General features: G+C 75.1%; 42 protein-coding genes (2 of these 42 running past the window's edge). 29 read left to right on the top strand and 13 right to left on the bottom strand.

The genetic code is table 11. The annotated features are described in order from the left end of the window. The 13 genes from IF83_RS0102265 to der all read left to right on the top strand — a co-directional run. A protein-coding gene (locus IF83_RS0102265; protein WP_037678322.1) for a CTP synthase crosses the window boundary here: on the top strand, window positions 1–1,424 show its 3' portion. The gene continues 226 nt to the left of window position 1, outside the view; the window shows 1,424 of its 1,650 coding nt (coding positions 227–1,650); its start codon lies beyond the left edge, outside the window; the stop codon is at window positions 1,422–1,424. An 84-nt stretch (window positions 1,425–1,508) separates the two neighbouring features. After that, window positions 1,509–2,141, top strand: a complete 633-nt coding sequence (locus IF83_RS0102260) for an NUDIX domain-containing protein (RefSeq protein ID WP_030542293.1) — start codon at window positions 1,509–1,511, stop codon at window positions 2,139–2,141. 409 nt (window positions 2,142–2,550) lie between these two features. Further along, a complete protein-coding gene (locus tag IF83_RS0102255; protein WP_244176756.1) occupies window positions 2,551–4,617 on the top strand; it encodes a tetratricopeptide repeat protein in 2,067 nt (688 codons plus the stop codon). A gap of 163 nt (window positions 4,618–4,780) precedes the next feature. After that, window positions 4,781–5,896, top strand: coding sequence for an alanine dehydrogenase (ald, locus tag IF83_RS0102250; RefSeq protein ID WP_030542291.1), 1,116 nt, complete (start codon window positions 4,781–4,783; stop codon window positions 5,894–5,896). Window positions 5,897–6,397: 501 nt separating this feature from the next. Further along, window positions 6,398–7,414 carry a ParA family protein gene (locus IF83_RS0102245; protein WP_030542290.1) on the top strand — a complete coding sequence of 339 codons (1,017 nt, stop codon included), beginning with the start codon at window positions 6,398–6,400 and terminating at the stop codon, window positions 7,412–7,414. Continuing rightward, window positions 7,411–7,998: a hypothetical protein gene (locus IF83_RS0102240; RefSeq protein WP_030542289.1), complete on the top strand. Its 588-nt coding sequence runs from the start codon at window positions 7,411–7,413 to the stop codon at window positions 7,996–7,998. Before IF83_RS0102245 ends, IF83_RS0102240 begins: the two co-directional genes overlap by 4 nt. Before the next feature lie 612 nt (window positions 7,999–8,610). After that, entirely contained in the window at window positions 8,611–9,585 is a 975-nt protein-coding gene (locus IF83_RS35700; RefSeq protein ID WP_051722378.1) for a segregation/condensation protein A, read from the top strand. 50 nt (window positions 9,586–9,635) lie between these two features. Continuing rightward, window positions 9,636–10,310: an SMC-Scp complex subunit ScpB gene (gene scpB, locus IF83_RS0102230; protein ID WP_030542287.1), complete on the top strand. Its 675-nt coding sequence runs from the start codon at window positions 9,636–9,638 to the stop codon at window positions 10,308–10,310. Beyond that, entirely contained in the window at window positions 10,310–11,671 is a 1,362-nt protein-coding gene (locus IF83_RS0102225) for a pseudouridine synthase (RefSeq protein ID WP_037678167.1), read from the top strand. The genes scpB and IF83_RS0102225 overlap by 1 nt, the downstream gene beginning before the upstream one ends. A gap of 345 nt (window positions 11,672–12,016) precedes the next feature. After that, window positions 12,017–13,102 (top strand): prephenate dehydrogenase, encoded by a 1,086-nt coding sequence (locus IF83_RS0102220; RefSeq protein ID WP_030542285.1) that lies wholly within the window; start codon window positions 12,017–12,019, stop codon window positions 13,100–13,102. 167 nt (window positions 13,103–13,269) lie between these two features. Then, window positions 13,270–14,028 carry a (d)CMP kinase gene (cmk, locus tag IF83_RS0102215; RefSeq protein ID WP_030542284.1) on the top strand — a complete coding sequence of 253 codons (759 nt, stop codon included), beginning with the start codon at window positions 13,270–13,272 and terminating at the stop codon, window positions 14,026–14,028. A gap of 98 nt (window positions 14,029–14,126) precedes the next feature. Further along, window positions 14,127–14,714: a lysophospholipid acyltransferase family protein gene (locus IF83_RS0102210; RefSeq protein ID WP_167343568.1), complete on the top strand. Its 588-nt coding sequence runs from the start codon at window positions 14,127–14,129 to the stop codon at window positions 14,712–14,714. A 71-nt stretch (window positions 14,715–14,785) separates the two neighbouring features. After that, window positions 14,786–16,246: a ribosome biogenesis GTPase Der gene (gene der, locus IF83_RS0102205; RefSeq protein WP_030542282.1), complete on the top strand. Its 1,461-nt coding sequence runs from the start codon at window positions 14,786–14,788 to the stop codon at window positions 16,244–16,246. A gap of 57 nt (window positions 16,247–16,303) precedes the next feature. On the opposite strand, the gene IF83_RS29740 is transcribed toward der, so the two are convergent. Further along, window positions 16,304–16,576: a hypothetical protein gene (locus tag IF83_RS29740; protein WP_078843086.1), complete on the bottom strand. Its 273-nt coding sequence runs from the start codon at window positions 16,574–16,576 to the stop codon at window positions 16,304–16,306. 206 nt (window positions 16,577–16,782) lie between these two features. Next, entirely contained in the window at window positions 16,783–17,721 is a 939-nt protein-coding gene (locus IF83_RS0102195) for a hypothetical protein (RefSeq protein ID WP_030542280.1), read from the bottom strand. Between the two features lie 576 nt (window positions 17,722–18,297). Between IF83_RS0102195 and IF83_RS0102190 the strand changes: the two genes are divergently transcribed. From IF83_RS0102190 to IF83_RS0102175, 4 genes are all read left to right on the top strand, one after another. Then, window positions 18,298–19,566: a glycosyltransferase family 4 protein gene (locus IF83_RS0102190; protein ID WP_030542279.1), complete on the top strand. Its 1,269-nt coding sequence runs from the start codon at window positions 18,298–18,300 to the stop codon at window positions 19,564–19,566. Next, window positions 19,563–20,474 carry a hypothetical protein gene (locus IF83_RS0102185; protein WP_244176754.1) on the top strand — a complete coding sequence of 304 codons (912 nt, stop codon included), beginning with the start codon at window positions 19,563–19,565 and terminating at the stop codon, window positions 20,472–20,474. Before IF83_RS0102190 ends, IF83_RS0102185 begins: the two co-directional genes overlap by 4 nt. Window positions 20,475–20,562: 88 nt before the next feature. After that, the gene (locus IF83_RS0102180) at window positions 20,563–21,543 is read left to right on the top strand and encodes a helix-turn-helix transcriptional regulator (protein WP_030542277.1); all 981 of its coding nucleotides are present in this window, start codon (window positions 20,563–20,565) and stop codon (window positions 21,541–21,543) included. Window positions 21,544–21,611: 68 nt separating this feature from the next. Then, complete coding sequence (locus IF83_RS0102175; protein WP_030542276.1) at window positions 21,612–23,735, top strand: catalase; 2,124 nt, start codon at window positions 21,612–21,614, stop codon at window positions 23,733–23,735. Between the two features lie 281 nt (window positions 23,736–24,016). Here the strand turns inward: IF83_RS0102175 and IF83_RS0102170 are convergent, their stop codons facing one another. From IF83_RS0102170 to gvpO, 6 genes are read right to left on the bottom strand one after another with little or no spacing between them, the layout of a single operon-like run. Next, window positions 24,017–25,159, bottom strand: coding sequence for an SRPBCC family protein (locus IF83_RS0102170; protein WP_051722377.1), 1,143 nt, complete (start codon window positions 25,157–25,159; stop codon window positions 24,017–24,019). Next, window positions 25,152–25,787, bottom strand: coding sequence for a DNA primase (locus IF83_RS32880; protein ID WP_244176752.1), 636 nt, complete (start codon window positions 25,785–25,787; stop codon window positions 25,152–25,154). Before IF83_RS32880 ends, IF83_RS0102170 begins: the two co-directional genes overlap by 8 nt. 7 nt (window positions 25,788–25,794) lie before the next feature. Beyond that, on the bottom strand, window positions 25,795–26,070 hold the full coding sequence (locus IF83_RS0102160; RefSeq protein WP_030542273.1) for a gas vesicle protein GvpG: 276 nt from the start codon (window positions 26,068–26,070) through the stop codon (window positions 25,795–25,797). Beyond that, the gene (locus IF83_RS0102155) at window positions 26,070–26,804 is read right to left on the bottom strand and encodes a GvpL/GvpF family gas vesicle protein (protein WP_030542272.1); all 735 of its coding nucleotides are present in this window, start codon (window positions 26,802–26,804) and stop codon (window positions 26,070–26,072) included. The genes IF83_RS0102160 and IF83_RS0102155 overlap by 1 nt, the downstream gene beginning before the upstream one ends. Continuing rightward, the gene (locus IF83_RS0102150) at window positions 26,801–27,238 is read right to left on the bottom strand and encodes a gas vesicle structural protein GvpA (RefSeq protein ID WP_030542271.1); all 438 of its coding nucleotides are present in this window, start codon (window positions 27,236–27,238) and stop codon (window positions 26,801–26,803) included. The genes IF83_RS0102155 and IF83_RS0102150 overlap by 4 nt, the downstream gene beginning before the upstream one ends. Window positions 27,239–27,286: 48 nt before the next feature. Beyond that, window positions 27,287–27,598, bottom strand: a complete 312-nt coding sequence (gvpO, locus tag IF83_RS0102145; protein WP_078843067.1) for a gas vesicle protein GvpO — start codon at window positions 27,596–27,598, stop codon at window positions 27,287–27,289. A 308-nt stretch (window positions 27,599–27,906) separates the two neighbouring features. On the opposite strand from gvpO, the gene IF83_RS0102140 reads away from it, so the two are divergent. Then, window positions 27,907–28,122, top strand: a complete 216-nt coding sequence (locus IF83_RS0102140) for a hypothetical protein (protein WP_030542269.1) — start codon at window positions 27,907–27,909, stop codon at window positions 28,120–28,122. Window positions 28,123–28,413: 291 nt separating this feature from the next. Here the strand turns inward: IF83_RS0102140 and IF83_RS0102135 are convergent, their stop codons facing one another. Beyond that, window positions 28,414–29,544: a phosphatase PAP2 family protein gene (locus IF83_RS0102135; protein ID WP_030542268.1), complete on the bottom strand. Its 1,131-nt coding sequence runs from the start codon at window positions 29,542–29,544 to the stop codon at window positions 28,414–28,416. Window positions 29,545–30,163: 619 nt separating this feature from the next. Here IF83_RS0102135 and IF83_RS0102130 point away from each other — a divergent pair. After that, on the top strand, window positions 30,164–31,981 hold the full coding sequence (locus IF83_RS0102130) for an MFS transporter (protein WP_078843065.1): 1,818 nt from the start codon (window positions 30,164–30,166) through the stop codon (window positions 31,979–31,981). A gap of 121 nt (window positions 31,982–32,102) precedes the next feature. Next, a complete protein-coding gene (locus IF83_RS0102125; RefSeq protein WP_030542266.1) occupies window positions 32,103–33,293 on the top strand; it encodes an acyl-CoA dehydrogenase family protein in 1,191 nt (396 codons plus the stop codon). Window positions 33,294–33,353: 60 nt separating this feature from the next. On the opposite strand, the gene IF83_RS0102120 is transcribed toward IF83_RS0102125, so the two are convergent. Beyond that, window positions 33,354–33,788, bottom strand: a complete 435-nt coding sequence (locus tag IF83_RS0102120) for a cell division protein SepF (protein WP_030542265.1) — start codon at window positions 33,786–33,788, stop codon at window positions 33,354–33,356. 331 nt (window positions 33,789–34,119) lie between these two features. Here IF83_RS0102120 and IF83_RS0102115 point away from each other — a divergent pair, with 331 nt between their 5' ends. The 5 genes from IF83_RS0102115 (at window position 34,120) to IF83_RS0102090 (ending at window position 44,090) form a co-directional block, all read left to right on the top strand. Next, the gene (locus IF83_RS0102115; RefSeq protein ID WP_030542264.1) at window positions 34,120–35,424 is read left to right on the top strand and encodes a DUF5685 family protein; all 1,305 of its coding nucleotides are present in this window, start codon (window positions 34,120–34,122) and stop codon (window positions 35,422–35,424) included. A 518-nt stretch (window positions 35,425–35,942) separates the two neighbouring features. Next, entirely contained in the window at window positions 35,943–36,842 is a 900-nt protein-coding gene (locus IF83_RS0102110) for a S1 family peptidase (protein ID WP_030542263.1), read from the top strand. A 691-nt stretch (window positions 36,843–37,533) separates the two neighbouring features. Continuing rightward, entirely contained in the window at window positions 37,534–38,616 is a 1,083-nt protein-coding gene (locus IF83_RS0102105) for a S1 family peptidase (protein ID WP_030542262.1), read from the top strand. Window positions 38,617–38,853: 237 nt separating this feature from the next. Continuing rightward, on the top strand, window positions 38,854–42,681 hold the full coding sequence (locus tag IF83_RS0102100; protein WP_030542261.1) for a DNA polymerase III subunit alpha: 3,828 nt from the start codon (window positions 38,854–38,856) through the stop codon (window positions 42,679–42,681). Window positions 42,682–42,935: 254 nt separating this feature from the next. Continuing rightward, complete coding sequence (locus IF83_RS0102090) at window positions 42,936–44,090, top strand: DNA polymerase Y family protein (protein WP_078843064.1); 1,155 nt, start codon at window positions 42,936–42,938, stop codon at window positions 44,088–44,090. A gap of 331 nt (window positions 44,091–44,421) precedes the next feature. Here the strand turns inward: IF83_RS0102090 and IF83_RS0102085 are convergent, their stop codons facing one another. Both IF83_RS0102085 and IF83_RS0102080 read right to left on the bottom strand, forming a co-directional pair. Continuing rightward, window positions 44,422–45,474: a lytic polysaccharide monooxygenase auxiliary activity family 9 protein gene (locus IF83_RS0102085; protein ID WP_030542258.1), complete on the bottom strand. Its 1,053-nt coding sequence runs from the start codon at window positions 45,472–45,474 to the stop codon at window positions 44,422–44,424. A gap of 766 nt (window positions 45,475–46,240) precedes the next feature. Further along, complete coding sequence (locus tag IF83_RS0102080; protein ID WP_078843063.1) at window positions 46,241–47,167, bottom strand: Rieske (2Fe-2S) protein; 927 nt, start codon at window positions 47,165–47,167, stop codon at window positions 46,241–46,243. 407 nt (window positions 47,168–47,574) lie between these two features. Between IF83_RS0102080 and IF83_RS0102075 the strand changes: the two genes are divergently transcribed. The 4 genes from IF83_RS0102075 to IF83_RS0102060 all read left to right on the top strand — a co-directional run bounded on the left by IF83_RS0102075 (window position 47,575) and on the right by IF83_RS0102060 (window position 53,648). Beyond that, window positions 47,575–49,701 carry a carboxyl transferase domain-containing protein gene (locus IF83_RS0102075; protein WP_030542256.1) on the top strand — a complete coding sequence of 709 codons (2,127 nt, stop codon included), beginning with the start codon at window positions 47,575–47,577 and terminating at the stop codon, window positions 49,699–49,701. A gap of 469 nt (window positions 49,702–50,170) precedes the next feature. Next, window positions 50,171–51,370, top strand: a complete 1,200-nt coding sequence (locus tag IF83_RS0102070) for a methyltransferase domain-containing protein (protein WP_037678160.1) — start codon at window positions 50,171–50,173, stop codon at window positions 51,368–51,370. Window positions 51,371–51,532: 162 nt separating this feature from the next. Then, window positions 51,533–51,910 carry a GntR family transcriptional regulator gene (locus IF83_RS0102065; protein ID WP_030542254.1) on the top strand — a complete coding sequence of 126 codons (378 nt, stop codon included), beginning with the start codon at window positions 51,533–51,535 and terminating at the stop codon, window positions 51,908–51,910. A 295-nt stretch (window positions 51,911–52,205) separates the two neighbouring features. Further along, window positions 52,206–53,648: a glycoside hydrolase family protein gene (locus tag IF83_RS0102060; protein WP_107046682.1), complete on the top strand. Its 1,443-nt coding sequence runs from the start codon at window positions 52,206–52,208 to the stop codon at window positions 53,646–53,648. Between the two features lie 71 nt (window positions 53,649–53,719). Here IF83_RS0102060 and IF83_RS30990 read toward each other — a convergent pair whose 3' ends face one another. After that, window positions 53,720–57,671, bottom strand: partial view of a lipopolysaccharide biosynthesis protein gene (locus tag IF83_RS30990; RefSeq protein WP_030542252.1) — the 3' portion only. 689 nt of this gene lie beyond the right edge of the window; the window shows 3,952 of its 4,641 coding nt (coding positions 690–4,641); its start codon lies beyond the right edge, outside the window; its stop codon occupies window positions 53,720–53,722.

Genomic DNA, 57,671 nt, shown 5'->3' with positions numbered 1-57,671 from the left:
TGGACATCGGCCACTACGAGCGCTTCCTCGACGTCGACCTGGACGGCTCGGCCAACGTCACCACCGGCCAGATCTACTCCACCGTGATCGCCAAGGAGCGGCGCGGCGAGTACCTGGGCGACACCGTGCAGGTCATCCCGCACATCACCAACGAGATCAAGCACCGCGTCCGGCGGATGGCGACGGAGGACGTGGACGTCGTCATCACCGAGGTCGGCGGCACGGTCGGCGACATCGAGTCGCTGCCGTTCCTGGAGGCCGTCCGCCAGGTGCGGCACGAGGTCGGCCGGGACAACGTCTTCGTCGTCCACATCTCCCTGCTGCCGTACATCGGCCCGTCCGGCGAGCTGAAGACCAAGCCGACCCAGCACTCCGTCGCCGCGCTGCGCAACATCGGCATCCAGCCGGACGCCATCGTGCTCCGCGCCGACCGCGACGTCCCCGTCTCCATCAAGCGCAAGATCTCGCTGATGTGCGACGTCGACGAGGACGCCGTGGTGGCCTGCAAGGACGCCCCGTCGATCTACGACATCCCCAAGGTGCTGCACACCGAGGGCCTCGACGCCTACGTCGTCCGCAAGCTCGACCTGCCGTTCCGGGACGTGGACTGGACCGAGTGGGACGACCTCCTCGGCCGGGTCCACCAGCCGGCGCACGAGGTGACGGTCGCCCTCGTCGGCAAGTACATCGACCTGCCCGACGCCTACCTCTCCGTGACCGAGGCGCTGCGCGCGGGCGGCTTCGCCAACAACGCCCGGGTGAAGATCAAGTGGGTCGTCTCCGACGACTGCCGCACCCCGGCCGGCGCCAAGGAGCAGCTCGGCGACGTGGACGCGGTCTGCATCCCCGGCGGCTTCGGCGAGCGCGGCGTGGACGGCAAGGTCGGCGCCATCACCTACGCCCGCGAGCACAAGCTGCCGCTGCTCGGCCTCTGCCTGGGCCTGCAGTGCATCGTGATCGAGGCGGCCCGCAACCTCGCCGGCGTCCCGGACGCCAACTCCACCGAGTTCGACGCCGCCACCGCGCACCCCGTCATCTCCACCATGGAGGAGCAGCTCGCCATCGTGGAGGGCGCCGGCGACCTCGGCGGCACCATGCGGCTCGGGATGTACCCGGCCAAGCTCGCGGAGGGCTCCATCGTCCGCGAGACCTACGGCGACCAGCCCTACGTCGAGGAGCGCCACCGGCACCGGTACGAGGTGAACAACACCTACCGCGGCGAGCTGGAGAAGAAGGCCGGCCTGGTCTTCTCCGGCACCTCCCCGGACAACAAGCTGGTCGAGTTCGTCGAATACCCGCGCGAGGTCCACCCCTACCTGGTCGCCACCCAGGCGCACCCGGAGCTGCGCTCCCGGCCGACCCGCCCGCACCCGCTCTTCGCGGGGCTGGTCAAGGCCGTGCTCGACGGCCGCGCCGCCGTCTGACGACGGGCGATACGGTTGCCGGGGGGCCGGTGTTGACGGTCCGGCCCCCCGGCGACGGCACGACGGAAGGACGCGGAACAGCGCATGGGCACCCCCGAGATCCGGGACACCCCGGAGGAGTGGCGGGTCACCGCCACCGAGACCCCGTTCACCGGCAACAAGACCGGAGTCCGCACGGACGAGGTCGTCATGCCGGGCGGCAGCACCGCCCGCCGCGACTACCAGACGCACCCCGGCTCGGTGGCGGTCCTCGCCCTCGACGAGCAGGACCGGGTCCTGCTGCTGCGCCAGTACCGGCACCCGGTGCGGCAGAAGCTCTGGGAGATCCCGGCCGGTCTCCTCGACGTGCCCGGGGAGAACCCGCTGCACGCCGCCCAGCGGGAGCTGTACGAGGAAGCCCACGTCAAGGCGGAGGACTGGCGGGTCCTCACGGACGTCTACACCTCGCCCGGCGGCTGCGACGAGGCGGTGCGGATCTTCCTCGCCCGGGAGATCTCCGCGGTGGAGGGCGAACGCTTCGAAGTCTCCGAGGAGGAGGCCGACATGGAGCTGGCCCGGGTGCCGCTGGCGGACCTCGTCCGGGGGGTGCTGGCGGGGGAGCTGCACAACAACTGCCTGGTGGTCGGCGTGCTCGCGCTGACGGCGGCGCGGGCCTCCGGCGGCCCGGAGACGCTGCGTCCGGCCGAGGCCCCGTGGCCGGCCCGGCCGTTCTCCTGACCCCGCCCTCTCCCCGGACCGCCCTCTCCCCGGGCCTCCTTCTCCCCGGGCCCGGTTCCCCGGCCGCGGGGCCCCCGGCTGCCAGGGCCCTGCCGGTTCTTCCGGGGTCTCCCGCGCCCCGGGGCGGCCGCTCCCGGACGGCACGCCCGTCCCGTGGGGCCCTCCGCTCGTGACCGTCCGGGACCCCGGACCCCCGGAACCATCCGGGACTCCCTCCGGAACGGCCCGGAACGTGCCGGGACACGGACTGCCGGCGGCTCCCGGTCACGGACCTCGGGCGTCCGGTGGTCCCCTCCGCCGGGGCCCGTTCATCCGTTCCCCACCCAGTGACCCGGAGCGGCGGGACCACCGCCCGCGGTGAACTACCCTCGGTGTGCCCCTGGTGGAGCGGACGGACGGAGCGTGGCCGGTGACGGAGCAGGCGGTCGGCACCGACGGGCCGGCCGGGGTGGCGGCGGGCGGGATCATCGGACGCGACCGGGAGCTGAAGGCACTCCGCGCCGACATCGGCCGGACCGGCCTCGACACCCTCTCCGGCCGGAAGGCCGCCCGCAGCCGGGTCCTGCTCGTCGCGGGGCGCCCCGGGACCGGCCGGACGGCGCTGGCCGAGGAGCTGGCCCGCTCCGTGGCCGGCGACTACCCGGGCGGGCTGTACCGGGTCCGGCTGACGGAGCCGGACGGCCGCCCCGTCCCCCCGGAGGACGCGGCCCGCGATCTGCTCGGCGCGCTCGGCGGCTCCGCGCCCGCCGGAGCGGCCGAGGACGAGCTCACCGAGGCCGTGCGCGCCGCCCTCGCCGGCCGCCGCTGCCTGCTGCTGCTGGACGACGCGGCCGACCCCGGACAGGTGCACGAGCTGATCCCCGACACCCCGGGCTGCCTGGTGGTCGCCGTCTCCGAGGGACCGCTGACCGGCATTACCGACGTCCGGCCCTGCACCCTCGGCGGGCTCGGCACCACCGCGGCGGTCGCGCTGCTCGCCCGCCACGCGGGCCGCACCCGCGTCACCGTCGACCCCCAGGCCGCGCAGACGCTCGTCGAGGAGTGCGGCGGCCGCCCGGCGGCGCTGCTGCTCGCCGGGGGCTGGCTGGCGGGCCGTCCCACCGCCTCCGTCGCGGACGCCGTGCTGGGGATGCGCGGACTGCCCTCCGGCGCGGACCGCGCGGCGCGCTCGGACCCCGGCGCGGCCGCCCCCGTCTCCGGGGACGGCCCGCTGATACGGCCGGTGGCCCGCGCCTTCCGGCTCGCGTACGGCGGCCTGCCGCCGGCCGCCGCCGTGCTGATCCGGCTGCTGGCGCTGGCCCCCGCCGGATTCACCGACGCGCAGATCGCCTCCGCGCTGGCCGGCTGCCCGCTCTCCGTCGCCCGGGCGCTGCTGGCCGAGCTGGCGGCCCGGGGGATGCTCCGTCCCGTCGACGAGCCCCCCGGGCTCCCCGGCGGTCCTGCCTACCGCCTGCCGGGCTGCCTCTTTCCGCTGCTGGAGGCGGTGCTGCGGGAGCGGGAGAAGCCCGCCGCGATACGGACCGCGCGGGCCCGGATGCTGGAGCGTCTCGTGCGGCAGCTGCGGTCCTGCAGGGCCGAGGCCGAGTGCGACGAGGAGCCGGCCGCCCGTGCCTGGCTGGAGAAGCTGCCGCGGGAGCTGCGCTTCCCCTCCCGGGCGGCGGCGGGGGAGTGGCTGGACACCCGGCTGCCGGTGCTGCGGACCGCCGTGCGGCTCGCCGTCGAGGAGGGCGAGCCGGCGACGCAGGCGCGGCGGCTGCTGTCGGCCCTGGCCCGGGCGCTGCTCGCGCACCGCGGCGAGGAGGCGGCCGCCCCGGAGCTCTATCCGCTGCACCAGCTCGCCCTGGAGGCGGCCGAACGGCACGGGCTCCTCCCGGAACAGGCCGCCGCGCACGTCAACCTGGCGGACCTGGACGCCGCCGCCGGCCGGATCCGCGACGCCGTGGCCCGGTACCGCTCCGCTCTGGAGGCGGCGCGGGAGGCCGGGGACCGGGCGCTGACGGGCCGGGCCCTGGAGTCGCTCGGCGCCGCGTACGAGGAGCTGGAGGACTGGCAGCGCGCCGCCGACTGGTACGGCCGGGCGCTGACCTTGCGGCTCTCCCGCGGGGACCTGGCCGCGGAGACGCGGCTCTACGGGCGCCTGGGCACGGTGCACGGCCGCGCCGGTGACTGGGAGGAGTCGCTGCGCGACTGGCGCGCGGCGGCGGCGGGCTGCCGCAGGCTGCGGGACGACGCGGGGTACGCCCGCGCGCTGGGCGAGCTGGCCTGGACGCAGGAGCGGGCCGGTCGGCCCGAGGAGTCGCTGCGGACCGGGGCCGAGGCGCTGGCCGCGGCCCGCCGGGCCGGTGACCGGCGGCTGGCCGCGGGGATCCGGCTGCGGACCGCGGACACCCTGGACCGGCTCGGCGATCCGGTGGCCGCCGGGGTCCATCGGGCCGCCGCGCGGCGCCTGTTGAGCGAAACCCCGGAACTCGCCTAAGAAACATGTGGCGCATCCAAGAAAAAAATTTGGTTTGCAAGGCTGTACAGGAAAACCTCCTTCATTAGACTGGCTGCGCCGCGGAAAGAAGTGTGTGCATCCTGGATGTACCGGTATGTCCCGGCTTGCTGGAAGATCCCCTCATCCAAGGACTGTGGTTCCCGTGAAGGTCGGCATCCCCCGCGAGGTCAAGAACAACGAGTACCGGGTGGCGATAACCCCCGCCGGTGTGCACGAACTGGTGCGCGACGGGCACGAGGTCTTCGTCGAACGGGAGGCCGGCCGCGGCTCCTCCATCCCCGACGAGGAGTACACCGCCGCCGGTGCCACCGTCCTGGAGACCGCCGACGAGGTCTGGTCCGGTGCCGACCTGCTGCTCAAGGTGAAGGAGCCGGTCGCCGAGGAGTACCACCGGCTCCGCAAGGACCAGGTGCTCTTCACCTATCTGCACCTGGCCGCCTCCCGCGAGTGCACCGAGGCGCTGCTGGAGTCCGGCACCACCGCCATCGCCTACGAGACGGTGGAGACCGCCGACCGCCGGCTGCCGCTGCTCGCCCCGATGTCCGAGGTCGCCGGCCGCATCGCGCCCCAGGTGGGCGCCTACCATCTGATGCGCTCGGCCGGCGGCCGCGGGGTACTGCCCGGCGGGGTGCCGGGTGTGCCGGCGGGGCGGGCCGTGATCATCGGCGCCGGCGTCTCCGGCTGGAACGCCGCCCAGATCGCCATCGGTATGGGCTTCCACGTGACCCTGCTCGACAAGGACGTCAACAAGCTGCGCGAGGCGGACAAGGTCTTCGGCACCCGGGTGCAGACCGTCACCTCCAACGCCTTCGAGCTGGAGCGCGCCGTGCTCGCCGCCGACCTCGTGATCGGCGCCGTGCTCATCCCGGGCGCCAGGGCGCCCAAGCTGGTCACCAACGAGCTGGTCTCCCGGATGAAGCCGGGAAGTGTCCTTGTCGACATCGCCATCGACCAGGGCGGCTGCTTCGAGGACTCCCGGCCGACCACCCACGCCGAACCGGCCTTCACCGTCCACGACTCGGTCTTCTACTGCGTGGCCAACATGCCGGGCGCGGTGCCGAACACCTCCACGCACGCGCTGACCAACGTCACGCTGCCGTACATCACCGAACTCGCGGGCCGGGGCTGGCGGGAGGCGCTGCGCCGGGATCCCGCGCTGGCCAAGGGCCTCAACACCCATGAGGGACAGGTGACCTACGGGCCCGTGGCGGAGGCGCACGGCATGGCCGCGGCCGACGCCGGCGCCCTGCTCGGCTGACCGTCCCGCAACTCCCCGGAGCGCGGCCCCTCTACCCCATGACGGGGTGTCAACCACGTGATTTCGGCCGGACCTCGCAGGGTGAGGTCCGGCCGGACATGTGTCCGGCTTCTCCCACGACGGGGCCAACACGCCTCGAACATCACCGTTCGACCGGTTTCGTTCCTGCCGGAATGTGCCGTCCGGAGGCGTAAACGCCCTTGACAGCGGGCAGTTCCGCCTCCGACACAGGTCGCCGGGTGCGGCGGATTGTGTTGCTGTGAGGCGTCGACACGCCATAGAGTCGCCAACCGTCGGCATAGTGCCACGCTGACCTGTCGATAAAGTTTTCTGGTCACATCCAAGGAGGTAAGACGACTTGTGAATGAGTCGACATTTACTCCCGGAGGTGGCCGGCCGGATGCGGCTGCGCAGGGCCGGAGCCTCTCGGGGCTCGAATCTGCCGGATCCATAGCTGTCCACACCTTCGCAGCCCAGCAGAGCACGACAGCCCACATGAGCATGGACGGCCATCACGTGAACGACACGGCCGGCGGCCAGGGTGGCGGCGAGCCCGCCCGTTTCGCCGACTACGAGGACCTGCCCGAGGGGCACTTCTACGACCCGGACGCCGAGTACGAGCCCGATCCGGAGTACGCGGCCACGCTCGCCCCGGACGCGGCCCGCCAGCGCCGGGAGCGGGTCGGCCCCACCGGGCGCCCGCTGCCGTACTTCCCGATCCCGGGCCCGCTCACCGACCACGGCCCCGCCAAGGTCATCGCGATGTGCAACCAGAAGGGCGGGGTCGGCAAGACCACCTCGACCATCAACCTGGGCGCCGCGCTGGCCGAGTACGGACGCCGGGTGCTGCTGGTCGACTTCGACCCGCAGGGCGCGCTCTCCGTCGGTCTCGGCGTCAACCCGATGGAACTCGACCTCACCGTCTACAACCTGCTCATGGAGCGGGGCATGGCGGCGGACGAGGTGCTCCTCAAGACCGCGGTCCCCAACATGGACCTGCTGCCGAGCAACATCGACCTCTCGGCCGCCGAGGTTCAGCTGGTCAGCGAGGTGGCCCGGGAGTCCACGCTCCAGCGCGCCCTGAAGCCGCTGCTGGCCGACTACGACTACATCGTCATCGACTGCCAGCCGTCCCTCGGCCTGCTGACCGTCAACGCGCTCACCGCGGCGCACAAGGTGATCGTGCCGCTGGAGTGCGAGTTCTTCGCGCTGCGCGGAGTGGCCCTGCTCACCGAGACCATCGAGAAGGTCCAGGAACGGCTCAACCCCGACCTGGAGCTGGACGGCATCCTCGCCACCATGTACGACTCCCGGACCGTCCACAGCCGCGAGGTCCTCGCCCGCGTGGTCGAGGCCTTCGACGACCACGTCTACCACACGGTGATCGGCCGCACGGTCCGCTTCCCGGAGACCACGGTCGCCGGTGAGCCGATCACCACCTACGCCTCCAACTCCGTGGGCGCCGCCGCCTACCGTCAGCTCGCCAGGGAGGTGCTCGCCCGGTGCCACGCCGAGTGAGTCTTCCCGGCGCCGACGAACTGTTCCGCACCACCGGGGGGACCGCGCTCCAGGCGTCCTCACCGGCCTCCGCCCGTGAGCACACGGGCGGAGAGAGCACCGCGGAGGCACCGAGGGTCCCCGCCCCGGCGGCCTCCGGCGAGAGTGGCGAGGGCACGGCCGGTGGCGACACCGCCCGCGTCGAGGCCGCTCCCGAGCACGGCGGCCGGGGAGCCCCGGCGGCCCGCGCCGAGGCAACGGAGCGGTCCGCGCCGTCCGTTCCTCCCGTACGGCCCGCCGGCGGGCGGCAGCAGGAGACGGGGCCGGTGTCCCGTACCCCCGCCGCCGGAGGGGCGGCCCGCCGCCGCACCCGCGCGGCCGGCCGCCGGCCCAGCGGCCGGGAGCGCCACGACGAGAAGATCACGGTCTATGTCTCCGCCGAGGAGCTGATGGACCTCGAACACGCGCGTCTGGTGCTCCGCGGCGAGCACGGACTCGCCGTCGACCGGGGCCGGATCGTCCGGGAGGCCGTCGCGGTCGTCCTCGCCGACCTGGAGTCCCGGGGGGACGCGAGCATCCTCGTACGGCGCCTGCGCGGCAGCTGAGCGGTAACCTGCCCGTTCCACGGGCGGCAGACCGCCCGGCCCTCCGCACCATGGACCGTGATGCCGCCGACCGACGACCGAGACCAGCCGCCCCGCCGCCCGGGCCGCCGCCCGCTGGGCGCCGGTCCGGGCGCACGCCCGTCCGCCCGCCCGGCGCCCGGCCCGGACCCGGACGGGGCGCCGGCTCCCGGAACGGCCGACGCGCCCGCGTACGCGCCTCCGGCCGACGCGCCCCCGGACACCGCGCAGCAGCCCGGTGCCGCGCCGCCCCCGGCCGCCGGGGAAGCCGCGGCGTCAACGAGCGCGCCGACGGCGCCCGTTCCGGAGAGGGAGCGGGCCCGGCCGGTGCCCGGCGAGCGTGCCGGGCAGGACGACGGCGGAGCGGGCTCCGGACCGGTCCCCGCCGCGCCGGTGCCGGCGGACGGCGACGGCGGCCCGGCCGCCGGGAACGCCGCCGCGGATGTCCTCCGGCCCGCAGAGCCGGCCGGGCCCGCGGAGCCGGCCGGGCCCGCAGAGCCCGGCCGGCCCGGGACATCGGCCGGGCCGGCGAAGCCCGCAGGCGTTCCGCGGGACGCGGAGCCGGTCCGGCCCGGGGCACCGGCGGGTCCTGCGATGCCCGCGGGGGCCCCGCAGGCCGCGGAGGACGGCGGGGACGGCGGGGACGGCGGGGACGGCGGGGACGGCGGGGACGGTGAGGCGGGCGCCGCCGGTGCGGCCGGTGCGGCCGCCGGTGAAGGCCCCGAGGGGGACGGCCGGTTCACCGTGCGGCTGGCGAACTTCGAGGGCCCCTTCGACCTGCTGCTGCAACTGATCGCCAAGCACAAGCTGGATGTGACCGAGGTCGCGCTCTCCCGGGTCACCGACGAGTTCATGGTCCACATCCGGGCCATGGGCCCGGACTGGGACCTCGACCAGACCACCGAGTTCCTGGTCGTCGCCGCCACCCTCCTCGACCTCAAGGCCGCCCGGCTGCTCCCCGCCGCCGAGGTCGAGGACGAGGCCGACCTCGCGCTGCTGGAGGCCCGGGACCTGCTCTTCGCGCGGCTGCTGCAGTACCGCGCGTACAAGCGGATCGCGGACATCTTCGGCGACCGGCTGGTCACCGAGGCCCGCCGGCACCCCCGTACGGTGGGGTTGGAGCCGCACCACGCCGAGCTGCTGCCGGACGTCGTCATCAGCATCGGGGCGGAGGGTTTCGCCAGGCTCGCGGTCAAGGCCATGCAGCCCCGGGCGAAGCCGCAGGTGTACGTGGACCACATCCACGCCCCGCTGGTCAGCGTGCGCGAGCAGGCGGGGATCGTGATCGCCCGGCTGCGCGCCGCCGGCGCGGCGACGTTCCAGGAGCTGACCGAGGACACCGACGACACCCTCACCGTCGTCGCCCGCTTCCTCGCGCTGCTGGAGCTCTACCGGGAACGGGCGGTGGAGCTCGACCAGGAGGAGGCGCTCGGCTCCCTCCTGGTCCGCTGGACCGGCGCGCGGGACGGGGACGGCGGGCGGCCCCTCGTCACGGACGAGTTCGACCAGGAGCCGGGGACGCCGGCCGGTGAGAGGGCCGGCGCGGCCGGGCGGAAGGAGACGGTGTGAGCACGGTGCACGGGACCGGTGGCGCGGACGAGGCGTACGACATCCGGGAGTTGGCGGCGGACGGACCCGGGCCGGGGGCGGCGGGAGATCTCCCGGCCGGTGCTCGGGACGTGGCCGGCCTCGACCTCAAACCCGCCCTGGAGGCGGTCCTGATGGTCGTCGACGAACCCGCGACCGTCGAGCACCTGTCCAAGGTGCTGGAGCGCCCCCGCCGCGCCGTCTCCGACGCCCTGCGCGAACTGGCGGACGAGTACACGGCGCAGGGCCGCGGCTTCGAGCTGCGGCTGGTGGCGGGCGGCTGGCGCTTCTACACCCGGCCCGAGTACGCCGACGCCGTCGAGTCGTTCGTCCTGGACGGCCGGCAGGCCCGGCTCACGCAGGCAGCTCTGGAGACACTGGCCGTGGTCGCGTACCGGCAGCCGGTGAGCAGGTCCCGCGTCTCGGCCGTACGAGGGGTCAACTGTGACGGTGTGATGCGCACCCTCCTCCAGCGGGGTCTGGTGGAGGAGGGGGGAACGGAACCCGAGACAGGTGCGATCCTGTACAGGACGACGAACTACTTCCTGGAGCGGATGGGCCTGCGCGGCCTGGACGAACTGCCGGAGCTCGCGCCCTTCCTCCCCGAGGCGGAGGCGGTCGAGCCGGAGTCCCAGGAGGGAGTGCCGTCGTTCGATCCGGACGCTCCGGACACAGACGACAGCGGCCACTCTCAGACGGAACTTTGATGCGAAGCAGCGGCAGGAACAGCAGGGACACCGGTAGGCAGAACTACCGGGGCACGGGAGGGGACTCCCGGCGGCAGGCCGGGGGAGGCCGCGACGAGCGGCCGCGGCGCGACGGCCGGCCCCGTCCCGAGGAGCGCCGCTACGACGTGGGCTTCGACCGGGACCGCGGCCGTGAGGGCGGCCGCGAGGGCGGCCGGGGCCGGGACGAGCGCCGTCCCGGCGACCGCGACGGCAGGGGCCGTGACGAGCGGGGGCGTGACGAGCGGGGCCGTGACGACCGGCGCCCCGCCGACCGTGACCGCGACCGCGACAACCGCGGTCGCTCCGGGCGGGACGACCGCGACCGCGGCGCCCGCACCGCCGGCCGCGACGGCCGTCCCGGCCGGGGCCCGGCCGGCTCCTCCGGCGGCAGCCGGGGCGCGGCCGCCCGTGGCGGCGCCAAGGGCGGCCCGAAGAGCCCGGCGGGATCCCGGGGCGGCGGCCCGTCCCGCGGCGCCGGCCCGCGCGGCGGCGGCCCGTCCCGCGGCGGCTGCCAGCAGCCCCCGGCCCGTCCCCGCGAGTACGAGGCGCAGATCGAGGAGCGCAACCGCGCCCGGCACCGCACGGACCGGCCCAAGCCGCCGACGACCTTCGGGGATCAGGAGGGCGAGCGGCTGCAGAAGGTCCTGGCGCGGGCCGGCATGGGCTCCCGGCGGGCCTGCGAGGAGCTGATCGACCAGCGGCGCGTGGAGGTCAACGGCCGGATCGTCACCGAGCAGGGTCTCCGGGTCGACCCGGAGAAGGACGAGGTCAAGGTCGACGGCCTGACCGTCGCCACCCAGTCGTACCTCTTCTTCGCGCTGAACAAGCCCGCCGGCGTCGTCTCCACCATGGAGGACCCAGACGGCCGCCAGTGCCTCGGCGACTACGTCACGAACCGGGAGACCCGGCTCTTCCACGTCGGCCGGCTCGACACCGAGACGGAGGGCATCATCCTGCTCACCAACCACGGTGAGCTGGCACACCGCCTCACCCACCCCCGGTACGGCGTGCGGAAGACCTATCTCGCCGCGATCCAGGGCCCCATCCCGCGCGACCTGGGCAAGCGCCTCAAGGACGGCATCCAGCTGGAGGACGGCTACGCCCGCGCCGACCACTTCCGGGTGGTGGAGAACACCGGCAAGAACTACCTGGTGGAGGTCAGCCTCCACGAGGGCCGCAAGCACATCGTCCGCCGGATGCTCGCCGAGGCGGGCTTCCCGGTCGACCGGCTCGTCCGCACCGGCTTCGGGCCGATCGCCCTCGGTGACCAGAAGTCCGGCTGGCTGCGGCGGCTCACCAACACCGAGGTCGGCATGCTGATGCGCGAGGTCGAGCTCTAGCGCTGTGACCGGGAAGGTTCACCGGCTCGCGGCGCCCGGCACGGCACTCCCCCAGCCTCCGGCCGGGGGTGCCCCCATGCCGCGTTGTCGCATCGCCCGCGTACATCCAGTACGCGGACGACACTCCGCCTTGCGATGCACCGCACCGGACGCCGCGAGCTTCCCGGCAAACCTTCCCGGTCACAGCACTAGCCGCCGCCCGCGCCCGCCGGGCGCCGCCGTCTCGCAGGGCGGTCGGCGCCCGGGCCCCGACGCCCGCGGTCGTTACGCTGGACCCGAGCCGGGACGGCGCGGCCCGCCGCCCGTACCGGCGCCGCAGCCGCACTCCGCAAGGACGTCATCCACGTGAGAACCGCCCTCGTCATCGGCACCGGACTGATCGGCACCTCCGCCGCGCTCGCCCTCTCCGGCCGCGGCGTACGGGTCCATCTCGCCGACCACGACCCGTCCCGGGCCCACACCGCGGCCGCGCTCGGCGCCGGCACGGAGGAGGCCCCCGGCGGCCCCGTGGACCTGGCGGTCGTGGCGGTGCCGCCCGCCCGGGTCGCGGAGGCGGTCGCCGGCGCCCAGCGCCGCGGCCTGGCCCGCGGCTATCTGGACGTCGCCAGCGTCAAGGGCGGTCCGCGCCGCGAGCTGGAGGGCCTCGGCGGCGACCTCACGTCGTACCTGGGCACCCATCCGATGGCGGGCCGTGAGCGGTCCGGCCCGATGGCGGCCACCGCGGACCTCTTCGAGGGCCGGCCCTGGGTCCTCACCCCGACCGCCGCGACCGACACCGAGGTGCTGAACCTCGCCCTGGAGCTGGTCTCGCTCTGCCGTGCCGTGCCGGTCGTCATGGACGCCGACGCCCACGACCGCGCCGTGGCGCTCGTCTCGCACACCCCGCAGCTGCTGTCCAGCCTGGTCGCGGCCCGGCTGGAGGACGCCGACGAGACGGCGGTACGGCTCTGCGGCCAGGGCATCCGGGACGTCACCAGGATCGCCGCCTCCGACCCGGCCATGTGGATCGACATCCTCTCCGCCAACCCCGGACCGGTCGCCGAGATCCTCTCCGCGGTCGCCTCCGACCTGGAGGAGACGGTGCGGGCCCTGCGCGCCATGGAGTCGGCCGACGAGGACAAGCGGCACGGCGGCGCGGCCGGCATCGAGGACGTGCTCCGGCGCGGGAACACCGGCCGCGAGCGGGTACCCGGGAAGCACGGCGCGGCCCCGGCGGCGTACGAGAGCGTGACGGTGCTCATCGGCGACCAGCCCGGGCAGCTCGCGAAGATCTTCGCCGACGCGGGCCGGGCCGGGGTCAATATCGAGGACGTCCGGATCGAGCACGCCACCGGGCAGCAGGCCGGCCTCATCCAGCTCATGGTGGAACCGGCGGCGGCCCCCGTCCTCACCGCGGCCCTGCGCGAGAAGGGCTGGTCGATCCGGCAGTAGCCGCCCCCGTACCGCCCCCGCGCCGCCGTCGGCCGCCCTCCCGTGACCCCTGGGGCCACCGGGACGCCCGGGGCTGTACGGGGCGGTCCGGTGGGCCGGTAACCTTGTCCGAAGGTTCTCCGGCAGCCTCGCCCGCCGGCCCGCTCCCGCCCGTGCACACAAGGAAGGTGTTCTTCACCGTGGAAACCGCCGCCCGGACCGCTCCGGCAGCAGTGATCGTCGCCATCGACGGCCCCTCCGGCACGGGCAAGTCCAGCACCTCCAAGGCCGTGGCCGCCACGCTCGGCCTGCGGTACCTGGACACCGGAGCGCAGTACCGCGCGATCACCTGGTGGATGCTGAGCAACGGCGTGGACGTGAACGACGCCGCGGCCGTGGCCACCGCCGCCGACAAGCCCACGATCGTCTCCGGCACCGACCCCGGCTCCCCGGCCATCACGGTCGACGGCGCCGACGCCGCCGGGCCGATCCGCACCCGGGAGGTCACCGCCGCGGTCAGCGCGGTGAGCGCCGTTCCCGAGGTGCGGGCCCGGCTGACGGAGCTCCAGCGCCGGATCGCCAAGAGTGCCGGGAGCGGCATCGTCGTCGAGGGCCGGGACATCGGCACCACCGTCCTCCCCGACGCCGACCTCAAGATCTTCCTCACCGCCTCCCCGGAGGCCCGCGCCGCCCGCCGCAGCGGGGAGCTCAAGGGCAAGGAGGCCGCCGGCCTCGCCGCCACCCGCGAGGCGCTGATCAAGCGGGACGCCGCCGACTCCGGCCGCAAGGTCTCCCCGCTGGCCAAGGCGGAGGACGCCCACGAGGTGGACACCACGGAGCTGACGCTGGAGCAGGTCATCGAGTGCGTGGTCACCCTCGTCGAGAACGCCGCCGCCGGGAACACCACCGCCGGGAACACCGCGGACCGTGCGGGGCAGTCGGCGTGAGGACGGCGCGCGCGCAGGCCGGGGCCACGGCCGCCGCGGCCGCGGGCAAGGGCTCGGAGAGCGGAGCGGCGGTCGGCCGCCGCATCGGGGTCGGGCTGATGTACGGGCTGTGGAAGCCGCGGGTCCTGGGCGCCTGGAAGGTGCCCGCCACCGGACCGGTGATCCTCGCGGTGAACCACTCCCACATCATCGACGGCCCGATGCTGATGGGCACCGCGCCCCGGCCGGTGCACTTCCTGATCAAGAAGGAGGCGTTCATCGGTCCGCTGGACCCGTTCCTGCGCGGGATCGGGCAGCTGAAGGTGGACCGTTCGGGCGCCGACCGGGCCGCGATCAGCGGAGCGCTCGGGGTGCTGGAGCGCGGCGGCGTCCTCGGGATCTTCCCGGAGGGCACCCGCGGTGAGGGCGACTTCGCCTCACTGCGCGCCGGGCTCGCCTACTTCGCGGTGCGCTCCGGGGCGCCGATCGTCCCGGTCGCCGTCCTGGGCTCGAACGACCGGCGCGGCCGGGTGATATCCGGCCTGCCGCCGCTGCGCAGCCGGGTCGACGTGGTGTTCGGCGACCCCTTCGACGCGGGGGACGGCACCGGCCGGCGCACCCGCGCGGCCCTGGACGCGGCGACCGAGCGCATCCAGCGCCGGCTGGGCGCCCACCTGTCGGAGGCCCGGCGCGTCACCGGCCGCTGAACGACCCTGACGGGCGGACCACGTGGGTCCGCCGACGATGAACGACGAACAGTAAAACGAGGACCCACTTCATGAACGACCAGAACCACGCCGCCGACGAGCACGGTGCGCTCGGCGACGCCGAGTACACGGAGTTCATGGAGCTCGCCGCGGAGGAGGGCTTCGACCCGGAGGAGATCGAGGGCGATCTCGCCGCGGCCGGCCACGGCCCGCTCCCCGTCCTCGCCGTCGTCGGCCGCCCCAATGTCGGCAAGTCGACCCTGGTGAACCGGATCATCGGCCGCCGGGAGGCGGTCGTCGAGGACAAGCCCGGCGTCACCCGCGACCGCGTCACCTACGAGGCGGAGTGGGCCGGCCGCCGCTTCAAGGTCGTCGACACCGGCGGCTGGGAGCAGGACGTCCTCGGCATCGACGCCGCCGTGGCCGCCCAGGCCGAGTTCGCCATCGAGGCCGCCGACGCGGTCGTCTTCGTCGTGGACTCCAAGGTGGGCGCGACCGACACCGACGAGGCCGTGGTCAAGCTGCTGCGCCGGGCCGGGAAGCCCGTCGTGCTCTGCGCCAACAAGGTGGACGGCCCCAGCGGCGAGGCGGACGCCGCCGCGCTCTGGAACCTGGGCCTGGGTGAGCCGTACCCGGTCTCCTCGCTGCACGGCCGCGGCACCGGCGATCTGCTCGACGCGGTGCTGGAGGCCCTGCCGGAGGCGCCGCAGCAGACCTTCGGCGGCGGGCTCGGCGGGCCGCGCCGGATCGCCCTGATCGGCCGTCCCAACGTCGGCAAGTCGTCCCTGCTCAACAAGGTGGCCGGCGAGGAGCGTGTGGTCGTCAACGAGATGGCCGGCACCACCCGCGACCCGGTCGACGAGCTGATCGAACTGGGCGGCGTCACCTGGAAGTTCGTGGACACCGCGGGCATCCGCCGCCGGGTCCACCTGCAGGAGGGCGCGGACTACTACGCCTCGCTGCGCACCGCCGCCGCCCTGGAGAAGGCGGAGGTCGCGGTCGTCCTGATCGACGCGAGCGAGTCCATCAGCGTCCAGGACACCCGCATCATCAGCATGGCCGTCGACGCGGGCCGCGCCCTGGTGATCGCGTACAACAAGTGGGACACCCTCGACGAGGAGCGCCGCTACTACCTGGAGCGGGAGATCGAGCAGGACCTGGTGCAGGTCCAGTGGGCGCCGCGGGTCAACGTCTCCGCGCGCACCGGCCGGCACATGGAGAAGCTCGTCCCGGCGATCGAGACGGCCCTTGAAGGCTGGGAGACCCGGGTGCCGACGGGCCGGCTCAACGCCTTCCTCGGCGAGATCGTGGCCGCGCACCCGCACCCGATCCGGGGCGGCAAGCAGCCCCGCATCCTCTTCGGCACCCAGGCCGGCGTCCGGCCGCCGCGGTTCGTGCTCTTCGCCTCCGGCTTCCTGGAGGCGGGCTACCGCAGGTTCGTCGAGCGGCGGCTGCGCGAGGAGTTCGGCTTCGAGGGCACCCCGATCCACATTTCGGTCCGGGTGCGCGAGAAGCGGGGCCGCAAGAAGTGACCGCGGCGGCGGAGGAGCGGCGGGCGGAGGCCCCCGCCCCCGCCCGTCCGGCCGTCCTCAGGGGGTGCGGTGGTCCCGCACGGCGGGCGGCAGCGCCCGCGGCGCGCCCCGCCGGTGCCGCCGCAGCGGTTCGGGGGCCGGCACCCGCTCCCAGGTGTTCCGGGGCTCGCGGGGGCCGATGCCGAACGGCTTGAAGCCGAGGTCCTCCTCGCCCAGGCGGTCACCCGGGAGGGCGCGGAACTGGCGCCGGTATTCGGCGTAGAGCGAGTCGTAGATGGGGGTCGGCGACTGCTGCCCGCCGGCCGGGGAGGCCTCGCGCGCCGGGCGCATTCCCGGGATGGGGTGGGGGTGGGAGAGCCGGGCCGGCGGTTCGTATGAGTGCACGTACCTGCCAACGACCCGGACGCCCGGTGGATGCGGTTCCGTGGGGAAAAGCCCGTTTCCGGTGATGCGCGGCCGGTTGGCGCCCGCCGGCCGTGCCGGGGGCGCGGGGCGCCCGCCCCCCGCGGCGGCCGGGCGCCCCGCGCCGGCCGAGGTCATGTGCCCGCCAGCGGCAGCACGGCGGCGACGAGCACACCGGCCGCCGCCGCCCGGTCCAGGGCCTCGCGCAGCACGTCCTCGTGGGACTGCCGGCCGATCGCGCCCGCGGGCGCCGCGAAGACCAGGACCTTCGCCGTCCGCGCGGCCGCGGTCCGCCAGCCGTCGGTCACCGTCAGCGGTTCGTGCGCCTGCCACCACGCGGTCGGGGGGCCGCCGGCCGCCGGCTGGAGGACCGCGTGCAGCCGCCCCTCCACCAGCAGCACGGACCAGTCGGCCAGCAGCGGCGGCTTCTGCTCCACGTGCTGCACGGACCGGAAACCCTGTTCGAGGAGGATCGGCAGGAACTCGTCACCGGGGCCGTCGGAACCGGGCCGGGCGATCGGGCCGGTGGGCTCCACGACCAGCCCCGGCCACAGGGCGCCGTCGGCGAGGACCAGCCCGCTGGTGACGCCGATCACGGCCTGCCGTGGCTCCGGCCGAGCGCCGGAGCCCGGGCCCCCGGGGAAGGGGCCGGCGGGCGGGACGGCCCGCAGGCCGTGCGGGGCCGGGTCGTACAGCGGGTCGTGCGAGGGGTCGTGCGGCGGCCGGGTGTCGCGAGGGGCCGGCGGGCCCGGGGTGACGGCCGGCACCGGCGGCGCGGCCGCCGCCTCCGGCTCCTCCCCGCCCGTGATGCTGCGCACGGCGCCCTGCAGTTGCTCCTCCGTGACCGGCACCACCTGGGACGGGACGCAGGTGGCGTGGGCGAAGGCGAGCACGGCGGTTTCGTCGCCGACGAACAGCACGGTGCTGGTCCGCTCCTGCCCGGTGTCGCCGGGGGTCCGGCAGGAGGTGCAGTCGTAGCTGCCCGGGGCGTTCTCGCCGGTGAGCAACCGGTCGGCTTCTTCATCGCCGATCTCGGCACGCACGTCATCGCTGACGTCGAGCAAACGCGGCACGGAAGGCTCCTCGGTCTCGGGGTGGCGGCCGGGCGTTCCGGCCCACACGGGGACAACGGGTGACGCGCGGCCGGGGTCACGCCCGGTCCGTGCCGCGGGACGCGACGGGGGAGGGGGAGTGAACTCCTGTGCGTACGCGCCGGGTTGACCGGTCTCCGCGCCGGCCCGGGCAACGCCGACGGCGCGGGCGTGCGGGAAGCCGGCGGGAACGGGCCGGGAAGCGCCCGGCCGGCCGGGCCCGGTGATCTCCGGCGTGGCCCCGGGTGTTTCGCCCGCGTATGGGGGGACAGTCGGAAGATGCCGGGCACCGCGGCCGGCCGGGTCCGAGGGCCGGCCGGGTCGCTCAAGGGGGTGAATCGCTTGGCCGGCGCACCGTCAAGCCGTAACCGGCGCAAGGACAGTGACGTTCTATCGATTCGAATGGTTCCCCGCACCGGCTACCGATGTCGCATCCCTTGTGCAACAGGATCGTCATGGCGGCCAACCCGAAGCGCCCGGGGCGGGTCCAACCAATCGGTAGGCGGAGGAGGCGGGACCAGCCGGGCTCTCCGCGGAAACCGTGGGATACGGGGACGCATGCAGATTTCCTTCCTGATTCACAACGCGTACGGCATCGGGGGAACGATCCGTACCACCTACAACCTCGCCCGCTCGCTGGCGGAGCAGCACGATGTGGAGATCGTCTCCGTCTTCCGCCACCGTGACGCGCCCGTCTTCGACCACGGCCCGCGCGTCCGGCTGCGGCACCTCGTGGACCTCCGCAAGGACAGTCCGGACTACGAGGGCGACAGCCCCGAGCACCGGGCGCCCGCACGGGTGTTCCCCCAGGCGGAGGGCCGTTACAAGCAGTACAGCCGGCTCACCGACCGCCGGATCGCCGAGCATCTGCGCACCGTCGAGGCGGACGTCGTCGTCGGCACCCGGCCCGGGCTCAACGCGCACATCGCCCGGGAGACCCGGCGCGGTCCCGTCCTCGTGGGTCAGGAGCATCTGACGCTGGACAGCCATTCCGCCGCGCTGCGCGCGCAGTTGGGACGGCTCTACCCCCGGCTCGACGCGGTCACCACCGTCACCGAGGCCGACGCCGTGTCGTACCGGCGCCGGCTCAAGCTGCCCGGGGTCCATGTGGAGGCGGTGCCGAACAGCGTCCCGGAGCCGCGGATCGCGCCGGCCGACGGCTCCGGCAAGTGGGTGGTCGCGGCCGGCCGGCTGGCCCGGGTCAAGCGCTACGACCTGCTGATCCGCGCCTTCGGCAAGGTGGTCGAGGCCAGACCCGACTGGCGGCTGCGGATCTACGGCGGGGGCGCGGAGAAGGAGAAACTGCGGAGGCTGATCGACAACCTCGGCCTCTACAACCACGTCTATCTGATGGGGCCCGCGAATCCGCTCGACCCCGAGTGGACCAAGGGGTCGATCGCCGCCGTCACCTCCAGCCTGGAGTCCTTCGGGATGACCATCGTGGAGGCCATGCGCTGCGGACTGCCGGTGGTCTCCACCGACTGCCCGCACGGGCCCGGGGAGATCATCGACAACGGTGTCGACGGCCGGCTCGTGCCCACCGGCAACGCCGACGCGATCGCCGCCGCCCTCCTCGAACTCATCAACGACGACTCCTTAAGGCACAGGATGGGCCGCGCCGCACTGAACGATTCCGCCCGCTTCGACCCCTCCCGGGTCGCCTGCCGCTACGAGACGCTCTTCCAGGAGCTCGTGGAGCGCGGCGGCCGCGGGGCCCGCGGCCGGCTGCGCAGCTCGCTGCACCGCACCCGGGGCGCGCTGCTCGGCGGGGCGTACGCCGCCCGTGCCCACGCCGGTGCCGTACTGAGAGGGGGCCGTACCGCATGACCACGTCCGCCGATCTGCCCCTCCGCCCCGGCATCCCCCGGCCGGCCACCGCGCCGGGCGGCGAGGAGCTCCCGGAGGCGCCCCCGGCCCCCGTCGCCGACTGCATAGCGGACTCCGCCGGAGGGCTCACCTTCGATGTCGAGGCGCCGGGGCGCGCCGAGTCCTGGGACGCGGCCCTGCTGCTCCGCCGCCGCGGCGGACGGGACGACAGTGCGGCCGGCGAGCTGCGGCTCCCCCTGGTCCCCGCGGGCCACGGCCGGCTGCGCGCCGTCCTGCCGAGCACCGTGGTGCTGCCGGAGGGGCGCTGGGACGCCTATGAGGCGGCCCCCGGCACCGAACCGGTGCGGCTGGTGCCCGGGATCAACGATCTGCGGACGATCACCGACCGCCATCCGGACCCGGGGCGCGGCTCGGTGGCCGTCCGCATCCCGTACACCACCAAGCACGGCAACCTCTCGGTCCGCAGCTGGCTGCGCGCACGGCACGCGGAGGCCGGCGACCTCCACGTCCGGGACGAGGAGCTGGCCGTGGAGGGGCGGCTGTACGGGGCGGTGCCGGGGCCCGGTGCCGTTGCCGAGGCGCGCTGCCGCCGCGATCCGTCCGAGATCCGCACGGTTCCCGTGGCCGCCGACGGCACCCGCTTCTCCTTCACCCTGCCGTACCCGGAGTTCGCCGGTCCCTGGCCGGGCGGTGACGAGCCGTGGGACCTGTGGCTGCGGCCGTCCGCCGGGGCCGGGGCGGTGCGGATCTCCCGGATCCTGGACGACGTCGCGGACAAGAAGGCGGTCTTCGGCTATCCCGCGCGGCCGCTGTCCACTCCGCGCGGCCCGGCGCTGATCGGTCCGTACTACACGGTGGACAACGATCTGTCGGTGCGGGTCACGGAGCCGGCGGCCGGAAAGGACTGAACCGGCGGCCGCGAGGCCGTGGCGAGGCCGGCGGCTGAACCGGCCGTCGCGGACCGGAACTGTCCGCGGCGGCTGGGAGACTTCCCCCATGCCGGCCACCTCCGCACGCCTCCTCCGTCTGCTCTCCCTGCTGCAAGCGCACCGCGACTGGTCCGGTGCGGATCTCGCCGAGCGCCTCGGCGTCACCCCGCGCACCGTCCGGCGGGACGTCGGCCGGCTGCGCGAGCTGGGCTACCCCGTACACGCCAGCCCCGGCACCGGCGGCGGCTACCAACTGGGCGCGGGGGCCGCGCTGCCGCCGCTGCTGCTCGACGACGAGGAGGCCGTCGCGGTGGCGGTCGTCCTGCGCACCGCGGCCGGCGGCGGTCTCGAGGGCGTCGCGGAGACATCCGTCCGGGCGCTCGCCAAGCTGGACCAGGTGCTGCCGGCCCGGCTGCGCCGGCGCGTCGAGGCGTTCACCTCCTTCACCGTGCCGATGGTGGGCGGGCGGGGCGGGCGGGGCGGGCCGACCGTCGGGGCCGCCGTACTGACCGAGCTGGCCTTCGCCTGCCGGGACCGGGAGCGGGTGCGCTTCGACTACCGCGACCACGAGGGCCGGGAGGGCCGGCGGACCGTGGAGCCGCACCGGCTGGTCTTCACCGAGCACCGCTGGTATCTCGTCGCCTGGGACGTGGACCGGCGGGACTGGCGGACGTTCCGGGTGGACCGGCTCACACCCAGGCCGCCGCACGGCCCGCGGTTCGAACCGCGCCGCCCGCCGGCCGAGGACCTCGCCGACTATGTCGCGCGGGGGGTCTCGACCGCGGCGTACGACCTGCGCGCCGTCGTCCTGCTGCACGCACCGCTGGAGGAGGCCGCGGCGCGCGTCACCCCCATGACCGGCACACTGGAGGCGGTCGACGAACGCAGCTGCCTGCTCCGGACCGGAGCACCCGGCCCGGAGGCGATGGTCGCCCACCTGGCCATGCTGGGCTTCGACTTCGAGATCCGGGAGCCGGCCGGGCTGAGGGAACGTCTGGCGCCGATAGCCGCTCGGCTGAACAGGTCATGCGGCGTTTCACCGGACTGAGCGGGGCTACCCGGCGGGTTCCCGACGGCCAGGGGCGGACGCGCACCCGACACGCAAGGAGAGCCTCCATGGCAGCAGAGCAGGACCGGCCCGGGGACCCCAAGCAGCGGCAGCGGGAGGCGTACCGGGCCCCCGACCCCGCGGGCGGTCCGCTCACCACCGACCAGGGCGTCGTCGTCGACCACACCGACGACTCGCTGGCCGCAGGGGAGCGCGGGCCCACGCTGCTGGAGGACTTCCACTTCCGGGAGAAGATCACCCGCTTCGACCACGAGCGGATCCCGGAGCGGGTGGTGCACGCTCGGGGCGCGGGGGCGTACGGCTGGTTCGAGCCGTACCACTCCTGCGCGGCGTTCACGAAGGCGGCGTTCCTCCAGGACCCCTCGGTGCGCACCCCGGTCTTCGTGCGCTTCTCCACCGTGCAGGGGCCGCGGGGGTCCGCCGACACGGTGCGGGACGTGCGGGGCTTCGCGACGAAGTTCTACACTTCGGAGGGCAACTACGACCTGGTGGGGAACAACTTCCCGGTCTTCTTCATCCAGGACGGCATCAAGTTCCCCGACTTCGTGCACGCGGTGAAGCCGGAGCCGCACAACGACATCCCCACCGGCGCCTCGGCCCACGACACCTTCTGGGACTTCGTCTCGCTGCAGCCGGAGACGCTGCACGCCGTCTTCTGGCTGATGTCGGACCGGGCCATCCCGCGCAGCTACCGGACGATGCAGGGCTTCGGGGTGCACACCTTCCGCTTCGTCGACGCGCGCGGCCGGGGCACGTTCGTGAAGTTCCACTGGAAGCCGAAGCCGGGGGTGCACTCGCTGGTCTGGGACGAGGCCCAGGAGATCCAGGGCCGTGATCCGGACTACAACCGTCGCGATCTGTGGGACATGATCGAGGCCGGCCACTATCCGGAGTACGAGCTGGGCGTCCAGCTCGTACCGGAGGAGGACGAACACGCCTTCGACTTCGACCTGCTCGACGCCACGAAGATCATCCCGGAGGAACTGGTGCCGGTGCGGCCCATCGGCCGGATGGTGCTGGACCGCAACCCCGACAACTTCTTCGCCGAGACCGAGCAGGTCGCCTTCCACACGGCCAACGTGGTGCCCGGGATCGACTTCACCAACGACCCCCTGCTCCAGGCACGCAACTTCTCCTATCTGGACACCCAGCTGATCCGGCTCGGCGGGCCCAACTTCGCGCAGATCCCCGTCAACCAGCCGGTCGTGGCCGTGCGCAACCACCAGCGCGACGGCTACCACCAGGGGCGCATCCACACCGGGGCCAACTACGGCAAGAACTCCCTGGGCGGCGGCTGCCCCGGCATCGCGGACGCCACGGACCCGCGCGCCTACAGCCATCTCCAGGAGCGGGTGGACGGGCGCAAGATCCGCAAGCGCAGTCTGAGCTTCGAGGACTTCTACAGCCAGCCGGCCCTGTTCTGGCACTCGATGGCGGACTGGGAGAAGCGGCACATCGTGGAGGCGTTCCGCTTCGAGCTGGGCAAGGTGAACTCGGTGCGGGTCCGCGGCCGCACCGTCGACCAACTGGCGCTGGTGGACCACGAACTGGCGTCCGCGGTCGCCGAGGGCATCGGCGTCCCGCTGCCGGAGCAGCCGACGGGGACCCCGGAGCCGGTGCCCTCCCCGGCGCTCAGCATGGAGAGCCTGAGGGGGCCCGGCACCATCGCCGGCCGGCAGATCGCGGTCCTCGTCGCGGACGGCGTGGACGGCGCGCAACTGGACGCGGTCCGGGAGGTGCTGGAGGCCGCGGGCGGGGCGGTCGTCGAGGAACTGGCGGCGCGCGACGGCACGGTGCGCGACGCCGGCGGGGGCGCCCGGCCCGTCACCCGCGCCCTGCCCACCGTGGCCGCGGTGCTGTACGACGCGGTGCTGGTGCCCGGCGGCCCCGACAGTGCCCTGGCGGTCGGGGCCGATCCGGCCGCGGTGCGGTTCGTCCGGGACGCCTTCCGGCACGGCAAGCCGGTCGGGGGACTGGGCGCGGGGGTGGGCGTGCTCGGCGCGCTGGACCTCGGCGGGGTGGAACTCGCGCGCAACGGCGGCGGGATGGTGACCGATCAGGGTGTGGTCACGGACCCGGTCACGGGGCCGCCGGGTGAGGACTTCGGCCGGGCCTTCACCGAGGCGGTCGCGGCCCACCGGCACTGGGGGCGGACCCCGGCGGCGCACTGAGGGGCCGCCGGGCGCGCGGGTGGTCTCGCGCCGTCCCGGTCCGCGCCGTTCGGCTGCCGGTACGGATGAGGGCGCGGCACCGGAACGGCGTCCGGTGCCGCGCCCTGGTCCGCGGGGCCCGGCCCTGCGCCCGGCCCTGCGGAGCCCGGCCCGGCCGCGCCGGGAAGCGCCGGTCCGGCCGGGCCGCTGTGGTGTCCGGACGCGGGCCCCGGTGTTGTCCGTACGGCCCGGCGGCCGTGTGCGGCCGCGGGGCCGTACGCCGGGACGGGGACGGAGCGGGGTCAGCGGCGGGTGCCGGCGGGCTCGGGCTCCTCGTCCTCCGCGTACTCCGGGTCCTCCTCGTCCCCTTCGTACTCGGCGTCCTCCTCGGCGTCCTCGTCCTCAGGGAGCTCGTCCTCGTCGTGGGCGTCCTCGGGGAGTTCCTCCTCCTCGTAGGCGTCCTCGGGGTTCTCCTCGTCCTCCGCGGAGCCCTCGTGCTCCCCGGCGGGCGCCTCCTCGTCCGCGCCGGACGGCTCGCCGTCCTCCACGGGCTCGCCGTCCTCCTCGTAGGCGTCCTCCGGGAGTTCCTCGTCCTCCCGCTCCGCCTCCACGACCTCCTCGTGGCTGCGGACGGCTTCCCCGTCGCGGATCTCGCCGCGCCATTCGCCGGTCGCCTCGCCGCGCATCATCACGAACCGGCGGAAGTTCTTGAGGTCCAGGCGGGCCCGGCGGCCCTGGGCGCGCCAGATGTTGCCGGTCTTCTCGAACAGGCCCTTCGGGTAGTACTCGAGGACCATCAGGATCCGGGTGAGGCTGTGGTCCAGCGCGTGGAAGGTCACCACACCCTTGAGGGTTCCCTTGGCCCCCTCGGAGGTCCAGGCGATCCGCTCGTCGGGTATCTGCTCGGTGGTGCTGGCCTTCCAGCTGCGGGAGGACCAGAAGATCTTCGCTCGCCAGTTCGATGTGGTCTCGTCGGCGGACTCCACGCCCTGCACGCCCTTGGCGAAGGTGGAGAACTCCTGGTACTGGGTCCACTGGTTGTACGCCTCGCGCAGCGGGACCCCGACGTCGATGTCCTCGCTGATGGTGACGTACTTGCCCTTGCCGCCACCGCCCTTGCGCTTGCCGCCCATGCTCGTGAAGGCCTCCTTGACCTTGTCCTTCAGGCCGGCGGCGCCGATCTCCACGGCCGAGCGCACGGGACCCTTGCCCTCGGCGAACTTCCTGCCGCTCTCGCCGGCCAGCTTGACCAGTCCGGAACCTCCGGTGGCGCGGCCCTCGGCCACGTCGGTGAGGCGGGCCGTCGCGCCGCCGAGCCTCTCCCCGGCGGACACCAGCAGCCGCTGGGCCTGGGCCGCCGCGAAGGCGGACGCCTCCTGCTTCAGGCGGTCGAGGGCCGGGTTCTCCTTGAGGGACGACACGGGGCCGCCGGCGTTCTCAGCCACGGTCGTCACCCCCCGCGGAGCGCCGCCGGGCGGTGGTCTTCTTCGCGGCCGCGCCGGCCTTGCCCGCCGAGGAGGCGGCCTTGCTCGCCGGACGCCGGGCGCCGGAGGCCGGGGCCTTCTTCGCGGGCCGGGCGGGCTTGCGGGCCGGGCGTTTCCCCTGCTCCGCGCCGCCGTCCTGCCCGTCACCGCTCTTCCGGGTACCGCCGCGCTCCGCCTCCGGCTCGCCGGCGTCCCGCGCCTCGTCCTCGTCCCGGTCATCGGCGGAGTCGTCCGCCGGGCCGCCGGACACCTTGCCGCCGACCGCGCCGAGCTTGTCCTGCACGCCGAGGGTGCGGTCGTGCAGGCGGTCGGAGAGGGAGTCGAGCCGGCGGGTGACCACCGCGGTCGCCGCGGCCTTGCCCACGCCCTGCAGGTCGTTGCGGAGCTGGTCCCGCACCTCGGCGAGCTGCGGGTTGTTTCTGAGCTGTTCGGTCAGCAGCCCGGTGAGCTGCTGGGGGTTGAGATTCAGCCGTTTGCCGAGCACCATGCCGCCGACGCCGAGGGCGAGTTTCGCCTTCTTCGTACGTCCCAGCAGATAGCCCGCGCCCACGGCCAGCGTCATGGCCAGCCGGTTGTTCATCGCGCTCATCTCCTCGTCATCGGGGCGGCGGGGGAGGCCCGCCGCCCGGCGCCGCTCCCCGGCGGCGCTGTACCTCTTCGAGCCGGTCCAGCAGCTCGTCCTCGCGGCGGTCGAACTCCGCCTCGTCGATCAGGCCGTTGTCGAGCTGCTCCGCGAGGGCGCTCAGTTCCCGCTGGACGGCCGAGGGGTCGTAGTACTGCCGCTCCGCCTCCGCCACCACCTGCCGCAGGACCCAGCCGGTTCCCCGGACCGGGGCCAGCGGCAGGAGGAGGAGGTCGCCGAGCAGTCCCATCAGGCGTGCGCCGGGACGGCCCGTACGAAGCTGTACGGCGGCAGCGGGCCGGTCACCTGGATGTCCAGGTGGGGGTGGTCCCGCCGGAGTTCCTCGACGGACTCCATGAAGTCCGCGGCTTCGTCGCGCCGCAGCAGGAAGGACTGATTGACCAGCCAGCCGGAGGACTCGGGGCCCGGGCTCTGCTGCTCGGCGGCGGATGCCAGCGCCGCCTCGACGGCCTTGCCGTCCTGGGCCTCGCGGGCCCGCACGGCGCCCGCGACCAGCTCGCCGAGGCGCAGCCGGTCCTCGTGCGAGCCGCCGCCGGAGGCGCGGTTGGACTCCGTCAGGGCCCGGATCTCCGGGTCCTCGGTGACCACCAGCCGGAGCACGTCCTCCTCGCGGTGCACCGCCTTGACGTTGTACTCGACCCGGCCGTCCAGCTCGGTGAGCTGGGCCCGGTAGTGCTCGGCGTGCTCGCCGAGCACGGCCAGGACGGCGTCGTCGTCCGCGGAGAGGCTGCCGAACCGCAGCGGCAGCACGGCGCCGTCGGCACCGGCCTCCGCCAGGACGTGCTGGTGGGCCAGCAGGTCGCGGCGCTTGGGCCGGAGCTGCTCGGGACAGTCGCTGACGACCGCGGCCAGACCGCCCGCGCGGAGGATCCGCACCGGGTGCGGCGGTTCGCCGACGCCGGTGAGGGTGTCGGGGAGGTCCGGGCGGTCGCCGTCCATGATGCCGTAGACGTAGGTGCTCACTCGGTCTCCTCCTTCCTGCGGGTGGTGGTGCGGCGCGGCTTGCGGGCCGGCTCGGCCTCGCGGTCGCCGGACGCGCGGTCCTGGCCCTGCTTGAAGGCTTCGGACAGCGTCTCGGCGGCGCCGGACAGGGCGCCCTTGGACTTGCCCTTGGCCCCGGACTCGGTCATCTGGCCGACGAGGTCGGGCAGGCCCGGGTCCTTGCGCGGGCCGGATTCCAGATCGAGGCGGTTGCAGGCCTCGGCGAAGCGCAGGTAGGTGTCGACGCTCGCGACGACCACCCGTACGTCGATCTTGAGGATCTCGATGCCGACGAGGGAGACGCGCACGAAGGCGTCGATCACCAGCCCGCGGTCGAGTATGAGTTCCAGGACGTCGTAGAGGCCGCTGCTGCCGCCGCCCGAACCGCCCTGCTGTTGTGCCGGTACAACGGTCATACCGGGATCACGTCCCTTCGTGCCAGTGGTGTGTGGTGCGCGGTGGTGTCAGCGGCGGTCCGCCCGGCCGCGCTCGTAGCGCCGGGTGCGCCGGTAACCCGTGAGCTGCCCGTCCTGGTCGGTGCTGACCTCGTAGGACGCCATCAGGCTCATCGTCTCGGGCACCCGCGGGAGTTCGATGACCTCGATCTCGATCAGCCAGCCCTCACCGGTGCGTTCGAAACGGGTCACCGTCTCCGCCCGCAGGCCGGTCAGCTCGGCGAGCTGAGCACCCGCGGTGCGCAGGACGTCCAGGGCCGCTTGGCTGCCGCTGCGGCTGTCCGCCGCGCTCTTGTCACTGTTCTCGGATTTGTCTGCCATGGCTCTCCTCGGGCAGCGCATACCTCGTCCGGCCTCCCGCAAACGGCAATGTGGAGAGCAGGAGGGAATACCCGTGCGATGACCGGTGAGGCCGAATACCGGGCGGAATTCCGGGCAGCCGGGAGAAGTTGTGGCGCGGAAAACCCCGGGGGCTTTGCCGGGCGGACGGGAGCGCTCCGGCGGCCGGCACCGGCCCCGGTGCTCACGATGCGTCATCCTGTGACAGAACGGTGACGGTTCGGGGATGGGCCGGCGGCCGGTTCTGTGCAGGCCGGGGGCGTGGGGCCCGGAGGCGTACGGTGGCTGTCATGAGCGACTCACCGAACCCCCCCAATCCGGCGGACGACGACTGCGACGCCTATGTGGGCCTCGGCACGGCGGAGGCGGAGGAGCGGGCCCGGCAGCACGGCTGGACCACCGTGCGGACGCTGCCGCCGGACGCCATCATCACCATGGAGTACGTGGTCGGGCGTATCAACTTCGCGGTGAAGGACGGTGAGGTGGTCCGCTGCTGGAAGGGGTGAACCGCCCCTGGCGCGACGGCGGCGGCGAGGGCGGCGGGCCGGGAGCGGCGCCGGACGCATCGGGCCGTCGTGGTCAGGAACTCCCGGCTTTCCCGGGGGCGGCACGGGATGTTGCGGCCCGATACGGGCAACTTCGGTACGGAAAGCCCCGATAGGGGTGAGGCGGGCGGGTCCGGCATGACGGCCGCCGGCCGCGCGGCACGGCAGGACGAAGGCCCGGCACTCGGCCGAGTGCCGGGCCTTCGCCACGTGCGGTGCGGGACGGCGTGTGCGCGGCGCCCCCGCCGGCGCTCAGCCGGAGGTGTGCCCGCGGCGCCCCGCGGGTGCCACGGGCGCGGGGCGCGGCGTCCGTTCGGCGGGCGGCTGCGGGCGCCGGCTGCCGGTCGGGGTGACCGGGGTCCGTTCCGAGCGGGTGAGGTGAGGGCGCGCCGCGTGGTACGGCCGGGGCTGCTCGGCGTTCCGCCCGGGGGCGGGGGAGCGGCCGAGGGTACCGGCCGGCACCGGCTCTCGCGCCGGAGCGGGCGCGGAAGGTGCGGGCGGTGCGGGCGGGGCCGGTTCGCGGGCGGGCCGCTCCGGTTCACCGGCTCCGGCGGCGCGTCCGGAGGGGGCCGTGGCGGGAGAGGTCCCGGCTGTCACCGCGACCGGCGGGAGGGGCGGTATGGGGAACGGGAGCGGGGCGAGGCCCCGGCCTTCCTTCAGCCGGTCGCGGGAGTCGAGCAGCCAGGCGTTGGCCGCGGCGATCAACGGCTCGCACCAGGGCAGCGCCAGGAGCACCAGCAGGCCGGCGATCCAGCCCAGCAGGACGTCGCTCACCCAGTGGGTGCCCAGATAGACGGTGGTCGCCCCGACGCCGAGCGCGAAGCCGGCCGCCACCACCGACAGCACCCGGCGGGCCCGCGGCGTGGTCGCCAGATAGGCCAGGATGCCCCAGGTCACCACGGCGTTGGCGGTGTGACCGGAGGGGAATATGTCGCCGCCGGCGAACATCTCGTCCGCCCCGACGGTCGTGGCGTAGTGCGGCCCCAGCCGCCCCAGGCCGTACTTCACCGCGCCGACCGTGCTGTTGAGCAGCAGCAGGGCCGCGCCGAGCGCCAGCAGCGGGCGCAGCGTCCGCTGTCTCCAGGAGCGCCAGCCCAGCCAGGCCGCGACCAGCACGGCGGTCGGCCCGCGCTGTCCGAGCACCACGAAGTAGTCGAGTGCGGCGTGCAGCTCCGGCCACTGCTTGTACGGCCGGAACAGCATGACCTGCCAGTCGAGCAGAATCAGACGGTCACTCACGAATACGGCCAGCACGACGGCCGCGTAACACCCGACGGCCGAGCCGAACAGCACCTTGCGTGTTCGGCTCATCCGCGGGACATCGCGGTTGCTCGCTCGCTCGGGCTCCTGTTCGAGCCGGGCGAGGATTCGGTCGGTACGCACTCAACGGACGTTACAGGGGGTGAGCGCCCGAACCGTCGCTACGGGCGGGTTCGTGATGACGATGTGATGTGGACTTGCTCTCATTGAGAAGTTTATTCGTGGCGTTCCCTCAAAAGCATTACCGCCCCCGAGGAATTAGCGAGAGGCCGTTAATCCGAGCATCTTTCAGCGGGCGCGAAAAGTTCACCTGGAAGTGGTCCGGGCTTTCCCGCCGGTCCGGATCCGCCCTTCTTCCGGTGCGGCGGCGGGAAACGCCGGACGGCCCGGCGGCGGCCATGACCTGCGCTTCCGCGGCCGCCCGGGAGCATCGGGCGGCCCGGGCGGGCCGATGGGCGGGGGCAGCGGGGTGAGACCCCCGCGGCCGCGGTTCCGGACGGCCGCCCTCCGCCGTGGCGCGGAATTCGGCCTTCCGGGAGCCGGCGCGCCCCGCCCCCGTGCTTCCGGCCCGGCGGCCCGGACTGCGCGGCATGTCGTATTGACAAAAGTGAGCCCGGACACATGGCCCCCTACAGGGCTCGCGTACCCTGTCGTCTCACTCACTTCTCGATGCCGGGCCCGCCCGGGCCGGGACCGTCCGCCCGGAGCCCGCCGAGAGCGAGAGCAACACGCGGAGGTGCGCATGTCCGGAACGACCAAGGCCCGCGGACGACGGGCGGCGGACGTTCCCCGGCATCCCCGGCCCGCCGGGGGCGGCGGCCGCTGGTCCGTCCTGGTGGTGCTCTGCGTCAGCCTGCTGCTCGTCGCCCTCGACGCCACCGTCCTCCACGTCGCCGTGCCGGCCGTCACGGAGGACCTGCGCCCCGGCGCGGTGGAACTGCTCTGGATCGTCGACGCCTACCCGCTGGTCGCCGCCTCGCTGCTGATCCTCTTCGGCACCCTCGGCGACCGGATCGGCCGCCGCCGGGTCCTGCTGCTGGGCTACGGCATCTTCGGCCTGGCCTCGGCCGTCGCCGCGACCGCGGACGACCCGCACGTCCTGATCGCGGGCCGCGCCCTGCTCGGCGTCGGCGGCGCCATGATCATGCCCGCCACGCTGTCGATCCTGCGCCAGGTTTTCCCCGACCGCCGGGAACGGGCCCTGGCCATCGGTATCTGGAGCGCGGTCGCGGCCGTCGGGGCGGCCGTCGGCCCCCTGCTCGGCGGACTGCTGCTGGAGCACTTCTGGTGGGGCTCCGTCTTCCTGATCAACATCCCGCTGATGGCCGTCTGCCTCCCGGTCGGCCGCTGGATCCTCCCCGAGTCCACCGGCGACGGCAGAGGGCCCTGGGACGTGCTGGGCGCCCTCATGGCGGCCTTCGGGCTGGCGGGCACCGTCCTCGGCGTGAAGCGGCTCGGCGGCGGCGGGGACCCGCTCCATCCGCTGACCGTCGTCCCGCTGCTGGCGGGCGTGCTGCTGATCCTGCTCTTCGTGCGCCGGCAGCGGCGGCGTGAGCACCCGCTCATCGATCTGCGGATGTTCTCCCGACCGGCCTTCGGCACCTCCGTCGGCTGCATCGTGCTGGCGATGCTCGCGCTCGTCGGCCTCCAGCTCATCGCCACCCAGTACCTCCAGCTCGTCCTGGGGTTCAGCCCGCTGCAGACCGGGCTGCGGATGGTGCCGCTGACCTGCGCAGCCATGGCCGCCGGGCTGCTGGGCTCCCGGATGCTCCAGCGGCTGGGCCCGCGCACCATGGTGGCGGCCGGGTTCCTGCTGACCGCTGCGGCCGTCTGCTCGCTGACCGCCATGGGCGAGCACGACCGGCCCGCCCTGCTCATCACCGGCTTCCTGCTGCTCGGCTTCGGCCTGGAGACCACGCTCTTCGGCGCGTACGAGTCGATGCTCAGCGAGGCGCCCGCCGAGCAGGCCGGCGGCGCCGCGGCCATCGGCGAGACCTCCTACCAGCTCGGCGCGGGCATCGGCATCGCCCTGCTCGGCACCGTCATGAACGCCGTCTACGCCCCTGGGGTCACCCGGCTCCCCGGAGTCCCGGCCGCGGCGGAGCGGGCCGCCGGGCACTCGCTGGGCGAGGCGCAGGAGGTGGCGCGCGGACTCGGCGGCCCGGCGGCGGACGTGCTGCGCACAGCGGCCCGGGAGGCGTTCGTCCGGGGGCTGCACGTCACGCTGGCGGTCAGCGCCGTCCTGCTGCTGCTGGGCGCCGTTGCCGCGCTGCGGCTGCCGCGCCGGATGGAGTGCGCCCGGCCGGGCGGGGAGAACCCCGGCGGTGGCGCGGGCGGTGCCGGGGGCGGCTCGACGGACGGGCCTGCTGACGGCTCCGCGGATGGTTCCGCCTCCGGTGGGGCCGCGGCCGGCGCCGGGCGCGGCGGCGGTGCCGGACGCGACCCCCGGGCCGGCGCGCCCGCCGGCGGAGCCCGGGGCGGGGGCCCGGACGGTGCCGCTCCGGCCGCCGGGCGGGCACCGGGCCGCCGGGACCGGGCGGGGGCGAGCGCCGTCCGCTGAGCCGCCCCCGGTGTGGCACGGAGTGCCGCACACGGGTCTGGACAGGGCGGATGTCCCCGCCGTAGCGTCGATCGATCACCCGGGCCGGGCCGGGAGCCGCAGCCGTATGGAGGCCGAGAACATGTCCGCAGCCGCAGCGCCGTCGTTCGACCCGCAGGACCCGCTGGGCATCGACGATCTGCTGAGCGACGAGGAGCGCGCGGTGCGCGACACCGTGCGCCGGTGGGCCGCCGACCGGGTGCTCCCGGAGATCGCGGACTGGTACGAGCGCGGCGAGCTGCCCGTCGTCCGCGAACTCGCCCGGGAGCTCGGGGCGCTGGGGGCGCTCGGCATGTCCCTGGAGGGCTACGGCTGCGCGGGAGCGAGCGCCGTGCAGTACGGCCTCGCCTGCCTCGAACTGGAGGCCGCCGACTCGGGTATCCGCTCCCTGGTGTCCGTCCAGGGATCGCTGGCGATGTACGCCATCCACCGCTTCGGCTCCGAGGAGCAGAAGCGGGAGTGGCTGCCGCGCATGGCGGCCGGCGAGGTCATCGGCTGCTTCGGGCTCACCGAACCGGACGTCGGCTCCGACCCGGCGGCCATGCGGACCCGGGCCAAGCGGGAGGCCGGCGGCGACTGGGTGCTCGACGGCCGCAAGATGTGGATCACCAACGGCTCGGTGGCCGGGGTCGCCGTGGTCTGGGCGCGGACCGACGAGGGCGTCCGCGGCTTCGTCGTCCCCACGGACACCCCCGGCTTCTCCGCGCCCGAGATCAAGCACAAGTGGTCGCTGCGTGCCTCCGTCACCAGCGAACTCGTCCTGGACGGCGTCCGGCTGCCGGCCGGCGCGGCGCTGCCGGGGGCCACCGGGCTGAAGGGCCCGCTCAGCTGCCTCAACCACGCCCGGTACGGCATCGTGTGGGGCGCGATGGGCGCCGCCCGCTCGTCCTTCGAGTCGGCGCTCGGCTACGCGAGGACCCGCGAGCAGTTCGGCCGGCCCATCGGCGGCTTCCAGCTCACCCAGGCCAAGCTGGCCGACATGGCCGTCGAACTCCACAAGGGCGTGCTGCTCGCCCACCACCTGGGGCGCCGTATGGACGCCGGGCGGCTGCGCCCGGAGCAGGTCAGCTTCGGCAAGCTCAACAACGTGCGGGAGGCGATCGAGATCTGCCGTACGTCCCGGACGATCCTGGGCGCCAACGGCATCTCCCTGGAGTACCCGGTGATGCGGCACGCCACGAATCTGGAGTCGGTGCTCACCTACGAGGGCACCGTCGAGATGCACCAGCTGGTGCTGGGCAAGGCGCTCACCGGGATCGACGCCTTCCGGTGACCCGGTTCGCCGCGGGGCCCGGCCCGGTGACCCGGACCGGGCCCCGGGGCGGCGCCCTGCTCAGCTCTGGTTGAAGAAGCCGTCCGCCGCCCGGCCGGCCGCCTCGCCGGGCATGATCCGGTAGTCGGCCGGCGTGAGCAGGAAGACCCGGGTGGCGACGCGCTCGATGCTGCCGCGCAGGCCGAAGATGAGCCCCGCGGCGAAATCGACCACCCGTTTGGCGTCGTCGGGCTCCATGGTCGTAAGGTTCACGATCACCGGGATGCCCTCCCGGAACAGCTCACCGATGGCGCGCGCGTCACGGAAGCCGGTCGGGGTGATCGTGGCGATCCGGCGCCCCTGGTCCTGGGCCACCTCGTCGGCCACCTGGACCCGCGGGTCGGTCACCCAGGCGTCCGCGTCCTGGGGATCCTCGGCATAGTCGTCGTCGTAGTAGCGCTCGTCGCTGTCATCGACGAGACCCAGCCATGCACTCGCCTTGCGCACCGATCCCATGGACGCCTCCTCTCTACCCGCGGTCGCTGCCGTCCGCCCTCCTATGGTCGTCCATGATGCGGATGATGCGCCAAACGGATAGCCCCCGCACGCGCTTTTCGTGACGGTACTGGTGCAGAACGCTAAAAAGGGCATCAGTTTTTCACGGTGACATGCCTGGTGACAGCCCGTCGGCCGGATCGGCGCACCGCGGACGGAAGTCTCCGGATCCATCCGGGTGAACAGGGCGTCCATAGGATGAAACGATCGCAAGTGATCGCACCGCATCGCGCCGCCGCCCGGCCGCCGCACCGGCCCGCCGGAGCGGGCCGGCAGCAGTACGGGGGTAAACGTGTTCGGAATCGTCAGGCCCTGCCCGCACCGGCTGTCGGGGGACCTGCGCGCGCAGTGGACGGCCCACCTCTGCGGACTCTGTCTCGCGCTCCGCGAGGACCACGGGCAGTTCGCCCGGGTCGTCACCAACTACGACGGGCTGATCGTGTCCGCGCTGACCGAGGCGCAGTCGGAGCGGCCGGAAAACGGGCGGCGCACCGCCGGTCCGTGCCCGCTGCGCGGCCTGCGCACCGCCTCCGTCGCCCGCGGGCAGGGCGCGCGACTGGCCGCGGCCGTCTCCCTGGTGCTGGCCTCGGCCCGGTTGCGGGACCACGTCGCCGACCGGGACGGCCTGCTGGCCCGGCGGCCGGCGGCCGCGGTGGCGCGCCGGCTGGCCGCCTCCTGGGACCGGGCCGGCGCACGGACGGGCGCGGACCTCGGCTTCCCCACGGACGTCCTGGTCCGGGCCGTGGAGCGGCAGCCGGAGGTCGAGGCGGCGGCCGGCCCCGGGACGCCGCTGCGGGCGGTCACCGAGCCCACCGAGACGGCCACCGCGGCGGCGTTCGCCCACACGGCCGTCCTCGCCGGGCGGGAGGAGAACGCCGCTCCGCTGGCGGAGGCGGGCCGGCTCTTCGGGCGGCTCGCGCACCTGCTCGACGCGGTCGAGGACCGGGACGCGGACACCGCCGCCGGTGCGTGGAACCCGCTGACGGCCACGGGTACGGACCTGGCCGCGGCGCGCCGGGAGTGCGATGAGGCGGTGCACGGGGTCCGGCGGGCGCTGCGGAAGGCCGAGTTCACGGACGGCGCGCTGACGCACCGGCTGCTGGCCCACGAACTGGCGCGCTCCGTCGACCGGGCCTTCGGCAGCACGGCCTGCGCGCATCCGCCGGGGGGCGGGAATCCGTACGGGGAGGCGCACGGGAATGCGTACGGGAATCCGTATGCGGCGGGCCCGAAGGGCGGAGAGCCGGCGCCGTCCGGCGGGGCGCACGGCGCGCACGGAGGACCGGGTGGGCCGTCCCCGTACGGCGGCGGGGCGGGTGGCGGCTTCGGCGGATACGGGGGAGCGGGAGGACCCGGGGGTCCCGGGGGGCCGGGCGGCGGTCCGGGTGGTTCGTGGCAGCCGGGGCCGCGGCACCCCCGCAAGCGCGGGCTGATCGCCGGCTGCGCGGTCTGGACGGGCCTCTTCTGCACCTGCCAGGTGTGCTGCCGGAAGAACTACGACGATCCCTGGCGGCATCACAAGAAGCGCGAGGGCTGGTGCCGCAAGTGTGACGGCGACTGCTGCGACTGCTGCGAGTGCTGTTCCTGTGACTGCTGATTGGCCGTGAACGAACGGTGGCGTGATCTCTACCGCCCGGTGTCATCCGAGGGTCGATTTTCGGACACCGCTTTCCGTCCGTGATGTCCCCCTCCCGGCCTGAACCGGCCAGCCGGGCGGCCCGGCCGGCGGGGGGCGCCGTGAGCGGCCGGCGCGGGGCGCGGAGCGGCGTCGCGGGTGGTGGCGGCCCTTCCGCCCGTGCCGGTGATCGCGTCGTCTCATCTGCAAGGACTGTGTCTCCTGGGGCAGTTGGGACGGAGTGGGAACCCGGGGCCGCCCCGCCGCGTCCAAATACCGCCGGAAGAACGGGCCACCCCGGCGGCCGACGTGCCGCCGGGGCGTTCGGCCTGCGCCGAGGCGTGGCCGAAAGGGGCCCTTGTGGACTCATGTTCCACCCCCGAATACTCCCCTCAGTGCTTGTCAGGGGCACGTCGTATCCGGAATCCGGAGTGTTCCTGACTGCGCCTCACGATCCGCCCACCCCAAGCGGATCTTTCGATTCTTCTCTGGAGGAAGCAGTGAGGATCAAGCGCACGACCCCCCACGGCGCGGTGGCGAGACGTACCCGGCTGATCGCCATGGCCTCCGGCCTGGCGGCCGCGGCGGCACTCACCGTCCCGGCGACCGCCAGTGCCGACACCGCCGACGCCTTCGGCGCGGCCCAGCTCTCGACCACGAGCGAGGCCGTCCTCGAGGCCGACGTCCCGGGCACCGCCTGGCACGTCGACAAGGAGACCAACAGCGTCGTCGTCACGGTCGACAGCACCGTCTCCAAGGCCGAGATCGCGAAGATCAAGAAGGAGGCCGGCAAGAACGCCGGTGCCCTCAAGATCGAGCGCACGGAAGGCGTCTTCCAGAAGTACGTCCAGGGCGGCGACGCCATCTACGCCAGCAGCTGGCGCTGCTCCGCCGGCTTCAACGTGCGTTCCGGCAGCACCTACTACATGGTCACCGCCGGCCACTGCACCGACGGCGCGGGCACCTGGTACTCCAACTCCGGCCGCAGCACCGTCATCGGTCCGACGGTCGGCTCCAGCTTCCCCACCAACGACTACGGCCTCGTGCGCTACGACGGCTCCGTCAGCCACCCGGGCACCGCCGGCGGTGTGGACATCACCCGCGCGGCCAACGCCACCGTGGGCATGTCGGTCACCCGCCACGGCAGCACCACGGGTACCCACAGCGGCCGGGTCACCGGCCTGAACGCCACGGTCAACTACGGTGGCGGCGACGTCGTCTACGGCATGATCCAGACCAACGTGTGCGCCGAGCCCGGTGACAGCGGCGGCTCGCTGCGCTCCGGCAGCACGGCGATCGGTCTGACCTCCGGCGGCAGCGGCAACTGCTCCTCCGGCGGCACGACCTTCTTCCAGCCGGTGGTCGAGGCTCTCAACGCGTACGGCGTGAGCGTCTACTGAGACCCGGGCCGGCGCACCACCCCCGCCGGCCGAGAGAGTCCCCGCCCGAGTCGACCGGGCGGGGACTCTCCGTTTTCCGGGCACGCACCGGACGCGGATTCCGGGCCCGGGCCCCGCGCGTGCCCGGCCCGCTCCCGGTGTCCCCGCCCCGTTCCGGTGTTCCCGCCCCTCCGGCCCGGTCCCGCTGTCCGGAGCCCTTCTCCGGCCCTTCGCTCCCGGACGGGCCCCGGCATCCGGGTCCTCCCAACTCCGCACCCCCGCGATCCCGTTCACCGGGCGCGGGGTTTCCCGCGGGTGCGCCCGGATCTCCCGGCGTCCCGGACCGTCCGGAAAATGACCGCCGAGCTGTGGGCCGTGCCGGATTCCGGTACTCCATGGGCTGTTTCAAGACAGGTGTAGTCCTCGCCCAGAGTGGCCACCGGCTGTTCTTCGTCGCCCTGGGTGAAGGGGAGTGTCCGCTGAGCGCGTTGACGAGCACGGATAGCGATGAGTGTCCGTGCTGTGATGCGGTTCCGCCTTTTCTGTGCGGGACCGGAAGTTGACCTTGTGTGGGCCGTTCGCCCGTCGCAATACTCGTGGCTCGTTGGCATGAACGCGACCTCAGGTCGCCGCCGTGCCGCGGTGTAGGCAACGTCCCTCCGGGCCCAACGCTCCCCACAGCAGGGCCCAACCCCCCACTGGAGGCCACTCCTTGAAGCACCGACGCATACCCAGCCACCGCATCGCGATCGCCGGAGCCGGCGTCGCGGCCCTCGTCGCCGGCGCGTTCACGCTGAACAGCGCCAACGCGACCACCGCGGACCCGGCCCCGGCCCCCGCCACCCTGTCGGTCGCCTCGGCCGACAAGCTCGCCGGCACCCTCCTCTCCGAACTCGGGGACGAGGCCGCCGGCACGTACTACGACGCGAAGGAGCGGAAGCTCGTCGTCAACGTCGTGGACGAGGACGCCGCCGAGGGCGTCCGCGAGCGGGGCGCCGTGGCCAGAGTCGTGGAGCACTCCCTCGCCGAGCTGAAGTCGGCCCGCGCCACCCTGAAGGCCGAGGCCACCATCCCGGGCACCTCCTGGTCCGTCGACCCGGTGACCAACAAGGTCGTCGTCACGGCCGACAGCACGGTCAAGGGCGCGAAGCTGGAGAAGCTCAACAAGGTCGTCGACGGACTGGACGGCCGGGCGGCCGTCGAGCGGGTCGCCGGCGAGTTCAAGCCCTTCGCCGCCGGCGGCGACGCCATCCACAGCGGCGGCGGACGCTGCTCGCTCGGCTTCAACGTGGTCAAGGGCGGCGAGCCGTACTTCATCACCGCCGGCCACTGCGGCGAGCAGGGCAGCAGCTGGTCCGACTCCGCCGGCGGCGCCGCGATCGGCACCATGGAGGAGTCCAGCTTCCCGGGCAACGACTACGCCCTGGTGAAGTACGCCTCCGGCGCCGACCACCCCAGTGTGGTGAATCTCTACAACGGCAGCACCCAGGAGATCACCCAGGCCGGCGACGCGACGGTGGGCCAGCAGGTCCAGCGCAGCGGCAGCACCACCCAGGTGCACGACGGTGAGGTCACCGGCCTCAACGAGACCGTCAACTACCAGGAGGGGTCGGTCTCGGGTCTGATCAAGACCACCGTCTGCGCCGAGCCCGGCGACAGCGGCGGCTCGCTCTTCGCGGGCAGCACGGCGCTCGGTCTGACCTCCGGCGGCAGCGGCGACTGCTCCTCCGGCGGCACGACCTTCTTCCAGCCGGTCCCCGAGGCGCTCTCCGCGTTCGGCGCCTCGATCGGCTGACGCGCCCCCGCGTCCCGTACGCACCACCCCGCGGCTTCCGCGGCGGGACCCCGGCCCCCGGACACCCCTGGTGTCCGGGGGCCGGCGGCGTTCACGGGACTCCGCGGCCGGTGTCCTCCGGCGGGCACCGGGCCGGCTCCGCGCGTGTCGTACGAGTGTTCGAAAATTGGTTTATGGTGGTGCCGGGGGACGGAGAGCAGGGCTGGTCAGGGGGTGTGCGAACGGCAGGAGGTGCGGATGTCCGGGTTCACTCATCTGCACGCCGTCTCGGGCTTCTCCCTCCGGTACGGGGCCTCGCACCCCGAGCGGCTGGCCGAGCGCGCCGCCGAACGCGGCATGGACGCCGTCGCCCTCACCGACCGCGACACCCTGGCCGGAGCGGTCCGGTTCGCCCGCGCCTGCGCCGGGGCGGGGGTGCGGCCGATCTTCGGGGCGGGGCTCGCCGTGGCCGAAAACGTGCTGCCGCCCGCCGGCCGCCCGGACCGTACGGGACGGCGCGGACCGGGGCGCGGACCGTCCGCCCCGGACGGCGCGGACCGGGGCGCGGACCCCTCCACGGTCCGCCGGCGCACGCCGGTGCGCGGCGGGGCGTTCATCGACGAATCCACCCCCCGCGCGGTCTTCCTCGCCCGGGACGGCGCCGCCGGCTGGGCCGCCCTGTGCCGCCTGGTCTCCGCCGCCCACACCGGGGAGAGCGGACGCCCCCTGCTGGCCGGCCGGGACGCCCTGGAGCGCTCCGCGGCCGGCGGCGGCCTGACCGTCCTGCTCGGCCCGGACTCCGAGGTCGGCCGCGCTCTCGCCGCCGGCCGCCCCGACCGCGCCGCCCGGCTGCTCGCCCCCTGGCGGGAGCTGTACGGCGACGGGCTCCGGCTGGAGGTCACCCACCACCGGCGGCCGGACGAGGCCCGGGGCGCCACCGCCCCCGGCTCGCTGCGGCTCGCCGCCCGCACCCTGGGCTTCGCCGCCGAGCAGGGCGTACCGGCCGTGCTGACCAATGCCGTCCGCTACGCCGACCCCGGCCAGGGCCCGGTCGCCGACGTCCTGGACTCCGCCCGCCGGCTCGTCCCCCTCGACCCGCGCCGGCCGGGCTCCCTCGACAGCGGCGAGGGCTGGCTCAAGGGGCCCCGGGAGATGGCGGAGACCGCCCTGCGGGTCGCGGAGGCCGCCGGTCTCCGGCGCCAGGCCGCGCACCGCCTGCTGGCGGAGACCGAGCGGACCGCCGCCGCGTGCCTCGTCGACCCCCAGGACGACCTCGGCCTCGGCAGCGTCCACTTCCCCGAACCGCGCCTGGTGGGCGCGGGCCGGCGCACCGCCGACCGCGTGCTGCGCTCCCGCTGCGCCGCCGGCATGGTGCTGCGCGGCCACGACCGCGACCGGCGGCGCTGGGAACGGCTGGAGGACGAGCTGCGCACCATCGAACGGCTCGGCTTCGCCTCGTACTTCCTCACCGTCGCCCAGGTCGTGGACGACACCCGAGCCCTGGGCATCCGGGTGACCGCGCGGGGCTCCGGCGCGGGCTCCCTCGTCAACCACCTGCTCGGCATCGCGCACGCCGACCCGGTGGAGCACGGCCTGCTGATGGAGCGCTTCCTCTCGGAGCGCCGGGCCGCGCTGCCCGACATCGACATCGACGTCGAGTCCGCGCGCCGCCTCGACGTCTACCGCGCGATCTTCGACCGCTTCGGCGCCGACCGGGTGGCCACCGTCGCCATGCCCGAGACCTACCGGGTGCGGCATGCCATCCGCGACGTCGGGACGGCGCTCGGCATGGACCCGGACGAGACCGGCCGGCTCGCCAAGGCCTTCCCGCACATTCGTGCCCGCGAGGCCCGTGCGGCCCTCCGCGAGCTGCCCGAACTGCGCGAGGTGGCGGCCGGGCACGGCGCGGACGAGCGGCTGTGGGGGCTGGTCGAGGCCCTGGACGGGCTGCCGCGCGGCATCGCCATGCACCCCTGCGGCGTGCTGCTCTCGGACGCCTCGATGCGCGACCGCACCCCGGTGGTCGCGAGCGCCGGCCCGGACGGCTTCCCGATGTCCCAGTTCGACAAGGACGACGTGGAGGAGCTCGGGCTGCTGAAGCTCGACGTCCTCGGGGTGCGGATGCAGTCCGCGATGGCGCACGCGGTGACCGAGATCGAACGGGCGACCGGGGAGCGGCTGGACTTGGACGACCCGGAGCGGGTGCCGCCGGGCGACCCGGCCACGTACGAGCTGATCCGGTCCGCCGAGACCCTCGGCTGCTTCCAGATCGAGTCGCCCGGCCAGCGCGATCTGGTCGGCCGGCTGCAGCCCTCCACCTTCCACGACCTGGTGGTCGACATCTCGCTCTTCCGCCCCGGACCGGTCGCGGCCGACATGGTCCGGCCCTTCATCGAGGCCCGGCACGGGCGGCGGGCGCCGCGCTATCCGCACCCGGACCTGGAGCCGGCGCTGCGCGAGACCCACGGCGTCGTCGTCTTCCACGAGCAGATCATCCAGATCCTCTCGGTCATGACCGGCTGCGACCGGGGGCTGGCCGACGAGGCCCGGCGCGCGCTGTCCGTCCCGGAGCGGCAGGGACGGGTGCGGGCCTGGTTCGCCGGGGAGGCGGCCGCCCGGGGGTACGCGCCGGAGGTGGTGGCCCGGACCTGGGAAATCGTGGAGGCGTTCGGCTCGTACGGCTTCTGCAAGGCGCACGCCGTGGCCTTCGCCGTGCCGACGTACCAGTCCGCCTGGCTCAAGGCGCACCACCCGGCGGCCTTCTACGCGGGGCTGCTCACCCATGATCCCGGGATGTACCCCAAGCGGCTGCTGCTGGCGGACGCGCGGCGGCGCGGGGTGCCGATCCTGCCGCTGGACGTGAACCGGTCGGGGGCCGCTTATCGAATCGAACTGGTGTCTGATGAAGGGGTGGTGGACGGACCGCGGGAGCGGCGCGGGGAGCCGCACGGGAAGGAGGTGCCCGGAAGGACCGGGGACACCGAGGGGACCGGAAGGGCCGGGGCGGCCGAAGGGGCCGGGGCGGTCTACGGCATCCGGCTCGCCCTCTCCGACGTGCACGGCATCAGCGAGGCCGAGACCGGGCGCATCGCCGCCGGACAGCCGTACACCTCCCTGTCCGACCTGTGGCGCCGGGCCCGGCCGGGGCGGCCCGTGGCCGAACGGCTCGCCCAGGTCGGCGCGCTGGACGCCTTCGGCGGCAACCGCCGCGACCTGCTGCTGCACATCACCGAACTGCACCGCCGGCAGAAGGACCCCGCCGCCCACCCGGGCCAGCTCCCGCTCGACGCCGCCGACGGCGCGGGCGGCGCGGACGCGGGCGGCGCGGGGTTCGTCACCGAACCGGCCGGGCTGCCCGACCTCGACGCCTCCGAACGCACCGGCGCGGAGCTCGGCGTGCTCGGCATGGACGTCTCCCGGCACCTCATGAGCGAGCACGCGGCCTTCCTGGAGGAGCTGGGCGTGGTCACGGCCCGGCGGCTGCGCACCGCCCGGCACGGCGAGACCGTCCTCGTCGCGGGCGCCAAGGCGTCCACCCAGACCCCGCCCATCCGCTCCGGCCGCCGCATCATCTTCACCACCCTCGACGACGGCACGGGGCTGGCCGACTGCACCTTCTTCGAGGACAGCCACGCCGACTGCGCGCACACCGTCTTCCACTCCTGGCTGCTGCTCGTCCGCGGCACCGTGGAGCGGCGCGGCGCCCGCAGCCTCACCGTGGTCGGCCGCCGCGCCTGGGACCTCGCCGAACTCGCCGGGCTCCGGAAGGACGGCGGCCTGGAGGCCGTCGCGGCCCGCCTCGCGGCACCGGGCGGCACCCGGCCGGGGGTGCCGGGAGACGTGGACCCGGCGGTACGGGACGGGAGCCCGGCGGCGGGCGACGGGCCGGCCTCCGGCGCGGGGGACGGCGCCGGTGCGGGTGACGGCGCCGAGGGCTCCGGGGGTGCCGGGCCGGTGAACGGCCGCCGCATACAGCTCGCCAACGGCTATGAGATGCACCCGTGGGCCGATCTGCGCCCGGCGGGCGAGGGCGCCGCCACCGGCCGCAAGCTGTGGCACTCCAGCCCGGGGAGCGCGGGCCGGTGAGCGGGGGGAGGACCGGGAGCGGCGCGTCCGCCGGGAGGACCCCCGCCGGGGCCGGAGCCGGAGCAAGTTCCGAAATCGGAGCCGGAGCCGGAGGCGGAGGCGGAGAGGGAGCCGGAGCCGGAGCCGGAGCAAGTGCCGGGCCCGGGGCCGGAGTGGGAGCCGGTGCCGGGGCAGGTGCCGTAAGTGCCGGAGCGGGTGCCGGGGCCGGAGCGGGAGTTGCCGGGACCGGAACCGGAGCCGCCGGAGCCGCCGCCATGAACCGCCCGGCCGGGCAGGGCGCCGGCGGGACGGCCCCGGCCGGGCCGCATGTGCTGTTCCTGCGGTTCCGGGCCGCCGACGGCGGCGGCCCGCCGGACGAGGAGACCTACGAGGGACTGCGCGGACTGCTCACCGAGTTCACCCCCGTCGTCCAGGCCCTGCCGCCCGACGCGGCACTCGCCGACGTCCGGGGCGCGCTCCGCTACTTCGGCCGGGACGCGGGGGAACTCGCGGCCCTCGTCCGGGTGCGGGCGCTCGCCCGGTACGGCGTCGACTGCACCGTCGGGGTCGCGGTCAACCCGCTGCTCGCCCGGATGGCCGCGCACGACGGCCCGCCCGGCGCGATCCGCACCGTCCCCGGCGAACCGCACGCGGTCACCGCCTTCCTCGCCCGCAAGCCCGCCGCCGGACTGCACGGCGTCGGGCCGGCGACCGTGCGCACCCTGACCACCTACGGGCTGCACAGCGTCGACCGGATCGCCGCCGCACCCCCCGCCACCCTCCAGCGGATCCTGGGCGCGTCCACCGGGCGGCGGGTCCACGAACAGGCGCACGGCATCGACCCGACCCCCGTCACACCGAACGCCCCCGCCCGGTCCGCCGCAGCCGAACACCGCTTCGGCCACGACGAGCTGGACCCGGACCGGCGCCGCCGGGCGCTGCTCACCCTCGCGCACGAACTGGGGGCGCGGCTCCGCAACGACGGCCGGGTCGCACGGGCGCTGACGCTCACCGTCCGCTACGCCGACCGCTCCACGACCAGCCGCACCCGGGCCCTCGCCGAACCCACGGACCACACCCCGGCGCTGACCGACGCCGCGTACGCCCTGCACGCCGCCCTCGGCCTGCAGCGGGCCCGTGTGCGCGCCGTCGCCCTGCGCGCGGAGGACCTGACACCGGCGGAACTCGCCGCGCGCCAACTGACGTTCGACCCGGCCGACGACAAGTCCCGCCGGATCGAGGCCGTCACCGACCGGGCGCGCGCCCGCTTCGGCGCCGCCGCGGCCCGCCCCGCGGCGGCCCTGGAGCGGGATACGGCGCGGGACCCGGACGGCGGCCCGGACGGGGCACCGGCGCGCGGGCCGCACCGCCGGAGCCGCCGCCGGGGCCGCGGCGACCCGCCCGGCGCCCCGGGGCGGCGCGCCGCCTGACGGGCGGCCCCGGCGGGCGGGGTCCCCCGCCGGTCCCCGCGCTCTTCCCCGGTCCGGCCGGGCCCCGTCGAAACCGCCGGTGCGCGGGCGGTGTTGACGGCACGACGGCACGCCGCAGTGCCGCGGGACAAGGCGACGGCAGGACGGGAGCGCGCACCGCACGCGACCGCCGCCCCCTCCCCGTGCGGGAAGAGGGCGGCGGCGGCCCGTGACGGCGGCTCCGGCCCGGCCGGGCGGCGGTCCGGCCGGAGTGTCCGTCAGGGCGTCGGGGTGTCCGGACGCCGGAGTGCCGGGGCATCGGGGGCCCGGGCGGGCGTCACGGACGTCGGGCTCAGCCGCGCCGGCGGACCGCCCGGCGGCGGGCGGAGGCGAGGAGCACGGCGGCGCCGAGCGCCACGACGGCCGAACCGCCCACGGCGAGCGGGGTGGTGGAGCCGGAGCCGCCGGTCTGCGCGAGCTCCTCCGTGTCTGCGCCCGCCTGCCCGGCGCCGCCGGTGGGGCCGCTCGCGCCGTCCGCCGACGGAGAGTTGCCGCTACCGGCCCCGTCCGCCGCGCCACCGTCCGCGTCCGCTCCGTCCGCCGGCGCGGCCCGCGTGACGGGCTCGTCCGCGTCCCCGGCCGGGTGTTCGTCACCGCCGTGACCGCCGTGGCTGACGGTCGACTTGCCGGCCGCGGCCTCGATCTGGGCCTCGTCCGGGGCGGCCGCCTCCGGAGCGCCGTCCGTGCCCGTACCGGCACCGCTCGCGGCGCCGCCGCCGAAGGTGACGTCCGAACAGGTGTAGAACGCCTCGGGGCTGTCCGAGCGCTGCCAGACGCTGTAGACCAGATGACGGCCCGAGCGCGCCGGCACCGTGCCGTCGAACACGTACTCCCCGTTCACCAGTCGCGGATCGGTGACCTTCGCGAACGGCTCGGCCTCCAGGTCCGACCAAGCCAGCGGCTTCGCCGGGTCGTAACCGGCCTTGGTGATGTACAGCTCGAACGAACCCTTGTGCGGGGCGGTGGCCTTGTAGTGGAAGGTGTGCTTCCCGGCGGACAGGGCGGTGGCCGGCCAGTCCGCCCGCGGCAGGTCGAGACCCTTGTACTTGTCCCGTCCGGCGCTGCACAGCTTGCCGTCCGGGATGATCTCCTTGTGCTTCCCGGCGGCGTCCGGGATGTTGACCTCGTTCCAGTCGTAGAACGCCTGGGTGCCGCTGGCCGCGACGGCCGCCTTGCAGGCCGCCGAGTCCGGGCTCTCCGGATTCTCGGCGAAGCAGGCGGACACCCGGCTGACCGGGTCGGTCATCGAGCCGTGCGCGGCCGCGGGCGCGGCGGCGAGCGCGGTCAGCGCCAGCGGTGCGACACCGATGAGAACGGTTCCGGCGGCCTTGCGACGTACGGTCATCGTGGGGGTCTCCTTACACGGTGGAACTCAGGTGCGGCACGGGGGCCGGGCGGGCACGCGCGCTCCGGTGCGGCCCCCGAAGTGCGGCACCGGCGGCCGGAATCCGCCCCGGCGCTCAGCACGCTAGCCCCGCAGAACGCCGCAATCCGCTGCCGGTACGGGGCGGGGGCGATCCTTATGCCGCCGTTAAGGAACGGCTGAGCGGTCGTTAAGGAGCGGCTGGTCGGCGGAGCGCCGGACGGCGCCGGCAGCCGCTCGGACGCGTCGGCTCAGCGATGGGGAAGTGGCCCCGCCCGCAGAGGAATCGGCCTTCGTCCGTGGGCGGGGACCGCCCGCCGGCGGAGGTGCTCCCCTGCCGGCGTGGTCCGGCGGAACGGGCGGCGATCCGGCGTGCGCGCGGGGCCCGTGTGTGTGCGGCGCGCGACCGGAAGGCCACGGAACCGAGGAGGTCGGGGCGCAGCCCTCCACGGAACCCGGCCGCACAGGACACGGGAGCCGGGCGACTGCCGCGGAACGCCGTTGCGGGGAAAGTCCATTCGGGGCCACGCCCGTGCGGGAGGCCGCCTCCCGGGAGGCCGGGAGGCCGGAGACCGGGGAGGCCCGAGGCCCGGGGAGCCCGGGCGCCCCTGCCTCCGGCGCGAGAACGCGGCCGTACCACCCTCACGGTGGTACGGCCGCGTTCCTCCTCCGCCCCCGGACCCGTGGCCGGAGGAGGCCCGGACGGCGCCGGGCCCCGGTCGTGCGGCCCGGCCTCGGTCGCGAAGCCTCAGTCGCGCAGCCGGATCTCGACCCGGCCGTTGAGCACCCGCGTCTCGAAGGAGTGCTCGGGCGCGGTCGCCGGGCCGCGCACGTTCCAGCCGTCGGTCAGCCGGAAGGCACTGCCGTGCCACGGGCAGGTGATGCAGCCGTCCGCGACCTCGCCCTCGGACAGCGGACCGCCCATGTGGGTGCACCGGTCGGCCAGGACGTGCACGGCGCCGCCCGGCCCCCGTACGACGACCACGTCCACCTCACCCACCCGGCGCCGTACCGGCTGCTCCACCGGGAACTGCGCCATGTCGCCCACCGGATGCCAGCCGGCCGGCATCCGGTGCGGCACGTCCTCGGCGTGGTTGGCGCCGGAGGCCTGCCGGTACGCCATGTGGCCGCCCAGCGCCCCGCCGATGCCGACGACCGTGAAGCCGGCGAAGCCGAGCGCACGACCCAGGCCGCGCAGGCCCGCTCGGCGCGCGGCGAACGAGCCGGCGTAGAGCAGCACGCCCACCGCGTTGGAGACGGAGTGCGGCAACCCCACCCGCATCTGCGGTTTCTGCAGTTCGGCCCAGTCAACCCAGCCGGCCACCGCGGCGGGACCGGCACCGGACAGCCCGACGAGTACCAGCACGTCGGCCTCGCGCCGCTCACCGGGCAGCAGATCGAGCACGGCGGCGGACAGCCAAGCGCCGATCGGCACCTGTACCAGCACCGGATGGAGCGGGTGTCCCAGCCACCGGCCGTGCAGTGCGTCCCGGAGGGGACCGAGCGGCAGGCGGCGGATCCGCTCACGCAGCCAGTCGATGGTGGGATCGAGTTCTTCCGTCCGTTCCAGCCGGTCGACGGCGGACAGGAAGCGGCCGGGCCCGGCGCTGTCCGGGAACACCCGGCGGGCGGTGACGTCGGCGCTGCTGCTGCTCTTGCGCTGTGAAATGGCCATACCGCCCGGTTCCCGGAGCAATGCTCCCTAAACGCCGCCCGCCGGGCCGGCCGCCGGCGGCCTCTTGACGGGGCGGGTGCCCGCGCCACCAGCGGCGGCCGCACCCCTGACGACTCCGGGCCACCGCCCCGGCCCCGTCCGGGCGCACCCGGCCGGAACGCCGGCAGGGGCCGCCGCACCCCCTCCCGCGGCCGGGACGGCCGGACCCGGCGGTCTGCCGCGCCACCTCCACGCCGTCCCGGCGCCGCCCTCCTGGGCCGGGGCGCGCGGGGGCCCGGCCGGGGCCCGTGCCGGCGCCCCGGGCGGTGACGAGGGGGGAACGGGCGGCGAACGGGCGGCGAACGGGAGGGCCGGCGGGCGTCCGGCCTGGTGAACCGGTGGACACCGCGCCGTGGCAGGGTGTCCACATGACCGGACCGAGCGAACGCGAGCCCGTGCTCCAGCTGATCGAAGCCGTCCTGGACGGCGGCAGTTGGCGGACCTGGGACGAGCCCGTCCCCGTCACCACCCGGGACCCCGGCTACCGCGCCGACCTCGAACGGGCGCGCGAGCGCACCGGCCTGGACGAATCCGTCATCACCGGCGAGGGCCGGATCCGGGGCCGGCGGGTGGCCGTGGTCGCCTGCGAGTTCCGCTTCCTGGCCGGATCGATCGGTGTGGCGGCGGGAGAGCGGCTGGTCCGCGCGGTGGAACGGGCGACGGCGGAACGGCTGCCGCTGCTCGCCGCACCCGCCTCCGGGGGCACCCGGATGCAGGAAGGGACGATCGCGTTCGTCCAGATGGTCAAGGTGACGGCTGCCATCGCCGGGCACAAGGCTGCCGGTCTGCCGTACCTGGTGTACCTGCGCCATCCGACGACCGGCGGGGTCCTCGCCTCCTGGGGCTCGCTCGGACATCTGACCGCCGCCGAACCGGGCGCGCTGATCGGCTTCCTCGGGCCGCGCGTCCACCAGGCCCTGTACGGAGAGGAGTTCCCGCCGGGCGTGCAGACGGCGGAGAACCTGCTCGCCCACGGACTGGTCGACGCGGTGCTGCCCGCCCGGGAACTGCCCGCGGTCGTCGCGAACGCCCTGGACGTCCTCTGTGACGATGCCTCCGGCACCGCCCCGCCGGCCCCGGCCACCGGGAGCGCCGGGGCGGCCCCGGCGGAACGGCGGCCGGCCGCCGGCACGGAGACTCCGGATGCGCCACCGCCCGCGCGCGGACCGCACGAGGGGACGGGGCCGGCTCCCGGCGTTCCGGAGGGGGCCTCCGCGGCGGACCCGGAGCCGCGGCGGACACCGCCGGCCGCGGAGGGTGCGCCTGCCTCCGCCGGGGCGGAGAGCCCGGCGGAGGCGTACGAGCCCGGAGCGGAGACCGCCGGTACGCCGCCGGAGACCGTCGACACACCCGAGGGAGCCACCGCGCCGGAGACCGCCGGCGCGACGGACGGACAGGGGACCGGCGGCGGGGCCGAGGGCCCGGCCGGCGGGGTCGCGACGGGGCGCTCGGACGTGGCGGAGGACGAGCGCGGAGCCGAGACCGCCGCCGCACCGGACAGCGCCGCCGGGCCGGGCGGGCAGGGGGCCGGCGGCGGGGCCGGGGGCAAGCTCGGCGGCGGGGCCGCGGCGGGGCCCGGCACCCCTGCCACCGGCGTCTCCGCAGCCGCCGTCTCCGCCACCGCCGCGTCGATCCGGCGCTCACGGCGCCCCGGACGGCCCGGGGTGCGGGCCCTGCTCCGGGCGGCCGGCCGGCAGGTCACCCCCCTCAGCGGGACCGGCGCCGGCGAACACGACCCCGGGCTGCTGCTCGCGCTCGCCCGCATCGGCGGCACCCCGTGCGTCGTCCTCGGCCACGACCGGCACGACGGCGCGGCACCCCCGCTGGGCCCCGGCGGGCTGCGCGAGGCCCGGCGCGGCATGCGGATCGCCGCCGAACTCGGGCTGCCGCTGCTGACCGTCGTCGACACGGCCGGTGCCGCGCTCTCCCGGGAGGCCGAGGAGGGCGGCCTGGCCGCCGAGATCGCCCGCAGTCTGGCCGACCTCGTCACCCTGCCCGCGCCGACGCTGTGCCTGCTGCTCGGCCAGGGCGCGGGCGGCGGGGCGCTGGCGCTGCTGCCGGCCGACCGGGTGCTGGCCGCGGAGCACGCCTGGCTGTCACCGCTGCCCCCTGAGGGCGCCTCGGCGATTCTGCACCGGACGACGGAGCGGGCCGACGAGGTGGCCGCCCAGCAGGGCGTGCGCTCCGCCGACCTGCTGGCGCACGGCATCGTGGACCGTGTGGTCGCCGAACCCGGCCCGGACGCGGCCGGCCCGGATACGGGCTCCGGCCCGGACACCGGGTCGGGGTCCGCCCCGGACACCGGTACCGGATCCGGCCCGGACACCGGCTCCGGACGGGACGCCGCCGACGATCCCGGCCGCTTCCTCGCCCACCTCGGCGAGGTGCTCGGCCGGGAACTCGCCCTGCTCCGCGCCGAACGCCCCGAGGCCCGTCTGGCCGCCCGCCGCCTCCGCCACCGGACCCTGGGCGCCCGTTCCCTCCCGCCGCGCTGACGCGGCCGCCGTCCGTCCGGTCGCTCCGGGCACCGCCGTGGGACGGCTTCCCCGTCCCGGCGGCGCCGTCGCCGTGGCGGACTTCCGGGCCGAGGACGGTCGCCGGCCGGGCGGGCGCGGACGGACACCGGAGGGGGGACCGGCCGGGCTCCTGCCGGGTCGCGGCCGCCCGGCCCGGCCCCGGGAACCGGCTTCGGCAGCCGGAATCCCCACCAGGACACGGCACCGCCTCCGACCAGGTGAAACACCGATTTCCCGTGGGGGTGCGGCGCCCGGCCGCGGGCAGGGAGACGGGGCCCCGCCGAGGAGCCGGTACGGCACCCGACCACGCCGGTGATCCTCTCCGTCAACGCCCGTGGCGCACGGAACAGCGCGGGACAGCCCGTCGGGGCGCCGGCCGGTTGCGGAGCCACGACCACCGGAACCCGGGACCGGCATCCATGTCAGTGGCGGCTGCCAGGATTCCCGCGTGACCGATGACAGCATCGCGCCGTCCACCCCGGCGCCCCCGCCGCCCGCCGTCCGCCCGTCCCCGTGGAGCGCGGCCGGATCCGTCGCCGCGGATGCCGGCTATTGGGACGCCGCCGCCCCGGAGTTCGACGAGGAGCCCGACCACGGGCTGCGCGACCCGGCCGTACGGGCCGCGTGGTCCGCGCGGCTGGCGGACTGGCTGCCCGGCGAACCGTCCGACGTCCTCGACCTCGGCTGCGGCACCGGCAGCCTCGCGCTGCTCGCCGCCCGGCAGGGACACCGGGTGACCGGCGTCGACAGCTCCCCCCGCATGGCCGAGCTGGCCCGCGCCAAGCTCGCCGGCACCGGCGCCGAGGTGCTGACCGGTGACGCCGCGGCCCCGCCGGTGGGCGCCCGCCGCTACGACGTCGTCCTGGCCCGCCACGTGCTCTGGCTGATGCCCGACCCCGCCGCCGTGCTGCGGCACTGGGCCGGGCTGCTCCGTCCCGGCGGCCGGCTGGTCCTGATCGAGGGGGTGTGGGGCACGGTGAGCCCCGCCGGGCTGCCGGCGTCCGAACTGCAGGCGGCCGTCGCCCCGCTCGCGGACCGGACCCGGCTCGAACAGCTGTCGGGCGACCCGGCGTTGTGGGGCCGGCCGGTCGACGACGAGCGGTACGCCCTGGTGGCGCGTCTCACACCGGCCCGCCGCCACACCGAGGTGGTCGACGTCCACCTCGTCCTCCGCCGGGGGGACGAGGTGCTGCTCGCCCGCCGGTCCGGCACCGGCTACGGCGACGGTCTCCTCGGTGTGCCCTCCGGGCACGCGGAGGACGGCGAGGACGTACGGGAGGCGATGATCCGCGAGGCCCGGGAGGAGACCGGGCTCGACCTCGCGCCGGAGGACCTGCGCGCCGCGCTGGTCATCCAGCACCGCGGCCCCGGGGGCAGTCCGCGCATGGGCTGGTTCTTCGAGGCCGCGTACGGGGCGGGCGGTGAGCCCGTCAACCGGGAGCCGGAGAAGTGCTCGGAGTTCCGCTGGTGCCCGCTGGACCGGCTGCCCGACGACATGGTCGCCTACTGCCGGGCCGGTCTGGAGGCGTACCGGGCGGGCGACCGCTTCGTCCTCCACTGGCAGATGCCGGGAGACCCGGTCGCGCACGACCCGGCGGGCCCCGGCCGCGCCGTGTTCCTCCCGGCCACGGACCGCGGGGCCGGCTGACCGGGCCCGTCCGGCCGCCGTCCCGCCGCGCCTCTTCCGGCCGTCCGCGCGCTGTACCCTGTCGCCCCGTCCCGCCCCGTGGGCTCCGGCAGAGCGGCGCGCACGGCCGGTGCCCGTGGACGACAATGGAGCCCCGACCGGCCACCGTGAGGAGAAGCACCTGTGAGTCTGAAGGTCACCGTCGACCCCGGTTCGGCCGACGCCCCGTACGAGCAGTTGCGCTCCCAGGTGGCGGACCAGGCCCGGTCGGGGCGGCTCCCGGCCGGCTACCGGCTGCCGACCGTACGGGCCCTCGCCGGCCAACTGGGGCTCGCTGCCAACACGGTGGCCAAGGCGTACCGCGCGCTGGAGACGGACGGGGTGATCGAGACCCGCGGCCGCAACGGCACCTTCGTGGCCGCCGCGGGGGAGGGCGCCGCACGCGAGGCCGCCGCCGCGGCGCAGGCGTACGCGCAGCGCGCCCGCCGGCTCGGTCTCGACCGCGCGGCGGCCCTGGCGGCCGCCGAGGAGGCCCTGCGCGCCGCCTACAGCACGGGCTGACCACGGCCGCCCGCACCGCGGACACGGGGGCGTGGGGCACGGCCGCCGGGAGGAACGGCGGGGGCTCGACGCGCGGTCGGCCGCCCGGCCGCGGACAGGCCGCAGGCTCGGAGCGCGGCCGCCGGTGCGGCGGGGTTGCGCGGCTGCGGGGCTCGACACGCGGGCGCACCGCCGGAACCGTCACGGCCGGCCGCCGGCGCGGCCCCGGCTCCGGTCCGCCGCCCCCTCCCCCCTCTTCCCCCGGTTGTCGTGGAACCGCCCGTACCGGATGTATCCCCCGCTACGCTGACGGGTGATGAGACGTCAGGACAGAACGGACGGGCCGGCGGCGGTGGCGGACACGGCGGCGGGGACAACCGGAGCACGGCGGCGGCGCCCGGGGGCGGCGGCTCTCGTGGCCCTCGGCATCACGGCCCTCAGCCTGCTGCTGGTGATGTGCGGCTTCCCCTCCGGCGGCACCACGGACGGCCGGAACGGCGGCCCGGAGCCGCACGGCACTCCGCGCATGCCGAGCGGCAAGCCCTCACCGGAGCTCGGCTGGGGCTTCACCCACACCCGCTACAGCGCCGACGACGGCGGCGCGGCCGCGCGGAAGCGAGCGGACCGGATGCTCTCCGCCCGGGCCATACCGCAGAACCAGCACATCATGGGCTGGGGCGCGGACAACCCGGAACCCGCTCCCGGCCGTTACGACTTCTCCGCGCTGGACAGCCGGATCGACCTGATCCGGCGGACCGGCGGCACCCCCGTCATCACCCTGTGCTGCGCGCCGGACTGGATGAAGGGCGGCGAGCGCGGCCGGACCGACTGGTCCCCGGAGTGGCTGGAGAAGGCGCCCGACCCCGCCTACTACGACGACTTCGCACGACTGGCGGGCGTCGTCGCCAAGCGCTACCCGGACGTCCGGCACTTCATCGTCTGGAACGAGCTCAAGGGCTTCTACGACGACGACAGGCGGCGCTGGGACGCCGAGGCCTACACCCGCCTCTACAACCTCGTCCACGCCGAGCTGAAGAAGGTGAACAAGGACAACCTCGTCGGCGGGCCGTATGTCGTCATGGACAGCGAGCCACCGGGCGAGACCACCAACGCCTCGGACGTCAAGGGCCCGTGGGGCAGCCTCGACCAGCGGGCCCTCGACGCCGTCCGGTACTGGAACGAGAACAAGACGGGCGCGGACTTCGTCGTGGTCGACGGCGCGAGCTACACCCGTGAGGACGCCCTCCTGCCCGACGAGTTCCGCGCCACCGACAAGTTCACCGCCGTCAGCCGCTGGGTGCGCGAGGAGACCGGGCTGCCGCTGTGGTGGGCCGAGTGGTACGTCGAGCCGGGCGACGAGAACGACGACCGCGACGGCTGGAGCGAACCGCACCGGCGCGCCGTGCACGCCGCCGCCCTCATCGCGATGAGCAAGGGCGGCGCGACCACCGGCTTCTACTGGAACCCGCAGAAGCGGACGACGAGTTGCGCGGGCTGTCTGTGGCGGGGCACCGCGGCCGGTGACGGCGGCTCGGCACTGCCGATGATGGATCTGCTGAGCCGTTACTCGCGCGCGTTCCCGCCCGGCAGCCGCTTCACGAAGGTGGACGTCGCGGCCGGCGACCGGCCGAATGTGCGGGTGCTCGCCGATGACGAGGCGGTGCTCGTGGTGAACGTCCGGAACCGCGCGATCGCCGTGGAGGTCGACGGCCGTTCGTTCGACCTCGGCCCGTACGGCGTCCGCTGGCTGAAGCGCTGAAACGCTGAAACGCTGAGCCGCCCGTGCCGGGCCCCGGCCCCGGCACGGGCGGCACAGCGGGCGGAGCGGGGTCAGGACATCGTCCAGAACCGCTGCACCAGCGAAGCCAGCGTCACCGCCGTCAGCGGCAGCGCGAACCACAGCGTCCCCTGCAGCCAGGCCCGCGTCCGCACCCCCGGCGGCGCCGTCACCCGCAGCAGTTCGCGCGCCGCCAGCAGCAGCATCAGCACACCGGCCGAGAGTGCCCCGTACACCGACCAGGGCGTCCAGGTCACCTGCGGCCCCGGCCGCCCGGGCTCCGGTTCCGGGACCGCTCCGGGTGGCTGTTCGCGGAGCTGGTAGAGCACGGCGTGGTCGTGGGAGAACACCCGGCGCAGCTCCGGCCGGGCGTCGAGCGCGCGCAGCAGCGACCGCTCCCAGTCCGGCGCGTAGCCCGCGTCCATGTGGAGGTAGACGGACTGGCCGCGGCCCACCATGAGATACGAGTTCGGGCCCGCGTCCTCCAGCGCCTCGATCACCGGGCCGGTCCGGGAGGCGTCGCGGGGCGCGAGGGTCGGCAGGTAGCCGACCCGCTCCATGTCCCGGGCGCCCCACGGCATCGCCGGGGTGACGTTGTCGACCGTGTCGTTGCTCATCCACAGCACCCGCACGGTCGGCTCGTCGTGCGCGTAGACGTACTCCATGGCGGCGACCTCGCCGGTGCGCACCCGTTCGAACGGTTCGTTGCCCCAGCGGGCGACGAGGAAGCCGCCCATGAACACCAGTCCGGCCAGCCCCGCCGCGAGCACGGCCGGCGCCCGCCGGCCGCTGCCCACGCGGGGGAAGACTGCCAGCGCGGCGAGCGCACAGGCACCCGGCAGCGCGAACAGAAAGACCCGCAGCGCCATCTCCCCGCCGTACGACTGCATGCCGAAGCCGAGGAACGGGACGAACGCCAGCACGAGCAGCGACCGTTCGCCGTAGCCCGCCCTGCGCCGGCGCCACCAGCCGAGACAGGCCAGCCCCAGCACGGAGCCGGCGAGCGCCACGCGCGTGTAGAGGACGAGCTTGTGCGTCTCGCTGCCACCCTCGATCCGGCCGGAGACGGAGGACGACACATTGCCGCCGACGCCGCCGACGCCCCCGAAGAGCTCGTCGAAGTGGCCGGACCAGTACGGCTCCGCGAAGAAGCCGATCCATACGGTCACCATGGCGGCGAACAGCAGCGGCAGCCCGCGCAGCCACGACCGTCCCACGAGCACCAGGGCCGTCAGCACGCCCAGCATCACGAACGGCGTCAGCTGGTGCGTGGGCACCGTCGCCGCGAACAGGCCGATCAGCACCAGCAGCAGCACGGCCCGTTCGGTGCGCCCGGCGGCCGGCGGCTCCGTCTCGCCGGGCCGGACCTTTCCGGGCAGCACCCGCCGCTCCCGGAACCAGACCAGCAGGACGGCCGCGAACGCCAGATAGAGCAGATAGGTGAAGCCCTGCGGGGAGAAGTAGTCCTGGCCGACCCAGCCGCACAGCGCGAACAGCCACACCGCCGTCCACTTCGCCCGCCAGGAGGCCCGCACGGCGCGGAGCAGCAGGAACAGAGGTGCGAGATACAGCAGTTGGATGACGGTCGGCCACCAGCGCAGCAGTTCGGTGAGGTCCATGACTCCGCAGGCGCGGGCCGCGAAGGCCACGGCCGCGAAGAAGCCGGGCCAGGACCACCGCGCGTCCAGATCCGGGACGGCGGTGCCGGTGCGGTCGATGTAGTCGATGAACCCGAGGTGCTGCCACGCGGTGGCGAAGCGCGGTTCGGCCTCCAGCACGGCCGGCAGCGCGTGCAGCGACACCACGGTCAGCAGCAGGACGGCCGTCAGCAGGGGACGGCGGGGCGCGGCCGGCCACAGCGCGGCGGCGAAGGCGGCCACCAGCAGGGCCGCACCGGCCAGGGTGGCGGCCGGCAGCACGGAGACGAGGCCGAGGCCGCCCATCCGGTCGAGGCCGGTGTCGTCCAGGCCGCGCAACGGCAGCCAGTACAGGGCGAGTCCGGCCGCGAGCAGCAGCCAGCCGACCGCGTGCCCGGCCCGGGCGAGCAGGGCCGGCGCGCCCCGGCGCCGGACCGCCGCGGTCCCGCCCCCGGCCACCGCCCCGACGGCCGCGGCGACGCGGTCCGTGCTGGGGGCATTGCCCGTGCCGAGGGCGCCGTCCGTGCCGGGGGTGCCGTACGTACCGGCGCGGTCCGTGCCGGTGGTGCTGCCCGTGCCGGGGGTGCTTCCCGTGCCGGGGGTGCTGCCCGTGCCGGTGGTGCTTCCCGTACCGGCGGCGCTGTCCGTGCCGGAGGCGGCGCCGGTACGGGCTTCGGCCTCACCGTCGCCCGGGAGCGCGAGTGGCGGGTGCGGGTCCCGGGGGAGCGCCCGGGAGGGTGCTCCGGTGGGCGCCGGGTCCGCCGCGGCTTCCGTGTCCGGCCGCGCCCTGGGTCCGCCGGACGGCGGCTGGTACGGGTCGAGCGCGGGATGGCGTTCGGGATGGTCCAGGTCCGCGCGGAGGCCCAGTCGCGGAGTGTCCTCGTCCAGCGCCAGGCGCCTCGCCCAGGTGGGCGTGTGGTGCGGACGGCCGTACGGACGCCCCGCGGCCCCGGGCGCGCCGGCGCCGGTTCCCGCGCCGGGCCGGACGGCGGCGCGCTCCCGTCCGCCGTCCGGTACGGCGGCGGTGCCGTGCCGCGCGGGCCCGCCCTCCGGCCACCGGACCGCGCCGGGAAATGCCTCGCCGCCGGACCCGGACCCGGAGCCCGAGCCCGAGCCCGAGCCCGAGCCCGAGCCGGACCCGGAGCCGGACCAGAAGCCGGACCCGGAGCCGCCGGACCCGGACCTTGAGCCCGAGCTGAACCCAGGCCCGGACCCTGAGGCAGAGCCGGATCCGGAGCCCGAGCCCGGCGCTGAGCCCGAGCCCGAGCCGGACCCGGACTTCGAGCCCGAGTCGGCCCCGGCCCCGGCCCCGGGCCTTGAGCCCGAGCCGGACCCGGAGCCCGGGCCCGCGCCGAAGCCGGAACCCGGGGCTCCCCGGTCCGGGCCCGCGCCGGCATCACCCCGGGCCGCGCTCGTCGCGTCGCTCGGCCCCGCCGCTCCGCCACCGGCCGCCGCGCCCTCCGCCGTGCCGCCTCCCGAGGCCGACGACGCCCGGGCTTCAACGGGCCGTGCCGCCCGGACACCCACCGCGGCCGCGGCGGCACCTGCTTCAGCCGACCCGGACCCCGGCAGGGCCGCGCCGGACCCCGACAGGGCCGCGCCGGACGAGAGGGCCGCGCCGGCATCCGCCCCGGCCGCGCCGGACCCCGACAGGGCCGCGCCGGACCCCGCCCCGGTCGCCCCGGCACCCGCCTCGGGCCGCGCCCGGCCCGCCCTCCGCAGCAGCCGGGACAGTTTCCACCCGGCGACGGACGCCACCAGCGCCAGGCTCACCACCTCGGCGATCCCCGCGCCCGTCAACCCCATGCGCGGCAGCAGCAGCAGGGTCAGCCCGAGCACCAGGACGCACAACGTGCCCTGGAGGGCGGCCAGTCCGCTGGTGCGCGACTGGGCGCGCAGCACCGCGAAGTACACCTCGATGACGACGCGCAGTACCGCGCCCACCGCGAACAGGCGCAGCAGCGGCGTGGCCTCGCGCGCGTAGCCCTCGCCGAAGAAGCTCAGGATCAGGGGCGCGCCGGCGAACAGGAGCACCCCCACCGGGAGCATGAGCCGGGCCATCCGGAGCAGGGCGGCCCGGCAGTTCTCCGCCAGCCGCCCGGGGTCGTGCGCTCCTTCGACGGTCAGCGAGGCCCCCATGTTCAGGGCGAGCAGGTTGACCGTGCCGCCGATGGTGGTGGCGATGTAGAAGTACGCGTTGTCCGCCGAGCCGACCTGCGCGGCGACGATCACCGGCACGAGATAGACCACGGCCAGCGCGAACAGCGAGCCGGTGTAGTCACCGGCGAGGAACCGGCCGACCTCGCGCAGGCCCGGCGGCCGCGCCGCCGGTTCCGCCGCCGCCTCGTGGCGCGGTACGAGCCGCCGG

Source organism: Streptomyces albus subsp. albus, assembly GCF_000719865.1.
GTDB classification, from domain to species: domain Bacteria; phylum Actinomycetota; class Actinomycetes; order Streptomycetales; family Streptomycetaceae; genus Streptomyces; species Streptomyces albus_E.
Note: the sequence above shows the minus strand (reverse complement) of the source record. Positions and strands in the feature narration are given on the sequence as shown.

What these genes read in the sequence shown, in the direction of transcription:
- IF83_RS0102260 (WP_030542293.1), top strand. Translation starts at nt 1,509, where the DNA reads ATGGGCACCCCCGAGATCCGGGACACCCCGGAGGAGTGGCGGGTCACC.
- IF83_RS0102245 (WP_030542290.1), top strand. Translation starts at nt 6,398, where the DNA reads ATGGACGGCCATCACGTGAACGACACGGCCGGCGGCCAGGGTGGCGGC.
- IF83_RS35700 (WP_051722378.1), top strand. Translation starts at nt 8,611, where the DNA reads ATGCCCGCGGGGGCCCCGCAGGCCGCGGAGGACGGCGGGGACGGCGGG.
- IF83_RS0102225 (WP_037678167.1), top strand. Translation starts at nt 10,310, where the DNA reads ATGCGAAGCAGCGGCAGGAACAGCAGGGACACCGGTAGGCAGAACTAC.
- IF83_RS0102210 (WP_167343568.1), top strand. Translation starts at nt 14,127, where the DNA reads ATGTACGGGCTGTGGAAGCCGCGGGTCCTGGGCGCCTGGAAGGTGCCC.
- der (WP_030542282.1), top strand. Translation starts at nt 14,786, where the DNA reads ATGAACGACCAGAACCACGCCGCCGACGAGCACGGTGCGCTCGGCGAC.
- IF83_RS29740 (WP_078843086.1), bottom strand. Translation starts at nt 16,576, where the DNA reads ATGCGCCCGGCGCGCGAGGCCTCCCCGGCCGGCGGGCAGCAGTCGCCG.
- IF83_RS0102190 (WP_030542279.1), top strand. Translation starts at nt 18,298, where the DNA reads ATGCAGATTTCCTTCCTGATTCACAACGCGTACGGCATCGGGGGAACG.
- IF83_RS0102185 (WP_244176754.1), top strand. Translation starts at nt 19,563, where the DNA reads ATGACCACGTCCGCCGATCTGCCCCTCCGCCCCGGCATCCCCCGGCCG.
- IF83_RS0102180 (WP_030542277.1), top strand. Translation starts at nt 20,563, where the DNA reads ATGCCGGCCACCTCCGCACGCCTCCTCCGTCTGCTCTCCCTGCTGCAA.
- IF83_RS0102175 (WP_030542276.1), top strand. Translation starts at nt 21,612, where the DNA reads ATGGCAGCAGAGCAGGACCGGCCCGGGGACCCCAAGCAGCGGCAGCGG.
- IF83_RS32880 (WP_244176752.1), bottom strand. Translation starts at nt 25,787, where the DNA reads ATGAGCGCGATGAACAACCGGCTGGCCATGACGCTGGCCGTGGGCGCG.
- IF83_RS0102160 (WP_030542273.1), bottom strand. Translation starts at nt 26,070, where the DNA reads ATGGGACTGCTCGGCGACCTCCTCCTCCTGCCGCTGGCCCCGGTCCGG.
- IF83_RS0102150 (WP_030542271.1), bottom strand. Translation starts at nt 27,238, where the DNA reads ATGACCGTTGTACCGGCACAACAGCAGGGCGGTTCGGGCGGCGGCAGC.
- gvpO (WP_078843067.1), bottom strand. Translation starts at nt 27,598, where the DNA reads ATGGCAGACAAATCCGAGAACAGTGACAAGAGCGCGGCGGACAGCCGC.
- IF83_RS0102140 (WP_030542269.1), top strand. Translation starts at nt 27,907, where the DNA reads ATGAGCGACTCACCGAACCCCCCCAATCCGGCGGACGACGACTGCGAC.
- IF83_RS0102130 (WP_078843065.1), top strand. Translation starts at nt 30,164, where the DNA reads ATGTCCGGAACGACCAAGGCCCGCGGACGACGGGCGGCGGACGTTCCC.
- IF83_RS0102125 (WP_030542266.1), top strand. Translation starts at nt 32,103, where the DNA reads ATGTCCGCAGCCGCAGCGCCGTCGTTCGACCCGCAGGACCCGCTGGGC.
- IF83_RS0102120 (WP_030542265.1), bottom strand. Translation starts at nt 33,788, where the DNA reads ATGGGATCGGTGCGCAAGGCGAGTGCATGGCTGGGTCTCGTCGATGAC.
- IF83_RS0102100 (WP_030542261.1), top strand. Translation starts at nt 38,854, where the DNA reads ATGTCCGGGTTCACTCATCTGCACGCCGTCTCGGGCTTCTCCCTCCGG.
- IF83_RS0102090 (WP_078843064.1), top strand. Translation starts at nt 42,936, where the DNA reads ATGAACCGCCCGGCCGGGCAGGGCGCCGGCGGGACGGCCCCGGCCGGG.
- IF83_RS0102085 (WP_030542258.1), bottom strand. Translation starts at nt 45,474, where the DNA reads ATGACCGTACGTCGCAAGGCCGCCGGAACCGTTCTCATCGGTGTCGCA.
- IF83_RS0102080 (WP_078843063.1), bottom strand. Translation starts at nt 47,167, where the DNA reads ATGGCCATTTCACAGCGCAAGAGCAGCAGCAGCGCCGACGTCACCGCC.
- IF83_RS0102075 (WP_030542256.1), top strand. Translation starts at nt 47,575, where the DNA reads ATGACCGGACCGAGCGAACGCGAGCCCGTGCTCCAGCTGATCGAAGCC.
- IF83_RS0102060 (WP_107046682.1), top strand. Translation starts at nt 52,206, where the DNA reads ATGAGACGTCAGGACAGAACGGACGGGCCGGCGGCGGTGGCGGACACG.